The sequence below is a fragment of the Bacillus sp. SW14 genome (genome assembly GCF_047608225.1).
GTDB lineage: Bacteria > Bacillota > Bacilli > Bacillales > Bacillaceae > Bacillus > Bacillus subtilis_G.
This window is the reverse complement of record NZ_JBLKRW010000001.1, coordinates 4192501-4247910: the sequence shown is the minus strand read 5'-3', so window position 1 is coordinate 4247910 and position 55410 is coordinate 4192501. Positions and strand designations below refer to the sequence as shown.

Annotated in this window: 72 protein-coding genes, 1 rRNA gene and 2 other annotated features (2 of these 75 cut by a window edge); of the genes, 71 read left to right on the top strand and 2 right to left on the bottom strand. The window is 42.8% G+C overall.

Annotated features, from left to right (window positions below; translation table 11 throughout):
* From radA to salA, 69 genes are all read left to right on the top strand, one after another.
* Positions 1-626 carry the 3' end of a DNA repair protein RadA gene (gene radA / locus ACMX2I_RS21540; RefSeq protein ID WP_289346290.1) on the top strand. 751 nt of this gene lie to the left of the window's left edge, so the window shows 626 of its 1377 coding nt (coding positions 752-1377); its start codon lies beyond the left edge, outside the window; the stop codon is at positions 624-626.
* A gap of 3 nt (positions 627-629) precedes the next feature.
* Positions 630-1712, top strand: a complete 1083-nt coding sequence (gene disA / locus ACMX2I_RS21535; protein ID WP_087991674.1) for a DNA integrity scanning diadenylate cyclase DisA — start codon at positions 630-632, stop codon at positions 1710-1712.
* A gap of 116 nt (positions 1713-1828) precedes the next feature.
* On the top strand, positions 1829-2929 hold the full coding sequence (locus tag ACMX2I_RS21530) for a PIN/TRAM domain-containing protein (protein WP_087991675.1): 1101 nt from the start codon (positions 1829-1831) through the stop codon (positions 2927-2929).
* Between the two features lie 14 nt (positions 2930-2943).
* Positions 2944-3642 carry a 2-C-methyl-D-erythritol 4-phosphate cytidylyltransferase gene (gene ispD / locus ACMX2I_RS21525; protein WP_414958271.1) on the top strand — a complete coding sequence of 233 codons (699 nt, stop codon included), beginning with the start codon at positions 2944-2946 and terminating at the stop codon, positions 3640-3642.
* Positions 3635-4111: a 2-C-methyl-D-erythritol 2,4-cyclodiphosphate synthase gene (ispF, locus tag ACMX2I_RS21520; RefSeq protein WP_075747661.1), complete on the top strand. Its 477-nt coding sequence runs from the start codon at positions 3635-3637 to the stop codon at positions 4109-4111. The genes ispD and ispF overlap by 8 nt, the downstream gene beginning before the upstream one ends.
* A gap of 90 nt (positions 4112-4201) precedes the next feature.
* Positions 4202-5656 carry a glutamate--tRNA ligase gene (gene gltX / locus ACMX2I_RS21515; protein ID WP_414958270.1) on the top strand — a complete coding sequence of 485 codons (1455 nt, stop codon included), beginning with the start codon at positions 4202-4204 and terminating at the stop codon, positions 5654-5656.
* Positions 5655-5885: a binding site (T-box leader), on the top strand. Its footprint overlaps the gene before it by 2 nt.
* Before the next feature lie 70 nt (positions 5886-5955).
* The gene (cysE, locus tag ACMX2I_RS21510; RefSeq protein WP_087991715.1) at positions 5956-6609 is read left to right on the top strand and encodes a serine O-acetyltransferase; all 654 of its coding nucleotides are present in this window, start codon (positions 5956-5958) and stop codon (positions 6607-6609) included.
* Positions 6606-8006, top strand: a complete 1401-nt coding sequence (cysS, locus tag ACMX2I_RS21505) for a cysteine--tRNA ligase (protein WP_087991679.1) — start codon at positions 6606-6608, stop codon at positions 8004-8006. Before cysE ends, cysS begins: the two co-directional genes overlap by 4 nt.
* A 3-nt stretch (positions 8007-8009) precedes the next feature.
* Positions 8010-8441 (top strand): mini-ribonuclease 3, encoded by a 432-nt coding sequence (locus ACMX2I_RS21500; RefSeq protein ID WP_087991680.1) that lies wholly within the window; start codon positions 8010-8012, stop codon positions 8439-8441.
* Positions 8425-9174: a 23S rRNA (guanosine(2251)-2'-O)-methyltransferase RlmB gene (rlmB, locus tag ACMX2I_RS21495; protein ID WP_064814479.1), complete on the top strand. Its 750-nt coding sequence runs from the start codon at positions 8425-8427 to the stop codon at positions 9172-9174. The genes ACMX2I_RS21500 and rlmB overlap by 17 nt, the downstream gene beginning before the upstream one ends.
* Before the next feature lie 6 nt (positions 9175-9180).
* Entirely contained in the window at positions 9181-9693 is a 513-nt protein-coding gene (gene rae1, locus ACMX2I_RS21490) for a ribosome-dependent mRNA decay endonuclease Rae1/YacP (protein WP_003225756.1), read from the top strand.
* 62 nt (positions 9694-9755) lie between these two features.
* Positions 9756-10412, top strand: a complete 657-nt coding sequence (gene sigH, locus ACMX2I_RS21485; protein ID WP_087991681.1) for an RNA polymerase sporulation sigma factor SigH — start codon at positions 9756-9758, stop codon at positions 10410-10412.
* 92 nt (positions 10413-10504) lie between these two features.
* Positions 10505-10654 carry a 50S ribosomal protein L33 gene (gene rpmG / locus ACMX2I_RS21480; protein WP_003156421.1) on the top strand — a complete coding sequence of 50 codons (150 nt, stop codon included), beginning with the start codon at positions 10505-10507 and terminating at the stop codon, positions 10652-10654.
* 34 nt (positions 10655-10688) lie between these two features.
* Positions 10689-10868, top strand: coding sequence for a preprotein translocase subunit SecE (gene secE, locus ACMX2I_RS21475; RefSeq protein WP_010327716.1), 180 nt, complete (start codon positions 10689-10691; stop codon positions 10866-10868).
* Between the two features lie 177 nt (positions 10869-11045).
* Positions 11046-11579 (top strand): transcription termination/antitermination protein NusG, encoded by a 534-nt coding sequence (nusG, locus tag ACMX2I_RS21470; protein ID WP_010332761.1) that lies wholly within the window; start codon positions 11046-11048, stop codon positions 11577-11579.
* A 167-nt stretch (positions 11580-11746) separates the two neighbouring features.
* Positions 11747-12172 carry a 50S ribosomal protein L11 gene (gene rplK, locus ACMX2I_RS21465; RefSeq protein ID WP_003156430.1) on the top strand — a complete coding sequence of 142 codons (426 nt, stop codon included), beginning with the start codon at positions 11747-11749 and terminating at the stop codon, positions 12170-12172.
* A gap of 94 nt (positions 12173-12266) precedes the next feature.
* Positions 12267-12965 carry a 50S ribosomal protein L1 gene (gene rplA / locus ACMX2I_RS21460; protein WP_010327718.1) on the top strand — a complete coding sequence of 233 codons (699 nt, stop codon included), beginning with the start codon at positions 12267-12269 and terminating at the stop codon, positions 12963-12965.
* Between the two features lie 45 nt (positions 12966-13010).
* Positions 13011-13151, top strand: a sequence feature (ribosomal protein L10 leader region).
* Between the two features lie 65 nt (positions 13152-13216).
* Positions 13217-13717: a 50S ribosomal protein L10 gene (rplJ, locus tag ACMX2I_RS21455; RefSeq protein WP_087991682.1), complete on the top strand. Its 501-nt coding sequence runs from the start codon at positions 13217-13219 to the stop codon at positions 13715-13717.
* A gap of 45 nt (positions 13718-13762) precedes the next feature.
* Positions 13763-14134: a 50S ribosomal protein L7/L12 gene (gene rplL, locus ACMX2I_RS21450; protein WP_003156436.1), complete on the top strand. Its 372-nt coding sequence runs from the start codon at positions 13763-13765 to the stop codon at positions 14132-14134.
* 89 nt (positions 14135-14223) lie between these two features.
* A complete protein-coding gene (locus ACMX2I_RS21445) occupies positions 14224-14829 on the top strand; it encodes a class I SAM-dependent methyltransferase (protein ID WP_253268769.1) in 606 nt (201 codons plus the stop codon).
* 245 nt (positions 14830-15074) lie between these two features.
* Positions 15075-18656: a DNA-directed RNA polymerase subunit beta gene (gene rpoB, locus ACMX2I_RS21440; protein ID WP_087991684.1), complete on the top strand. Its 3582-nt coding sequence runs from the start codon at positions 15075-15077 to the stop codon at positions 18654-18656.
* 61 nt (positions 18657-18717) lie between these two features.
* On the top strand, positions 18718-22317 hold the full coding sequence (rpoC, locus tag ACMX2I_RS21435) for a DNA-directed RNA polymerase subunit beta' (RefSeq protein WP_087991685.1): 3600 nt from the start codon (positions 18718-18720) through the stop codon (positions 22315-22317).
* 178 nt (positions 22318-22495) lie between these two features.
* Entirely contained in the window at positions 22496-22744 is a 249-nt protein-coding gene (locus tag ACMX2I_RS21430; protein ID WP_414958269.1) for a 50S ribosomal protein L7ae-like protein, read from the top strand.
* Positions 22745-22859: 115 nt separating this feature from the next.
* Positions 22860-23276: a 30S ribosomal protein S12 gene (gene rpsL, locus ACMX2I_RS21425; protein WP_003156445.1), complete on the top strand. Its 417-nt coding sequence runs from the start codon at positions 22860-22862 to the stop codon at positions 23274-23276.
* A 41-nt stretch (positions 23277-23317) separates the two neighbouring features.
* Complete coding sequence (gene rpsG, locus ACMX2I_RS21420) at positions 23318-23788, top strand: 30S ribosomal protein S7 (RefSeq protein ID WP_003156447.1); 471 nt, start codon at positions 23318-23320, stop codon at positions 23786-23788.
* A 55-nt stretch (positions 23789-23843) separates the two neighbouring features.
* The gene (gene fusA / locus ACMX2I_RS21415) at positions 23844-25922 is read left to right on the top strand and encodes an elongation factor G (RefSeq protein ID WP_087991687.1); all 2079 of its coding nucleotides are present in this window, start codon (positions 23844-23846) and stop codon (positions 25920-25922) included.
* Positions 25923-26041: 119 nt separating this feature from the next.
* Positions 26042-27232 (top strand): elongation factor Tu, encoded by a 1191-nt coding sequence (gene tuf, locus ACMX2I_RS21410; protein WP_414958268.1) that lies wholly within the window; start codon positions 26042-26044, stop codon positions 27230-27232.
* A 99-nt stretch (positions 27233-27331) separates the two neighbouring features.
* Positions 27332-28288 carry an alpha/beta fold hydrolase gene (locus ACMX2I_RS21405; RefSeq protein ID WP_414958267.1) on the top strand — a complete coding sequence of 319 codons (957 nt, stop codon included), beginning with the start codon at positions 27332-27334 and terminating at the stop codon, positions 28286-28288.
* Between the two features lie 237 nt (positions 28289-28525).
* Positions 28526-28834 carry a 30S ribosomal protein S10 gene (rpsJ, locus tag ACMX2I_RS21400; RefSeq protein WP_003156464.1) on the top strand — a complete coding sequence of 103 codons (309 nt, stop codon included), beginning with the start codon at positions 28526-28528 and terminating at the stop codon, positions 28832-28834.
* Positions 28835-28873: 39 nt separating this feature from the next.
* Positions 28874-29503 carry a 50S ribosomal protein L3 gene (gene rplC, locus ACMX2I_RS21395; RefSeq protein WP_039076392.1) on the top strand — a complete coding sequence of 210 codons (630 nt, stop codon included), beginning with the start codon at positions 28874-28876 and terminating at the stop codon, positions 29501-29503.
* Between the two features lie 27 nt (positions 29504-29530).
* Positions 29531-30154 carry a 50S ribosomal protein L4 gene (rplD, locus tag ACMX2I_RS21390; protein WP_087991690.1) on the top strand — a complete coding sequence of 208 codons (624 nt, stop codon included), beginning with the start codon at positions 29531-29533 and terminating at the stop codon, positions 30152-30154.
* The gene (gene rplW, locus ACMX2I_RS21385; protein WP_087991691.1) at positions 30154-30441 is read left to right on the top strand and encodes a 50S ribosomal protein L23; all 288 of its coding nucleotides are present in this window, start codon (positions 30154-30156) and stop codon (positions 30439-30441) included. Before rplD ends, rplW begins: the two co-directional genes overlap by 1 nt.
* Before the next feature lie 31 nt (positions 30442-30472).
* A complete protein-coding gene (gene rplB, locus ACMX2I_RS21380) occupies positions 30473-31306 on the top strand; it encodes a 50S ribosomal protein L2 (RefSeq protein WP_024714051.1) in 834 nt (277 codons plus the stop codon).
* Positions 31307-31363: 57 nt separating this feature from the next.
* The gene (gene rpsS / locus ACMX2I_RS21375) at positions 31364-31642 is read left to right on the top strand and encodes a 30S ribosomal protein S19 (protein WP_039076395.1); all 279 of its coding nucleotides are present in this window, start codon (positions 31364-31366) and stop codon (positions 31640-31642) included.
* Positions 31643-31658: 16 nt separating this feature from the next.
* A complete protein-coding gene (gene rplV / locus ACMX2I_RS21370; RefSeq protein ID WP_014662532.1) occupies positions 31659-32000 on the top strand; it encodes a 50S ribosomal protein L22 in 342 nt (113 codons plus the stop codon).
* Positions 32001-32003: 3 nt separating this feature from the next.
* Entirely contained in the window at positions 32004-32660 is a 657-nt protein-coding gene (rpsC, locus tag ACMX2I_RS21365; RefSeq protein WP_003242001.1) for a 30S ribosomal protein S3, read from the top strand.
* 1 nt (position 32661) lies between these two features.
* Positions 32662-33096: a 50S ribosomal protein L16 gene (gene rplP, locus ACMX2I_RS21360; protein ID WP_003225801.1), complete on the top strand. Its 435-nt coding sequence runs from the start codon at positions 32662-32664 to the stop codon at positions 33094-33096.
* On the top strand, positions 33086-33286 hold the full coding sequence (rpmC, locus tag ACMX2I_RS21355; protein WP_003156482.1) for a 50S ribosomal protein L29: 201 nt from the start codon (positions 33086-33088) through the stop codon (positions 33284-33286). The genes rplP and rpmC overlap by 11 nt, the downstream gene beginning before the upstream one ends.
* Before the next feature lie 22 nt (positions 33287-33308).
* Positions 33309-33572, top strand: coding sequence for a 30S ribosomal protein S17 (rpsQ, locus tag ACMX2I_RS21350; RefSeq protein ID WP_003225804.1), 264 nt, complete (start codon positions 33309-33311; stop codon positions 33570-33572).
* A 40-nt stretch (positions 33573-33612) separates the two neighbouring features.
* Positions 33613-33981 carry a 50S ribosomal protein L14 gene (gene rplN, locus ACMX2I_RS21345; RefSeq protein WP_003156485.1) on the top strand — a complete coding sequence of 123 codons (369 nt, stop codon included), beginning with the start codon at positions 33613-33615 and terminating at the stop codon, positions 33979-33981.
* Between the two features lie 36 nt (positions 33982-34017).
* Entirely contained in the window at positions 34018-34329 is a 312-nt protein-coding gene (gene rplX, locus ACMX2I_RS21340) for a 50S ribosomal protein L24 (RefSeq protein WP_003156486.1), read from the top strand.
* Between the two features lie 26 nt (positions 34330-34355).
* Positions 34356-34895, top strand: coding sequence for a 50S ribosomal protein L5 (rplE, locus tag ACMX2I_RS21335; protein ID WP_202329117.1), 540 nt, complete (start codon positions 34356-34358; stop codon positions 34893-34895).
* 22 nt (positions 34896-34917) lie between these two features.
* Positions 34918-35103: a 30S ribosomal protein S14 gene (rpsN, locus tag ACMX2I_RS21330; RefSeq protein WP_003156488.1), complete on the top strand. Its 186-nt coding sequence runs from the start codon at positions 34918-34920 to the stop codon at positions 35101-35103.
* A gap of 31 nt (positions 35104-35134) precedes the next feature.
* Complete coding sequence (gene rpsH, locus ACMX2I_RS21325) at positions 35135-35533, top strand: 30S ribosomal protein S8 (protein WP_003241998.1); 399 nt, start codon at positions 35135-35137, stop codon at positions 35531-35533.
* A gap of 29 nt (positions 35534-35562) precedes the next feature.
* On the top strand, positions 35563-36102 hold the full coding sequence (gene rplF / locus ACMX2I_RS21320; RefSeq protein WP_087991692.1) for a 50S ribosomal protein L6: 540 nt from the start codon (positions 35563-35565) through the stop codon (positions 36100-36102).
* A 32-nt stretch (positions 36103-36134) separates the two neighbouring features.
* A complete protein-coding gene (gene rplR, locus ACMX2I_RS21315) occupies positions 36135-36497 on the top strand; it encodes a 50S ribosomal protein L18 (protein WP_087991693.1) in 363 nt (120 codons plus the stop codon).
* A gap of 24 nt (positions 36498-36521) precedes the next feature.
* Entirely contained in the window at positions 36522-37022 is a 501-nt protein-coding gene (gene rpsE / locus ACMX2I_RS21310) for a 30S ribosomal protein S5 (protein ID WP_003328273.1), read from the top strand.
* Between the two features lie 13 nt (positions 37023-37035).
* Positions 37036-37215 carry a 50S ribosomal protein L30 gene (gene rpmD / locus ACMX2I_RS21305; RefSeq protein ID WP_003156497.1) on the top strand — a complete coding sequence of 60 codons (180 nt, stop codon included), beginning with the start codon at positions 37036-37038 and terminating at the stop codon, positions 37213-37215.
* 30 nt (positions 37216-37245) lie between these two features.
* The gene (gene rplO, locus ACMX2I_RS21300) at positions 37246-37686 is read left to right on the top strand and encodes a 50S ribosomal protein L15 (RefSeq protein WP_087991694.1); all 441 of its coding nucleotides are present in this window, start codon (positions 37246-37248) and stop codon (positions 37684-37686) included.
* 1 nt (position 37687) lies between these two features.
* Positions 37688-38983, top strand: coding sequence for a preprotein translocase subunit SecY (secY, locus tag ACMX2I_RS21295; RefSeq protein WP_087991695.1), 1296 nt, complete (start codon positions 37688-37690; stop codon positions 38981-38983).
* A gap of 54 nt (positions 38984-39037) precedes the next feature.
* On the top strand, positions 39038-39691 hold the full coding sequence (locus ACMX2I_RS21290; RefSeq protein WP_087991696.1) for an adenylate kinase: 654 nt from the start codon (positions 39038-39040) through the stop codon (positions 39689-39691).
* On the top strand, positions 39688-40434 hold the full coding sequence (gene map / locus ACMX2I_RS21285) for a type I methionyl aminopeptidase (protein WP_087991697.1): 747 nt from the start codon (positions 39688-39690) through the stop codon (positions 40432-40434). Before ACMX2I_RS21290 ends, map begins: the two co-directional genes overlap by 4 nt.
* Before the next feature lie 3 nt (positions 40435-40437).
* Complete coding sequence (locus tag ACMX2I_RS21280; RefSeq protein WP_414958266.1) at positions 40438-40785, top strand: RNA-binding protein; 348 nt, start codon at positions 40438-40440, stop codon at positions 40783-40785.
* On the top strand, positions 40763-40981 hold the full coding sequence (infA, locus tag ACMX2I_RS21275; protein ID WP_003156508.1) for a translation initiation factor IF-1: 219 nt from the start codon (positions 40763-40765) through the stop codon (positions 40979-40981). The genes ACMX2I_RS21280 and infA overlap by 23 nt, the downstream gene beginning before the upstream one ends.
* A 33-nt stretch (positions 40982-41014) precedes the next feature.
* A complete protein-coding gene (rpmJ, locus tag ACMX2I_RS21270; protein WP_003156543.1) occupies positions 41015-41128 on the top strand; it encodes a 50S ribosomal protein L36 in 114 nt (37 codons plus the stop codon).
* A 22-nt stretch (positions 41129-41150) separates the two neighbouring features.
* Entirely contained in the window at positions 41151-41516 is a 366-nt protein-coding gene (gene rpsM, locus ACMX2I_RS21265; RefSeq protein ID WP_003156545.1) for a 30S ribosomal protein S13, read from the top strand.
* Between the two features lie 20 nt (positions 41517-41536).
* Complete coding sequence (gene rpsK / locus ACMX2I_RS21260) at positions 41537-41932, top strand: 30S ribosomal protein S11 (protein ID WP_010332782.1); 396 nt, start codon at positions 41537-41539, stop codon at positions 41930-41932.
* A gap of 176 nt (positions 41933-42108) precedes the next feature.
* Positions 42109-43053, top strand: coding sequence for a DNA-directed RNA polymerase subunit alpha (locus tag ACMX2I_RS21255; protein WP_087991698.1), 945 nt, complete (start codon positions 42109-42111; stop codon positions 43051-43053).
* Between the two features lie 76 nt (positions 43054-43129).
* Complete coding sequence (rplQ, locus tag ACMX2I_RS21250) at positions 43130-43492, top strand: 50S ribosomal protein L17 (protein WP_003225836.1); 363 nt, start codon at positions 43130-43132, stop codon at positions 43490-43492.
* 131 nt (positions 43493-43623) lie between these two features.
* A complete protein-coding gene (locus tag ACMX2I_RS21245) occupies positions 43624-44469 on the top strand; it encodes an energy-coupling factor ABC transporter ATP-binding protein (protein ID WP_414958265.1) in 846 nt (281 codons plus the stop codon).
* Positions 44445-45314 carry an energy-coupling factor ABC transporter ATP-binding protein gene (locus ACMX2I_RS21240; protein ID WP_414958264.1) on the top strand — a complete coding sequence of 290 codons (870 nt, stop codon included), beginning with the start codon at positions 44445-44447 and terminating at the stop codon, positions 45312-45314. Before ACMX2I_RS21245 ends, ACMX2I_RS21240 begins: the two co-directional genes overlap by 25 nt.
* On the top strand, positions 45311-46108 hold the full coding sequence (locus ACMX2I_RS21235; protein ID WP_414958263.1) for an energy-coupling factor transporter transmembrane component T family protein: 798 nt from the start codon (positions 45311-45313) through the stop codon (positions 46106-46108). Before ACMX2I_RS21240 ends, ACMX2I_RS21235 begins: the two co-directional genes overlap by 4 nt.
* Positions 46109-46118: 10 nt before the next feature.
* Positions 46119-46862 carry a tRNA pseudouridine(38-40) synthase TruA gene (gene truA, locus ACMX2I_RS21230; protein ID WP_333519453.1) on the top strand — a complete coding sequence of 248 codons (744 nt, stop codon included), beginning with the start codon at positions 46119-46121 and terminating at the stop codon, positions 46860-46862.
* A 161-nt stretch (positions 46863-47023) separates the two neighbouring features.
* Positions 47024-47461 (top strand): 50S ribosomal protein L13, encoded by a 438-nt coding sequence (gene rplM, locus ACMX2I_RS21225; protein WP_003225844.1) that lies wholly within the window; start codon positions 47024-47026, stop codon positions 47459-47461.
* Between the two features lie 20 nt (positions 47462-47481).
* A complete protein-coding gene (gene rpsI, locus ACMX2I_RS21220) occupies positions 47482-47874 on the top strand; it encodes a 30S ribosomal protein S9 (RefSeq protein ID WP_003225846.1) in 393 nt (130 codons plus the stop codon).
* A gap of 500 nt (positions 47875-48374) precedes the next feature.
* The gene (locus tag ACMX2I_RS21215) at positions 48375-49142 is read left to right on the top strand and encodes a class I SAM-dependent methyltransferase (protein WP_253268772.1); all 768 of its coding nucleotides are present in this window, start codon (positions 48375-48377) and stop codon (positions 49140-49142) included.
* 196 nt (positions 49143-49338) lie between these two features.
* The gene (locus ACMX2I_RS21210; RefSeq protein WP_087991710.1) at positions 49339-49782 is read left to right on the top strand and encodes a YbaK family protein; all 444 of its coding nucleotides are present in this window, start codon (positions 49339-49341) and stop codon (positions 49780-49782) included.
* A 60-nt stretch (positions 49783-49842) separates the two neighbouring features.
* Positions 49843-50556: an N-acetylmuramoyl-L-alanine amidase CwlD gene (gene cwlD / locus ACMX2I_RS21205; RefSeq protein WP_414958262.1), complete on the top strand. Its 714-nt coding sequence runs from the start codon at positions 49843-49845 to the stop codon at positions 50554-50556.
* Positions 50557-50651: 95 nt separating this feature from the next.
* Positions 50652-51710, top strand: coding sequence for an iron-sulfur carrier protein/transcriptional regulator SalA (salA, locus tag ACMX2I_RS21200; protein ID WP_414958261.1), 1059 nt, complete (start codon positions 50652-50654; stop codon positions 51708-51710).
* Positions 51711-51746: 36 nt separating this feature from the next.
* Here salA and gerD read toward each other — a convergent pair whose 3' ends face one another.
* Positions 51747-52304, bottom strand: coding sequence for a spore germination lipoprotein GerD (gene gerD, locus ACMX2I_RS21195; RefSeq protein ID WP_087991713.1), 558 nt, complete (start codon positions 52302-52304; stop codon positions 51747-51749).
* A gap of 109 nt (positions 52305-52413) precedes the next feature.
* Between gerD and kbaA the strand changes: the two genes are divergently transcribed.
* On the top strand, positions 52414-53010 hold the full coding sequence (gene kbaA, locus ACMX2I_RS21190; protein WP_253269137.1) for a KinB-signaling pathway activation protein: 597 nt from the start codon (positions 52414-52416) through the stop codon (positions 53008-53010).
* On the opposite strand, the gene pdaB is transcribed toward kbaA, so the two are convergent.
* The gene (pdaB, locus tag ACMX2I_RS21185) at positions 53011-53775 is read right to left on the bottom strand and encodes a polysaccharide deacetylase family sporulation protein PdaB (protein WP_414958260.1); all 765 of its coding nucleotides are present in this window, start codon (positions 53773-53775) and stop codon (positions 53011-53013) included.
* 416 nt (positions 53776-54191) lie between these two features.
* Here pdaB and ACMX2I_RS21180 point away from each other — a divergent pair.
* A 16S ribosomal RNA gene (locus ACMX2I_RS21180) occupies positions 54192-55410 on the top strand (it continues 331 nt past the right edge of the window).

Sequence of the window (55410 nt, the reverse complement as noted above, 5' to 3'; positions counted from 1 at the left end):
TGCGGGCTGTAAAAAACCGCTTTGGTTCTACAAACGAAATGGGTATTTTTGAAATGCGCGAAGAGGGGCTCACCGAGGTTTTGAATCCTTCAGAAATTTTCTTGGAAGAACGCTCAGCGGGATCTGCAGGCTCGAGTATAACTGCCTCTATGGAAGGAACAAGGCCGATTCTCGTTGAAATCCAGGCGCTCATCTCGCCGACAAGCTTTGGCAATCCGCGGCGTATGGCAACGGGAATAGACCATAACAGGGTTTCGCTGTTAATGGCCGTGTTAGAAAAAAGAGTTGGGCTGCTGCTGCAAAATCAGGATGCTTATTTGAAAGTGGCCGGCGGCGTAAAGCTTGATGAACCGGCAATTGACCTTGCCATTGCGATCAGTATCGCGTCAAGCTTTAGAGATACACCTCCAAATCCTGCCGATTGTTTTATGGGTGAAGTGGGATTAACCGGAGAAGTCCGGCGGGTTTCAAGAATTGAACAGCGTGTGAAGGAAGCTGCTAAGCTTGGTTTTAAACGCATGATCATCCCCGCGGCAAATCTGGATGGATGGACAAAACCAAAAGGGATTGAGGTTATCGGAGTAGCAAATGTTGCAGAGGCGCTTCGTACTTCATTAGGAGGATAATAGATGGAAAAAGAGAAAAAAGGGGCGAAACACGAGTTAGACCTGTCATCTATATTGCAGTTTGTTGCTCCGGGTACTCCGCTCAGAGCTGGAATCGAAAATGTACTGAGAGCAAATACAGGCGGTCTGATAGTTGTTGGATATAACGATAAAGTAAAAGAAGTTGTGGATGGCGGTTTCCACATTAACACTGCTTTTTCTCCGGCACACTTATATGAGCTTGCTAAAATGGATGGGGCGATTATTTTAAGTGATTCTGGTCAAAAGATCCTATACGCCAATACACAGCTGATGCCTGAAGCCACAATTTCTTCATCAGAAACAGGAATGCGGCACAGAACCGCCGAAAGAGTAGCTAAGCAAACTGGCTGTCTCGTGATCGCTATTTCTGAAAGAAGAAATGTCATAACGTTATATCAGGAAAACATGAAGTATACACTAAAAGACATAGGATTTATTTTAACCAAAGCGAACCAAGCCATTCAAACACTTGAAAAATATAAGACAATCCTCGACAAAACGATTAATGCACTGAATGCATTAGAGTTTGAGGAGCTTGTTACCTTCAGTGATGTCTTGTCCGTCATGCATCGTTATGAAATGGTGCTGCGAATCAAAAACGAAATCAACATGTATATCAAAGAGCTTGGAACAGAAGGCCATTTGATTAAACTGCAAGTCATTGAATTGATTACGGATATGGAAGAAGAGGCGGCTTTATTTATCAAGGATTATGTGAAAGAAAAAATTAAAGACCCGTTTGTTCTCTTGAAAGAGCTGCAGGATATGTCCAGCTATGATCTGCTGGATGATTCCATTGTTTATAAACTGCTCGGTTACCCGGCTTCTACAAATCTTGATGATTATGTACTGGCAAGAGGATACAGGCTGTTAAATAAGATCCCGCGTCTTCCTATGCCGATTGTGGAAAATGTTGTAGAAGCATTTGGAGTTCTCCCAAGGATTATTGAAGCGAGTGCAGAAGATTTAGATGAAGTAGAGGGAATCGGCGAAGTACGAGCCCAAAAGATTAAAAAAGGATTAAAACGGCTGCAAGAGAAGCATTATTTAGACAGACAGCTGTGATTTCGGTTAAAACCTTATGAAAACGGGTATATTAATGTTGGTTTTTGTTTATTCTGATATTCGTAGGATGCATAAAATCTTGTGAAAATAAAATGTTTAAAAAAGGAGGTGGGGGTATGTTAAAACGAATAGTTCAGGCGTTCTTCATTATTTTCGGCGGCGTTGTTGGTATATTTTTAATACCTGAATTGTTTGTACTGTTAAGTATACAGGACATACCTTTAATAACAAACGCATATACGTCTGCGGCAATAGGAGCAATTATCTTTTTTCTCATCAGTATATGGGGTACAGATTACGTTGTGAACTGGATGAAGTGGATAGAGGATTCATTGTTAAAAGCGCCGGTTCCAGATTTGTTGTTTGGAAGTCTTGGCTTGGTTTTTGGACTTATAATTGCTTATCTTATCGTAAATGTTATTCCTTTAGACAATATACCTTACCGCATATTCAGCACAATCATCCCTGTGTTTTTAGCTTTCTTCCTCGGTTATCTAGGCTTCCAGGTGGGCTTTAAGAAAAAGGATGAATTGATCAGCCTGTTTTCCATTTCCGCCAGAATGCAAAAGAAAAAAGGACCAGCCGATGAAGAACATGAGGTTGAGGACAAGAAGCTGAAAATTTTGGACACAAGTGTTATTATTGATGGGAGAATTGCAGATATTTGTCAGACTGGTTTTTTAGAAGGGATTATCGTGATTCCGCAGTTTGTCCTTGAGGAATTACAGCATATTGCTGACTCTTCAGATGTTCTAAAACGGAACAGAGGACGGCGCGGTCTTGATATCCTGAATCGCATTCAGAAAGAATTAGACATTGAAGTTGAAATTTATGAAGGCGACTTTGAAGATATTCAGGAGGTTGACAGCAAGCTCGTCAAACTCGCTAAGCTGACATCAGGGGTCGTCGTGACGAATGATTTTAATTTAAATAAAGTATGCGAGCTTCAGAAGGTAGCGGTATTAAACATTAATGACCTTGCCAATGCGGTCAAGCCTGTCGTGCTTCCTGGCGAGGAAATGAATGTTCAGGTCATTAAGGACGGGAAAGAGCATAATCAGGGAGTTGCTTACTTGGATGACGGTACGATGATTGTCGTTGAAGAAGGACGCAATTATATCGGAAAGCATATAGATGTACTCGTTACAAGTGTGCTGCAGACAGCAGCGGGACGAATGATTTTTGCTAAGCCTAAGCTGTTGGAGAAGGCGCTGTAAAGGGAGAAAAAACAATGAGTTATGATGTGGTGATTCTTGCAGCCGGACAGGGAAAACGGATGAAGGCAGGGAGAAATAAACTGTTCATTGAGCTGAAAGGAGACCCGGTGATCATACACACGTTAAAAGTGTTTGACAGCCACCGGCCGTGCGAAAAAATCATTTTGGTGATTAATGAGCGGGAGCGGGAGGACTTTCAGCAAATGCTGACCAATTATCGTTTTCAAACCGCTATTGAGCTTGTTGCAGGCGGAGATGAGCGTCAGCACAGTGTTTATAAGGGGCTGAAGGCCGTGAAACAAGAAAAGATAGTCCTTGTTCACGACGGCGCCCGGCCTTTTATAAAACATGAACAAATTGACGAATTGGTCGATGAAGCGGAACAAGCAGGAGCGGCCATCCTCGCTGTCCCGGTAAAAGATACGATTAAACGCGTTCAAGATTTACAAGTCAGTGAGACGATTGAACGTTCAAGCTTGTGGGCTGTCCAAACACCACAAGCTTTTCGTCTTTCTTTATTGATGAAGGCTCACGCTGAGGCAGAGCACAAGGGATTTTTAGGGACGGATGACGCCAGCCTCGTTGAAGAGATGGAAGGCGTTTCGGTCCGTGTTGTAGAAGGCAGGTATACAAATATTAAGTTGACGACGCCAGACGACTTGACGTCAGCTGAAGCGATCATGGACTCAGAAAGTGGGAATAAACATGTTTAGAATTGGACAAGGATTTGATGTGCATCAATTAGTGGAGGGCCGTCCTTTGATTATTGGCGGAATTGAGATCCCTTATGAAAAAGGGCTGCTCGGCCATTCTGATGCAGACGTATTGCTGCATACCGTCGCTGACGCCTGTCTGGGAGCTGTGGGAGAAGGTGACATCGGCAAGCATTTTCCTGATACTGATCCTGAATTCAAGGACGCAGATTCTTTCAAATTACTTCAGCATGTCTGGGGGATCGTGAAACAGAAGGGCTATGTTCTTGGAAACATTGACTGCACCATCATTGCACAGAAGCCGAAGATGCTGCCGTACATAGAAGATATGAGAAAAAGAATCGCCGAAGGGCTTGATGCAGACGTTTCTCAAGTGAATGTAAAAGCAACAACGACAGAAAAGCTTGGATTTACAGGCCGGGCGGAAGGAATAGCGGCTCAAGCGACAGTACTGATTCAAAAAGGCTAACTTGTTTTGATGCCGGGTCTATTTGGTGGTAGAATAGATTCATACATTTTAGCCTGAAGCCATACATGACATGAAAGGAAGTATTTGAAAATGGGAAACGAAATACGCGTCCGTTATGCACCGAGTCCAACCGGACATTTGCATATTGGAAATGCCAGAACGGCGCTTTTTAATTATTTATTTGCCCGCAACCAAGGCGGTAAGTTTATTATTCGTGTTGAGGACACTGATAAAAAGCGCAATATTGAGGGCGGAGAACAAAGCCAGCTGAATTATCTGAAATGGCTCGGTATTGACTGGGATGAGAGTGTCGATGTCGGCGGTGAATACGGTCCATATCGTCAGTCAGAGCGTAACGATATCTATAAAGTGTACTATGAAGAGCTGCTTGAAAAAGGGCTTGCTTATAAATGTTACTGTACGGAAGAAGAGCTTGAAAAAGAGCGTGAAGAACAGATTGCCCGCGGAGAAATGCCGCGCTATTCCGGAAAACACAGAAATCTGACTCAGGAAGAACAGGAGAAATTTATTGCTGAAGGCAGAAAGCCGAGTATTCGTTTCCGCGTGCCGGAAGGAAAAGTCATCGCCTTCAATGATATCGTAAAAGGCGAAATTACTTTCGAGTCAGATGGCATTGGCGACTTTGTTATTGTGAAAAAAGACGGAACGCCGACTTACAACTTCGCGGTAGCTATTGACGACTACTTAATGAAAATGACACATGTTCTGCGCGGGGAGGATCATATTTCTAACACACCGAAACAGATTATGATCTACCAAGCATTCGGATGGGATGTTCCTCAGTTCGGACACATGACGCTGATCGTCAATGAAAGCCGTAAAAAGCTCAGCAAACGCGATGAGTCCATTATTCAATTCATCGAGCAGTATAAAGAGCTTGGCTACTTGCCAGAAGCGTTGTTCAACTTTATCGGCCTGCTTGGCTGGTCACCGGTTGGAGAAGAAGAGCTATTCACAAGAGAACAGTTTATTGACATTTTTGATGTAAACCGTTTATCTAAATCACCAGCTTTGTTTGATATGCATAAGCTAAAATGGGTTAACAACCAATATGTGAAGAAGCTGGATCTTGATCAGGTTGTTGAACTGACTCTTCCGCATTTGCAAAAGGCCGGAAAAGTCGGTACTGAGCTTTCTGCTGAAGAACAAGAATGGGTTCGTAAACTGATTTCCCTTTACCATGAACAATTAAGCTACGGTGCGGAAATTGTTGAGCTGACTGATTTGTTCTTTACGGATAAGATCGAGTATAATCAAGAAGCAAAAGCTGTTCTGGAAGAGGAACAGGTTCCGGAAGTGCTCAGCACATTCGCTGCGAAGCTTGAAGAGCTTGAGGAGTTCACTCCGGATAACATCAAAGCATCGATCAAAGCAGTGCAGAAAGAAACTGGCCATAAAGGGAAAAAACTGTTTATGCCGATCCGTGTTGCTGTAACAGGTCTGACTCACGGTCCGGAACTGCCGCAATCAATTGAATTGATCGGTAAAGAGATTGCGATTCAGCGTTTAAAAACATCTAAATAGATGATTGTTGACAGGGAAGAGTATAAAGCTTTAGGCCATTACAGAAAGGATCTTCATTGGCTGAGAGAGATCCATGAGCCGGGTTTTAGAAGTGCGCCCTTAAGACCTTTGAAGAACATTTTTCGAAATCAGTATTCAAAGGCGGCCGCCGCCGTTACAGGCTGAAGTTGGGAGAGCAGAAGTCTGCTTTTCAAACAGAGTGGAACCGCGCGGTTGAAGCGTCTCTGTCATGTTTACATGCAGAGGCGCTTTTTTTATTGGGTAGAGGAAATCAGATAGAGAGAAATGGGGGGAAGCATGTGTTTTTTAGAATGCTCAAAGAAGACATTGATACAGTGTTCGATCAAGATCCAGCAGCAAGAAGCTATTTTGAAGTGATTTTAACTTATTCCGGTTTACATGCTATATGGGCGCATCGGATTGCACATGCTTTATATAAACGAAAATTTTATTTCCTTGCACGCCTTATATCTCAAGTAAGCCGATTTTTTACCGGGATAGAAATCCACCCCGGCGCTACAATCGGGAGAAGATTTTTCATAGACCATGGTATGGGGGTTGTCATTGGGGAGACATGTGAAATCGGCAATAACGTCACCGTTTTTCAGGGGGTTACCCTAGGGGGAACGGGGAAAGAAAAGGGAAAAAGGCACCCTACGATTAAAAATGACGCATTGATAGCCACAGGTGCTAAAGTGCTCGGTTCGATTACTGTCGGTGAAGGCTCAAAGATTGGTGCCGGTTCAGTAGTGTTGCACGATGTTCCTGATTTTTCAACAGTTGTCGGCATCCCTGGACGGGTCGTTGTACAAAATGGCAAGAAAGTAAGACGCGATTTAAACCATCAGGATTTGCCCGATCCGGTTGCTGATCGCTTTAAGTCTTTGGAACAGCAGATTTTAGAGCTGAAGGCAGAAATTGAAGACAGAAAAGAAAGGATCAATCAAAAATGACAATCACTCTTTATAATACATTGACTAGACAGAAGGAAACATTTGTTCCTCTTGAAGAGGGAAAAGTGAAAATGTATGTGTGCGGACCGACGGTTTACAATTACATTCACATCGGGAACGCGCGTCCCGCTATCGTTTATGATACGGTTCGAAATTATCTGGAGTATAAAGGCTATGATGTGCAGTATGTCTCTAACTTTACAGACGTAGACGATAAATTAATAAAAGCGGCAAATGAACTGGGTGAGGATGTGCCTGCCATTTCAGAGCGTTTTATTAAAGCATACTTTGAAGATGTAGGTGCGCTCGGCTGCCGAAAAGCCGACCTTCATCCGCGAGTGATGGAAAACATGGATGTGATTATCGAGTTCGTAGATCAGCTCGTGAAAAAGGGCTACGCTTATGAATCAGAAGGTGACGTTTATTTCAAAACAAGAGCATTTGAAGGGTACGGAAAGCTTTCTCAGCAATCAATTGATGAACTGAGATCAGGTGCACGCATCCGGGTCGGTGAGAAAAAAGAAGATGCTCTTGATTTCGCGCTGTGGAAAGCGGCGAAAGACGGAGAAATCTCTTGGGATAGCCCTTGGGGGAAAGGACGTCCGGGCTGGCATATTGAATGCTCAGCGATGGTGAAAAAGTATTTGGGTGACCAGATTGATATCCATGCGGGCGGACAGGATTTAACCTTCCCTCACCATGAAAATGAAATTGCGCAATCTGAGGCGCTGACAGGCAAAACGTTTGCGAAGTACTGGCTCCATAATGGCTATATCAATATTGATAATGAAAAAATGTCAAAATCACTGGGCAACTTTGTGCTTGTGCATGACATCATTAAACAGCATGATCCGCAGCTTTTAAGATTCTTTATGCTATCTGTTCATTATCGTCATCCCATTAACTATTCAGAAGAACTTTTGGAGAATACAAAAAGTGCGTTTAACCGTTTAAAAACAGCGTACAGCAACCTTCAGCACCGTCTGAACAGCAGTACGAATTTAACGGAAGATGACGATCAATGGCTGGAGAAAGTGGAAGAGCACCGCAAAGCATTCGAAGAAGCGATGGACGATGATTTTAATACGGCGAATGCCATTTCTGTCTTATTCGACTTAGCGAAGCATGCTAATTATTATCTTCAAAAAGATCATACGGCTGATCATGTGATTACGGCGTTTATTGAGATGTTTAACCGCATTGTTTCTGTCCTCGGTTTTTCATTGGGGGAGCAGGAACTGCTTGATCAAGAGATTGAAGACTTAATCGAAAAAAGAAATGAAGCGCGCCGGAATCGCGATTTTGCATTGTCAGATCAGATCCGCGACCAGCTGAAAAGCATGAATATCATTCTTGAAGATACGGCTCAAGGCACTCGCTGGAAACGGGGAGAATAACGGATGCTTGATTTTGAGACGATAAAAGATTCAAAGCAGCTTAACGGTCTTGCGCTTGCTTATATAGGTGATGCCATTTTTGAAGTGTATGTCAGGCATCACCTGCTTAAGCAGGGCTTTACCAAACCAAATGATCTTCATAAGAAATCAAGCCGGATTGTTTCGGCAAAGTCACAGGCTGAGATCCTATTCTTTCTGCAGGATCAATCATTTTTTACGGAAGAAGAGGAAGCGGTGCTGAAAAGAGGCAGAAATGCCAAGTCGGGAACGACACCTAAAAATACAGATGTTCAGACGTACCGCTACAGTACGGCATTTGAAGCGCTGCTTGGCTACCTTTTTCTAGAGAAAAAAGAGGATAGACTTAGTCAGCTCGTTGCCGAAGCTATACAATTCGGGACGTCAGGGAGGAAAACAAATGAGTCAGCAACATGATTACGTCATAGGAAAAAATGCAGTGATCGAAACGTTAAAATCAGATCGGAAGCTGTATAAGCTGTGGATGGCGGAAAACACCGTAAAGGGACAAGCACAGCAGGTGATTGAACTTGCGAAAAAGCAGGGAATCACGATTCAATATGTCCCGAGAAAAAAACTCGATCAAATGGTGACAGGGCAGCATCAAGGTGTAGTGGCACAGGTTGCCGCTTATGAATATGCGGAACTGGATGATTTATATAAAGCAGCCGAAGAAAGAAATGAACAGCCTTTCTTCCTTATTTTGGACGAACTTGAAGACCCTCATAATCTTGGTTCCATTATGAGAACAGCTGATGCGGTCGGCGCCCATGGCATCGTGATTCCAAAACGGAGAGCTGTCGGGCTGACAACAACAGTGGCAAAAGCATCAACAGGCGCGATCGAGCATATCCCTGTGGTAAAAGTCACCAATCTGGCACGAACGTTAGAAGAGATGAAAGAGCGGGGTATCTGGGTTGTCGGAACGGATGCGTCTGCGCGTGAGGATTACCGCAATATGGACGGCAATATGCCTTTGGCTTTAGTTATCGGAAGTGAAGGAAAAGGAATGGGCCGCCTCGTTAAAGAAAAGTGTGATTTTCTCATTAAACTCCCGATGGCCGGGAAGGTGACTTCACTGAATGCATCTGTAGCGGCTGGTCTTTTGATGTATGAAGTCTATCGGAAACGAAACCCTCTGGGAGAATAAAGACTCATGGATATCCTGTTAGTAGACGGATACAACATGATTGGAGCCTGGCCGCAGCTGAAGGATTTAAAAGCGAACAGTTTTGAAGAGGCGAGAGACGTACTGATTCAGAAAATGGCAGAATATCAATCGTATACAGGAAACAGGGTTATTGTTGTTTTTGACGCGCATCTCGTAAAAGGGCTTGAGAAAAAACAGACCAACCACAGAGTTGAAGTGATTTTTACAAAAGAAAATGAAACGGCTGATGAGCGGATAGAAAAGCTTGCTCAGGCGTTGAATAATATCGCGACTCAAATTCATGTCGCGACCTCTGATTATACTGAACAGTGGGCGATTTTCGGACAGGGGGCATTGCGGAAATCGGCCCGGGAGCTTTTGAGAGAGGTAGAAGCGATTGAAAGGCGAATAGAGAGACGGGTCAGAAAAATCACTTCCGAAAAGCCGGCGGGTAAAATTGCTTTATCGGAAGAGGTTTTGAAAACGTTTGAAAAGTGGAGGCGGGGGGACTTAGATTAAGTTGACGCTTTTTTGCCCAATACTGTATAATATTTCTATCTACGTGCGCCGGGGGGATCGGAGTGAATCTACAGAACAACAAGGGAAAATTCAACAAAGAACAGTTTTGTCAGTTGGAGGACGAGCAGGTCATTGAAAAGGTTCATGTTGGGGACAGTGATGCGCTAGATTACTTGATTACGAAGTACCGAAACTTTGTTCGGGCAAAAGCAAGATCCTATTTTTTAATAGGAGCGGACAGAGAGGATATTGTTCAGGAAGGTATGATAGGCCTTTATAAGTCTATTCGCGACTTCAAAGAGGACAAGCTTACCTCATTCAAAGCTTTCGCAGAATTATGTATTACCCGCCAAATTATTACCGCAATAAAGACAGCTACTCGCCAGAAACACATTCCTTTGAATTCCTACGTCTCATTAGATAAACCGATTTTTGATGAAGAATCAGACCGAACGCTGCTTGATGTCATTTCAGGAGCGAAAACCTTAAATCCTGAGGAAATGATCATCAACCAAGAAGAATTTGATGATATTGAAATGAAAATGGGAGAAATATTAAGTGATTTAGAGAGAAAAGTACTCGTCTTATATCTTGACGGGAGAAGTTACCAAGAGATTTCTGATGAACTGAACCGGCACGTGAAATCGATCGATAATGCCCTTCAGCGTGTGAAACGCAAGTTGGAGAAGTACTTGGAAATTCGCGAAATCAGTTTTTGATAGGGATTTAAGTAATATTGACAGTATTTTTCTGACTGTGATATGTTACTAAAGATAAGAACTAATGTCTATTTAGAAAAAGGTGTAATGACATGAGAAAAAAGATTACCTTGGCATGCAAGACTTGCGGAAACCGTAATTATACGACAATGAAGAGCTCTGCATCAGCGGCTGAGCGATTAGAAGTAAAGAAATACTGCAGTACTTGCAATTCACATACAGCTCATCTTGAAACAAAATAGTTTTTGCGCTTTTTAAATTGTGGAGGTCTTTTACATGCGTATTATGAGATTCTTTAAAGATGTTGGGAAAGAAATGAAAAAGGTAAGCTGGCCTAAAGGAAAAGAGTTAACGCGTTATACCATTACGGTGATTTCAACAGTTATCTTTTTTATTATCTTTTTTGCCCTCCTTGATACAGGAATTTCTCAATTAATTCGTTTAATAGTTGAATAATGATCAGCAATACGTGCTATAATAGATCATAATATCACTTGCCAAAACCCGTTCAGCGGGTTTTTTATTGTGGCTTAAAATGAAAGTTATCATAGGCTTGACGCCTATTTTTTGAGCGTTATGGTAATTCACTAAAACCAAATGCGGGGAGGGAAGGACTGGACAGTCCTGAAGAGAATGGAAAAGAATTGGTATGTTGTTCACACGTACTCTGGTTATGAGAATAAAGTAAAAGCCAACTTGGAAAAACGTGTTGAATCAATGGGGATGCAAGATAAAATTTTCCGTGTAGTCGTACCTGAAGAAGAAGAAACGGATATCAAAAACGGCAAGAAAAAAGTGGTGAAAAAGAAAGTATTCCCTGGTTATGTGCTTGTTGAAATTGTAATGACAGACGACTCTTGGTATGTTGTCCGCAACACGCCGGGCGTTACTGGTTTCGTAGGATCTGCCGGCTCTGGTTCAAAACCTACGGCGCTTCTTCCGGGCGAAGCAGAAACCATTCTGAAGAGAATGGGCATGGACGAACGCAAAACGGACATTGACTTTGAACTGAAAGAGACAGTGAAAGTAATAGACGGACCTTTTGCTAACTTTACTGGGTCAATTGAAGAGATTGATTATGATAAAAGCAAGGTCAAAGTTTTCGTTAATATGTTCGGCCGGGAAACGCCGGTTGAGCTGGAATTTACCCAAATCGATAAATTGTAATGTGAAAAAACTTGAAATTGCTATATATAAATGATAATATAGCAAAGGTACGTCTTGGACTTATCCAAGGCAACTAGCTTGATATTTCGTCATTCATATAAAGAATGAAACCTTGAGTGGGAGGGTTTACCCTATTACCACATCACGGACTTAAGGAGGTGTGTCTCGTGGCTAAAAAAGTAGTAAAAGTTGTAAAATTGCAAATTCCTGCTGGAAAAGCTAACCCAGCACCACCAGTTGGACCTGCACTTGGTCAAGCCGGTGTTAACATCATGGGTTTCTGTAAGGAGTTCAACGCTCGTACAGCTGACCAAGCTGGTTTAATTATTCCTGTTGAAATTTCGGTTTACGAAGACCGTTCATTTACATTTATTACAAAAACTCCACCTGCTGCTGTATTGCTTAAAAAAGCGGCTGGAATTGAGTCTGGTTCTGGTGAACCAAACCGTAATAAAGTGGCAACCGTTAAGCGCGATAAAGTACGCGAAATCGCTGAAACGAAAATGCCTGACTTAAACGCAGCAGACGTTGAAGCGGCAATGCGCATGGTTGAAGGTACTGCCCGTAGTATGGGTATTGTAATCGAGGATTAATTTGTTTCTTGTCGGGTTGCGAGTTTTAACAAGTTCGCAACCCTTATTCGTGGGAGGTTATTCCGCTATAACCACATAAGGAGGAAATTTTAAAATGGCTAAAAAAGGTAAAAAGTACGCTGAAGCTGCTAAGCTTGTAGATCGTTCAAAAGCTTACGACGTTTCTGAAGCAGTAGCTCTCGTTAAAAAAACAAACACAGCTAAATTCGACGCTACAGTTGAAGTGGCTTTCCGTCTAGGGGTTGACCCTCGTAAAAACGACCAGCAAATCCGTGGAGCAGTTGTGCTTCCAAACGGAACTGGTAAAACTCAGCGCGTTCTCGTTTTCGCAAAAGGCGAAAAAGCGAAAGAAGCTGAAGCTGCTGGTGCAGATTTCGTTGGCGATACTGACTACATCAACAAAATTCAACAAGGCTGGTTCGATTTCGATGTAATCGTAGCAACACCTGACATGATGGGTGAAGTTGGTAAAATCGGCCGTGTGCTTGGACCAAAAGGTTTAATGCCAAACCCTAAAACTGGTACAGTTACTTTCGAAGTTGAAAAAGCAATCGGCGAAATCAAAGCTGGTAAAGTTGAATACCGTGTTGATAAAGCTGGAAACATTCATGTTCCTATCGGTAAAGTTTCTTTCGAGGATGAAAAACTTGTTGAGAACTTCACAACAATGTACGATACAATCCTGAAAGCTAAACCTGCTGCAGCAAAAGGCGTTTACGTGAAAAACGTTGCGGTAACTTCTACTATGGGACCTGGTGTCAAAGTAGACTCTTCAACTTTCAACGTAAAATAATATTGACACGACATCAACATTCTGATATTATTCAAAATGTTGTAAAATAGAATATCATTTATACCGCAGACAGTAGGGGCCTAACCGCTTAATCTTCCTACCGAGGTGTATATTATCACAGCTATTACGTTACGTATGCTTGTATATACAGCCTCCATGTCTCATGGAGGCTTTTTATATGGAATCCGTCGTCTCGGTCGTGATCACCTAACGGTATAAGTGTTACACAAGAATCTACAGGAGGTGTAACCATGAGCAGCGCAATTGAAACAAAAAAAGTTGTTGTTGAAGAAATTGCTTCTAAACTGAAAGAAAGTAAATCAACGATCATCGTTGACTACCGCGGACTTACCGTTTCTGAAGTAACAGAACTTCGTAAACAGCTTCGCGAAGCTAACGTTGAGTTCAAAGTTTACAAAAATACGATGACTCGCCGTGCGGTTGAACAAGCTGAGCTTAATGGTTTGAATGATTTCTTAACTGGACCGAACGCGATCGCATTCAGTACTGAAGATGTTGTCGCTCCGGCTAAAGTTCTTAATGACTTCGCTAAAAATCACGAAGCTCTTGAAATTAAAGCTGGCGTTATCGAAGGCAAAGTTTCTAGTGTTGAAGAAGTGAAAGCTCTTGCTGAACTTCCATCACGCGACGGCTTGCTTTCTATGTTGCTTAGCGTACTTCAAGCTCCAGTTCGCAACTTTGCTCTTGCTGCAAAAGCTGTGGCAGAACAAAAAGAAGAACAAGGCGCTTAATCTAATTATCTTTTCATAAATTAAAACAAAATGGAGGAATTACAAATGGCTTTAAATATCGAAGAAATCATTGCTTCCGTTAAAGAAGCAACTGTACTTGAATTGAACGACCTAGTAAAAGCAATCGAAGAAGAGTTTGGCGTAACTGCTGCTGCTCCTGTAGCTGTAGCTGGTGGAGCTGCTGCAGGCGGAGCTGCTGAAGAGCAAAGCGAATTCGACCTTATCCTTGCTGGTGCAGGTTCTCAAAAAATCAAAGTTATCAAAGTTGTACGTGAAATCACTGGTCTTGGCTTGAAAGAAGCTAAAGAACTTGTTGACAACACTCCAAAACCACTTAAAGAAGGTATTGCTAAAGAAGAAGCTGAAGAGCTTAAAGCTAAACTTGAAGAAGTTGGCGCTTCTGTAGAAGTTAAGTAATCTTCACTTACCTGTAGGGGGAGCTCGCTTTTATGAGGCGGGCTTTTTCTTTGCCATTCTTTATGCCATTACAAAAGGAGGTTCTAATAATGAGTGAGCATTATTATTCAGATAAACCTTCAGTTAAAAGCAACAAGCAAACCTGGTCTTTTAGGCTTCGTAAAAAAGATTTCACGTTTACCAGCGACAGCGGGGTTTTTTCTAAAAAGGAAGTTGATTTCGGCTCCCGCCTGCTGATTGATTCTTTTGAAGAGCCTGAAGTTGAGGGCGGCATTCTGGATGTTGGCTGCGGGTACGGGCCGATTGGTTTATCGCTCGCCAGCGACTTTAAAGACCGGACCATCCACATGATTGACGTTAATGAGAGAGCCGTAGAGCTATCAAATGAAAATGCGGAACAAAATGGAATAACAAACGTTAAGATTTATCAGAGTGATTTGTTTTCGAACGTTGATTCTGCTCAAACATTTGCTTCTATTCTTACAAATCCCCCAATCCGAGCCGGAAAAAAAGTTGTCCATGCTATCTTTGAGAAAAGCGCTGAACACTTAAAAACTTCAGGTGAGTTGTGGATCGTCATACAGAAAAAACAAGGCGCGCCTTCTGCCATTGAAAAGCTCGAGGAATTGTTCGATGAAGTTTCTGTCGTTCAAAAAAAGAAAGGCTATTATATCATAAAAGCAAAAAAAGTTTGACTCGGTATTTTAGCTATGTTAATATTATAAAATGCCAATGTATATATTTTGCTTGATATGATGAATTGTCAATATCTATGTATAAATTATACAAGTATGGAAATGCTAATAAAATCGGTATTTGTTTTTGGATGTGGTTTTCTTAATTAGAAACCCTTTTTTCTTTTGTCTTGTAAAAGTATTTTCTTTCTTTGGAAGAAATGCTTATTACACATATAATACGCATGATTTGAGGGGTGAATCAGTTGACAGGTCAACTAGTTCAGTATGGACGACACCGCCAGCGCAGAAGCTATGCTCGCATTAGCGAAGTGTTAGAATTACCAAATCTCATTGAAATTCAAACCTCTTCTTATCAGTGGTTTCTTGATGAGGGTCTTAGAGAGATGTTTCAAGACATATCGCCAATTGAGGATTTCACTGGTAACCTCTCTCTTGAGTTCATTGATTATAGTTTAGGTGAGCCTAAATATCCTGTAGAGGAATCAAAAGAACGTGATGTGACTTACTCAGCTCCGCTAAGAGTGAAGGTTCGTTTAATTAACAAAGAAACTGGAGAGGTAAAAGACCAAGATGTCTTCATGGGGGATTTCCCGATTATGACAGATACAGGTACTTTTATCATTAACGGTGCGGAACGCGTAATCGTTTCCCAGCTTGTTCGGTCTCCAAGTGTATATTTCAGTGGTAAAGTAGACAAAAACGGTAAAAAAGGTTTTACCGCAACTGTCATTCCAAACCGTGGCGCATGGTTAGAATACGAAACTGATGCGAAAGATGTTGTTTATGTCCGCATTGATCGCACACGTAAGTTGCCGGTTACGGTTCTTTTGCGTGCTCTCGGCTTCGGTTCCGATCAAGAGATTCTTGATCTAGTAGGAGAAAATGAATACCTTCGAAATACGCTTGATAAAGATAACACAGAAAATAGCGACAAAGCGTTGCTTGAAATTTACGAACGTCTCCGTCCCGGAGAGCCGCCTACAGTAGAAAATGCGAAAAGCTTGCTTGATTCTCGTTTCTTTGATCCGAAACGTTACGATCTTGCCAATGTAGGACGCTATAAAATTAATAAAAAACTTCATATTAAGAATCGCCTCTTTAATCAGAGACTTGCTGAAACGCTTGTTGACCCTGAAACAGGAGAAATCCTTGCTGAAAAAGGTCAGATTCTTGATAGAAGAACACTTGATAAAGTACTGCCATACTTAGAAAGCGGAATCGGTTTCAGGAAGCTGTATCCAAATGGCGGTGTTGTTGAAGATGAAGTAACTCTTCAATCGATTAAAATCTATGCTCCGACTGACCAAGAAGGAGAACAGGTTATCAATGTAATCGGCAATGCTTACATTGAAGAAGAGATTAAAAACATTACGCCTGCTGATATTATTTCCTCTATCAGCTACTTCTTCAACCTGCTGCACGGAGTAGGCGATACAGATGATATCGATCATCTTGGAAACCGCCGTTTACGTTCTGTAGGTGAACTTCTCCAGAACCAATTCCGTATCGGGTTAAGCCGTATGGAGCGTGTGGTTCGTGAGAGAATGTCAATTCAAGATACGAATACAATTACGCCTCAGCAGTTGATCAATATTCGTCCTGTTATTGCGTCCATTAAAGAGTTCTTTGGAAGCTCTCAGCTTTCCCAGTTCATGGACCAGACGAACCCGCTTGCTGAATTAACGCATAAGCGTCGTCTGTCAGCATTAGGACCAGGCGGATTGACACGTGAACGTGCCGGAATGGAAGTGCGTGACGTTCACTACTCCCACTATGGCCGTATGTGTCCGATTGAAACACCTGAGGGTCCAAACATCGGTTTGATCAACTCGCTTTCATCTTATGCAAAAGTAAACCGTTTTGGTTTCATCGAAACGCCTTATCGCCGTGTTGACCCTGAAACAGGGAAGGTAACGGGCAGAATCGATTACTTAACTGCTGATGAAGAGGATAACTATGTTGTCGCTCAGGCGAACGCTCGTCTTGATGACGATGGCTCATTTATTGATGACAGCATCATCGCCCGTTTCCGCGGGGAGAACACCGTTGTTTCCAGAAACCGTGTGGATTACATGGATGTATCACCTAAGCAGGTTGTTTCTGCTGCGACAGCATGTATCCCGTTCCTGGAAAACGATGACTCCAACCGTGCCCTCATGGGAGCGAACATGCAACGTCAGGCTGTGCCTTTGATGCAGCCGGAAGCGCCGTTCGTTGGAACTGGTATGGAATATGTATCAGGTAAAGACTCTGGTGCCGCTGTTATTTGTAAACACCCTGGTATCGTTGAACGCGTAGAAGCGAAGAACGTTTGGGTTCGCCGTTATGAAGAAGTAGATGGTCAAAAAGTAAAAGGGAACCTGGATAAATACAGCATGCTGAAATTTGTCCGCTCCAACCAAGGTACTTGCTACAATCAACGTCCGATCGTAAGTGTCGGCGATGAAGTGGTCAAAGGAGAAATCCTTGCTGACGGTCCTTCTATGGAGCTTGGTGAACTTGCACTTGGCCGTAACGTAATGGTTGGCTTCATGACTTGGGATGGCTACAACTATGAGGATGCCATCATCATGAGTGAACGCCTTGTGAAGGATGATGTTTATACATCTATCCACATTGAAGAATATGAATCAGAAGCACGCGATACGAAACTTGGACCTGAAGAAATCACTCGCGATATTCCAAACGTCGGTGAAGATGCGCTTCGCAATCTTGATGACCGCGGAATCATCCGTATTGGGGCAGAAGTGAAAGACGGAGATCTTCTTGTTGGTAAAGTAACGCCTAAAGGTGTAACTGAACTGACTGCTGAAGAACGCCTGCTTCACGCCATCTTTGGTGAAAAGGCCCGCGAGGTTCGTGATACTTCTCTTCGTGTGCCTCACGGCGGCGGCGGAATTATCCACGACGTTAAAGTCTTCAATCGTGAAGACGGAGATGAACTTCCTCCAGGCGTTAACCAGTTGGTACGTGTGTATATCGTTCAGAAACGTAAGATTTCTGAAGGGGATAAAATGGCCGGTCGTCACGGTAACAAAGGTGTTATCTCTAAGATTCTTCCTGAAGAGGATATGCCTTACCTTCCTGACGGCACACCAATTGATATCATGCTTAACCCGCTGGGCGTACCATCACGTATGAACATCGGGCAGGTATTGGAGCTTCACATGGGTATGGCCGCTCGTTATCTCGGCATCCACATTGCGTCACCGGTATTTGACGGAGCGCGTGAAGAGGATGTTTGGGAAACACTTGAAGAAGCCGGAATGTCTCGTGACGCCAAAACGGTTCTTTACGACGGGCGTAGCGGAGAGCCGTTTGATAACCGTGTATCTGTCGGTATTATGTACATGATTAAACTGGCTCACATGGTTGACGATAAACTTCATGCGCGCTCTACAGGTCCTTACTCACTTGTTACGCAGCAGCCTCTTGGCGGTAAAGCGCAATTTGGCGGACAGCGTTTTGGTGAGATGGAGGTTTGGGCACTTGAAGCTTACGGTGCGGCTTACACTCTTCAAGAAATTCTGACTGTTAAATCTGATGACGTGGTTGGACGTGTGAAAACATACGAAGCCATCGTTAAAGGCGACAACGTTCCTGAACCAGGTGTTCCGGAATCATTTAAAGTATTAATCAAAGAACTTCAAAGCTTAGGTATGGATGTCAAAATCCTTTCTGGTGATGAAGAAGAAATAGAAATGAGAGATTTAGAAGACGAAGAAGATGCAAAACAAGCTGACGGCCTGGCGTTATCAGGTGATGAAGAGCCGGAGGAAACAGCATCTGCAGACGTTGAACGAGATGTAGTAACAAAAGAATAATCTCTAGTTATAAAGGCAAGTGACATCGGTTAATCCGAAGATAAAAAGGGAGGTAGGCCCCTTGCTAGATGTGAACAATTTTGAGTATATGAACATCGGTCTTGCTTCACCGGATAAAATCCGTTCATGGTCTTTTGGTGAAGTGAAAAAGCCTGAAACGATAAACTATCGTACGTTAAAACCTGAAAAGGACGGTCTATTCTGCGAACGCATTTTCGGACCGACTAAAGACTGGGAATGTCATTGCGGGAAGTACAAGCGAGTTCGTTATAAAGGCGTAGTTTGTGACCGCTGCGGAGTCGAAGTAACACGGGCTAAAGTCCGTCGTGAGAGAATGGGGCACATTGAACTGGCTGCCCCAGTTTCCCACATTTGGTATTTCAAAGGTATTCCAAGCCGTATGGGTCTTGTGCTGGATATGTCACCTCGTGCTTTAGAAGAAGTCATTTACTTTGCTTCTTACGTTGTAACTGATCCGGCAAACACACCGCTTGAAAAGAAACAGCTTCTGTCTGAGAAAGAATACCGTGCTTATCTCGATAAATACGGCAATAAATTCCAAGCATCTATGGGTGCAGAAGCGATTCATAAGCTTCTTCAAGATATTGATCTTGTAAAAGAAGTTGATATGTTAAAAGAAGAGCTGAAAACATCACAAGGGCAGCGCCGTACTCGTGCGATCAAACGCCTTGAAGTTTTAGAAGCCTTCCGTAACTCAGGAAACAAGCCTTCTTGGATGATCCTTGATGTGCTCCCTGTTATTCCTCCTGAGCTTAGACCGATGGTTCAGCTTGATGGCGGACGTTTTGCGACTTCTGATTTGAACGACCTTTATCGTCGTGTCATCAACCGTAATAATCGTTTGAAACGTCTTTTGGATCTTGGTGCACCTAGCATCATTGTTCAAAACGAAAAGCGTATGCTTCAAGAGGCTGTCGATGCCTTAATTGACAACGGACGCCGCGGACGCCCTGTAACAGGTCCTGGTAACAGACCGTTAAAATCTCTTTCTCACATGTTGAAAGGGAAGCAAGGCCGTTTCCGTCAAAACCTTCTTGGTAAACGTGTCGATTACTCCGGACGTTCTGTAATCGTTGTTGGTCCTCATTTGAAAATGTACCAATGCGGATTGCCGAAGGAAATGGCGCTTGAACTTTTCAAACCTTTCGTTATGAAAGAGCTTGTTGAAAAAGGTCTTGCTCACAACATTAAGAGTGCGAAACGTAAAATTGAGCGCGTACAGCCTGAGGTATGGGATGTACTAGAATCAGTTATCAAGGAGCACCCGGTACTTCTGAACCGTGCCCCTACACTTCACAGACTAGGTATCCAAGCGTTTGAACCAACGCTTGTTGAAGGACGCGCAATCCGCCTTCACCCGCTCGTATGTACAGCTTATAACGCTGACTTTGATGGTGACCAAATGGCGGTTCACGTACCATTATCTGCAGAAGCTCAAGCTGAAGCACGCATCTTGATGCTTGCCGCTCAGAACATCTTGAACCCTAAAGATGGTAAACCGGTTGTAACACCGTCTCAGGATATGGTACTGGGTAACTATTATCTGACACTTGAGCGTGCCGGTGCTGTCGGTGAAGGTATGGTTTTCAAGAATACAGACGAAGCGCTTCTTGCTTATCAAAACGGATATGTCCACCTTCATACGAGAGTAGCTGTTCCAGCTAGCTCCCTTAAGAATGTGACATTTACCGAAGAGCAGCGCTCAAAATTGTTAATTACAACTGTCGGTAAACTTGTCTTCAATGAAATTCTGCCGGAATCATTCCCTTACATGAATGAACCAACGAAGAGCAACATTGAAGAGAAAACACCTGACCGTTTCTTCTTAGAAAAAGGTGCCGATGTTAAAGCTGCCATTGCACAGCAGCCAATCAATGCACCGTTTAAAAAAGGCATTCTGGGTAAAATCATCGCGGAAATCTTTAAACGATTCCATATCACGGAAACGTCTAAAATGCTTGACCGCATGAAAAACCTAGGTTTCAGATACTCTACAAAAGCTGGTATTACAGTTGGTGTTTCTGATATCGTCGTTCTCGATGATAAGCAAGAAATTCTTGAAGAAGCACAAGGTAAAGTTGATAACGTCATGAAGCAATTCCGACGTGGTCTAATCACTGAAGAAGAACGCTATGAGAGAGTTATCTCTATCTGGAGTGCTGCGAAAGACGTTATCCAAGGCAAACTAATGCAATCACTTGATGAGCTCAACCCAATCTACATGATGAGTGACTCTGGTGCCCGTGGTAACGCGTCTAACTTTACACAGCTTGCCGGAATGCGCGGTCTGATGGCCAACCCGGCTGGACGTATCATTGAATTGCCGATCAAATCAAGTTTCCGTGAAGGTCTGACAGTATTGGAGTACTTTATCTCTACTCACGGTGCGCGTAAAGGTCTTGCCGATACCGCCCTTAAAACAGCTGACTCAGGATACCTTACACGTCGTCTCGTTGACGTTGCGCAGGATGTTATCATCCGTGAAACTGATTGCGGAACTGACCGAGGCATTCTTGCTAAGCCTCTTAAAGAAGGAACGGAAACCATTGAGCGCTTAGAAGAACGCTTAATTGGCCGGTTTGCACGAAAACAAGTGAAGCACCCTGAAACAGGTGAAGTGCTTGTCAATGAAAACGAACTGATCGATGAAGATAAAGCACTAGAGATTGTTGAAGCCGGCATTGAAGAAGTCTGGATTCGTTCTGCCTTCACATGTAATACGCCTCATGGTGTATGTAAACGATGCTATGGCCGAAATCTTGCAACTGGCTCCGATGTTGAAGTCGGTGAGGCTGTCGGTATCATCGCTGCCCAATCAATCGGTGAGCCTGGTACACAGTTAACAATGCGTACATTCCATACAGGCGGGGTTGCCGGAGACGATATCACACAGGGTCTTCCGCGTATCCAAGAGCTTTTCGAAGCGCGTAATCCGAAAGGTCAGGCAACAATTACAGAAATCGACGGTACAGTCGTTGAGATCAATGAAGTTCGTGATAAGCAACAGGAAATTGTGGTTCAAGGCGCAGTGGAAACACGTTCTTATACGGCACCTTATAACTCCCGTTTGAAAGTAGCGGAAGGAGATAAAATTACTCGAGGCCAAGTACTGACAGAAGGTTCAATCGATCCGAAAGAGCTTCTGAAAGTGACTGACATGACTGCTGTTCAAGAGTATCTTCTCCATGAGGTTCAAAAGGTTTATCGTATGCAGGGTGTTGAAATCGGTGATAAACACGTAGAAGTAATGGTTCGCCAGATGCTTCGCAAAGTCCGCGTGATTGATGCTGGTGACACTGATGTGCTTCCAGGTACATTGCTTGATATTCACCAATTTACTGAAGCGAACAAAAAGGTATTGCTTGAAGGTAATCGTCCTGCTACAGGCCGTCCTGTTTTACTCGGTATTACAAAAGCATCTCTTGAAACTGATTCATTCTTATCTGCTGCTTCCTTCCAGGAAACAACACGTGTCCTTACAGACGCAGCGATCAAAGGTAAGCGTGATGAGCTTCTCGGCTTGAAAGAGAATGTTATCATCGGTAAGCTTGTTCCGGCTGGTACAGGTATGATGAAATACCGAAAAGTAAAAACAGTTTCAAATGTTCAGCCGACTGATGACATGGTTCCGGTTGAATAATTGATTTAAATCCTGCTGAAAGACTGCAAAACAGTCTTTCAGCAGATATTTTTAATAAAGAATCACTCTATGAGATCAACGAAACTAAAAAATGTCATACTATGTTGACATACGTCTCCTAGAATGATAATATAACCAAGGTGCTCGAAATAAACCTGTTACTTTGGAGGATGTATTTATGTCTTATGATAAAGTATCACAGGCCAAATCAATTATTATTGGTACGAAGCAAACAGTGAAAGCTCTAAAACGAGATTCGGTAAAGGAAGTAGTCGTTGCAGAAGACGCAGATCCTATCCTTACGAAAAGTGTTATTACACTTGCGAAAGATCAGGGGATCGCAGTCTCAATGGTCGAATCCATGAAAAAGCTCGGCAAAGCCTGCGGAATTGAAGTAGGAGCAGCAGCTGTTGCCATTATGTTATAACGTACTTTTTTGTTTTTGCGTGAGATTTTTTCTTGTGTGAAGACATTGTTTTTTGCCTTTTGATGAACCACCTGGGTATGTGGGTTATAAAACGTAATGAAGGGAGGAAAAAATAATGCCTACAATCAATCAGCTAATTCGTAAAGGACGCGTGAGTAAAGTAGAAAACTCAAAGTCTCCTGCACTTAACAAAGGATACAACAGCTTTAAAAAAGAGCACACTAATGTATCTTCTCCACAAAAACGCGGGGTATGTACTCGTGTTGGTACAATGACACCGAAAAAACCGAACTCAGCACTTCGTAAATATGCTCGTGTTCGTTTGACTAACGGAATCGAGGTTACGGCTTACATTCCTGGTATCGGTCACAACCTGCAAGAGCACAGCGTTGTACTAATCCGCGGCGGACGTGTAAAAGACTTACCAGGGGTACGTTACCACATCGTTCGTGGTGCGCTTGACACTGCTGGAGTAGAAAACCGTGCGCAAGGCCGTTCTAAATACGGAACTAAACGTCCTAAAGCAAAATAATAAACACAAAAACGTAAAAATAATGAAGGGAGGATATTCAGATGCCACGTAAAGGTCCTGTAGCAAAAAGAGATGTTTTACCTGATCCGCTTTATAATTCTAAGCTTGTATCTCGTCTAATCAACAAAATGATGATCGATGGTAAAAAAGGTAAGTCTCAAACAATCCTATACAAGTCATTCGATATCATTAAAGAACGTACTGGCAATGATGCAATGGAGGTTTTCGAACAAGCATTGAAAAACATCATGCCTGTACTTGAAGTTAAAGCACGCCGTGTAGGTGGTGCGAACTACCAAGTTCCTGTAGAAGTTCGTCCTGAACGTCGTACTACTCTCGGACTTCGCTGGTTAGTAAACTATGCTCGTCTTCGCGGAGAAAAAACGATGGAAGAGCGTTTAGCTAATGAAATCCTTGACGCAGCTAACAATACTGGTGCTGCTGTTAAGAAACGTGAAGATACTCATAAGATGGCTGAAGCAAACAAAGCATTTGCTCACTATCGCTGGTAGGTTTCACATATATTTAAAAAACACAATTTCCTAATAAGGAAGGAGAAATTACCCAATGGCAAGAGAGTTCTCCTTAGATAAAACTCGTAATATCGGGATCATGGCTCACATTGATGCTGGTAAAACGACTACTACAGAACGTATCTTGTTCTACACAGGCCGTATCCACAAAATTGGTGAAACTCATGAAGGAGCTTCACAAATGGACTGGATGGAGCAGGAACAAGAACGTGGTATCACAATCACATCCGCTGCGACAACTGCGCAGTGGAAAGGTTACCGCGTAAACATCATCGATACTCCAGGACACGTAGACTTCACAGTTGAAGTTGAACGTTCTCTTCGTGTACTTGATGGTGCGGTTGCCGTACTTGATGCACAATCAGGCGTTGAGCCTCAAACAGAAACAGTATGGCGCCAAGCAACAACTTACGGAGTTCCGCGTGTCGTATTTGTCAACAAAATGGACAAAATCGGCGCAGACTTCCTTTACTCTGTAGGTACTTTAAGAGACCGTCTTCAAGCTAACGCCCATGCAATCCAATTGCCAATCGGTGCTGAAGACAACTTCGAAGGTATCATCGACCTTGTAGAAAACGTTGCGTATTTCTACGAAGATGATCTTGGAACTCGTTCTGATGCGAAAGAAATCCCTGAAGAGTACAAAGAACAAGCTGAAGAGCTTCGTAACAGCTTAATTGAAGCTGTCGCAGAGCTTGATGAAGAGCTTATGGAAAAGTACCTCGAAGGTGAAGAAATCACAATCGACGAGTTGAAAGCTGCAATCCGTAAAGGTACTTTGAATGTTGAATTCTATCCAGTACTTGTCGGTTCTGCTTTCAAAAACAAAGGTGTTCAGCTTGTACTTGATGCAGTTCTTGACTACCTTCCTGCACCAACTGATGTTGCTGCAATTAAAGGTGTACGCCCGGATACTGATGAAGAGATTGTTCGTCATTCTTCTGATGAAGAGCCATTCTCTGCACTTGCATTTAAAGTAATGACTGACCCTTATGTTGGTAAGCTGACGTTCTTCCGTGTGTACTCTGGAACTCTTGATTCCGGTTCATACGTGAAAAACTCAACAAAAGGCAAACGTGAGCGTGTCGGACGTATCCTGCAAATGCATGCCAACAGCCGTGAAGAGATCGCTACTGTTTATGCAGGAGACATCGCAGCTGCTGTAGGTCTAAAAGATACATCTACTGGAGATACTCTATGTGACGAAAAGGATCTTGTAATCCTTGAATCAATGGAATTCCCAGAGCCGGTTATCGATGTAGCGATTGAGCCTAAATCAAAAGCTGACCAAGATAAAATGGGTATCGCTTTAGCGAAACTTGCTGAAGAAGATCCTACATTCCGTACTCAAACAAATCCGGAAACTGGTCAGACGATCATCTCTGGTATGGGTGAACTTCACCTCGATATCATTGTTGACCGTATGAAGCGTGAATTCAAAGTAGAAGCTAACGTAGGTGCTCCTCAAGTTGCGTACCGTGAAACATTCCGTTCAGGTGCAAAAGTTGAAGGTAAATTCGTACGTCAATCTGGTGGACGCGGTCAGTTCGGACACGTTTGGATTGAATTCGAACCTAATGAAGAAGGCGCTGGATTTGAATTCGAAAACGCAATCGTCGGTGGTGTTGTTCCTCGTGAATACATCCCAGCCGTACAAGCAGGTCTTGAAGACTCTCTTGAAAATGGTGTCTTAGCAGGATTCCCGCTAATTGACATCAAGGCAAAACTTTTTGATGGATCTTACCATGATGTTGACTCAAATGAAATGGCGTTTAAAGTCGCTGCTTCAATGGCATTGAAAAATGCAGTCAGCAAATGTAACCCTGTTCTTCTTGAACCAATTATGAAAGTTGAAGTTGTTATTCCTGAAGAATACATGGGAGACATCATGGGTGATGTTACTTCTCGTCGCGGACGCGTAGAAGGTATGGAAGCTCGCGGTAACGCACAAGTTGTTCGCGCGATGGTTCCTCTTGCTGAAATGTTCGGTTACGCTACTGCACTTCGTTCTAATACGCAAGGTCGCGGTACGTTCACTATGTTCATGGATCACTACGAAGAAGTACCGAAGAGCATTTCTGAAGAAATTATCAAAAAAAATAAAGGCGAATAATTGATTTTGCCTCTTAACTCAAGTATAACTACTATTGTAAGATGAGGAAGTGAAAGCTTTCTTTCACTTCCTATCACACTATACATTACTAATTAAAAGCTCTTAAGGAGGATTTTAGAATGGCTAAAGAAAAATTCGACCGTTCCAAATCACATGCCAATATTGGTACAATTGGACACGTTGACCATGGTAAAACAACATTAACTGCTGCTATCACAACAGTACTTCATAAGAAATCTGGTAAAGGTACAGCTATGGCGTACGATCAAATTGATGGTGCACCAGAAGAGCGCGAGCGCGGAATCACAATCTCTACTGCACACGTTGAGTATGAAACTGAAACTCGTCACTATGCACACGTTGACTGCCCAGGACACGCTGACTATGTTAAAAACATGATCACTGGTGCTGCGCAAATGGACGGAGCTATCCTTGTAGTATCTGCTGCTGATGGCCCAATGCCACAAACTCGTGAGCACATCCTTCTTTCTAAAAACGTTGGTGTACCATACATCGTTGTATTCTTAAACAAATGCGACATGGTAGACGACGAAGAGCTTCTTGAACTAGTTGAAATGGAAGTTCGCGATCTTCTTAGCGAATATGACTTCCCTGGTGATGATGTACCAGTAATCAAAGGTTCTGCTCTTAAAGCACTTGAAGGTGACGCTGATTACGAAGCAAAAATCTTCGAACTTATGGATGCGGTTGATGAGTACATCCCAACTCCAGAGCGTGACACTGAAAAACCATTCATGATGCCAGTTGAGGACGTATTCTCAATCACTGGTCGTGGTACAGTTGCTACTGGACGTGTTGAACGCGGACAAGTTAAAGTCGGTGACGAAGTAGAAATCATCGGTCTTCAAGAAGAAAACAAGAAAACAACTGTTACAGGTGTTGAAATGTTCCGTAAGCTTCTTGATTACGCTGAAGCTGGAGACAACATTGGAGCCCTTCTTCGCGGTGTAGCTCGTGAAGATATCCAACGTGGTCAAGTACTTGCTAAACCAGGTACAATCACTCCGCACAGCAAATTCAAAGCTGAAGTTTACGTTCTTTCTAAAGATGAGGGTGGACGTCATACTCCATTCTTCTCTAACTACCGTCCTCAGTTCTACTTCCGTACAACTGACGTAACTGGTATCATCCAACTTCCAGAAGGCGTAGAAATGGTTATGCCTGGAGACAACACTGAAATGATCGTTGAACTTATCTCTACAATCGCTATCGAAGAAGGAACTCGTTTCTCTATTCGTGAAGGCGGACGTACTGTTGGTTCAGGCGTTGTTTCTACAATCACTGAGTAATAGTATGATCATAAACGAGACCCCCTGCGGGTCTCGTTTTTTATTTTATAATCTATTTCTTGTATAATAGGATCTATCATATTCTAGGGGCTAATTTTTATGATTCCTGAAAAGAGATCAATCGCTATCATGAAACAACTGACCATTGACAAAACGAAGCAAATGCTGATGATTAATGGGGCTGATGTGAAAAATCCTTTGCTGCTTTTTTTACATGGCGGGCCGGGGACGCCCCAAATCGGGTATGTTAGGCATTATCAAAAAGAGCTGGAACAGCATTTTACAGTAGTACATTGGGATCAAAGAGGATCAGGGCTTTCTTATTCAACACGAATTCCTCATCACTCCATGACAATCAGTCATTTCATTAGTGATGCAATTCAAGTCACTCAATGGATCCTAGACCATTTTTCAAAAACAAAACTATATCTTGCCGGCCATTCATGGGGCTCGGTGCTAGCACTTCATGTACTGCAGCAACGTCCGGAGTTGTATTACGCGTATTATGGAATCAGCCAGGTTGTTAACCCTCACTATGAAGAATCAGCTGCTTATCACTATATTCGTGAAATGTGTGATACAAAGCGAGCCAGTATAGTCTCCAAGGCCATACGTTTTATTGGGGCTCCGCCTTGGGAGAAGGACATCTATCATCATATCTATCGGTTTTGTGTCGAGTTGAGTAGGGGAGGATTCACTCACCATCATCGTCAAGCTCTATCTATTTTTTTTCAAATGCTTACCGGTAATGAGTATGGAATAAAAAACATGCACAAATTTCTGAATGGACATCGATTCAGCAAAAAACATTTAACTGATGAGTTGTACCTGTTTAATGGATTTAAATCAATTCCTTCTATTAGAGTGCCGTGCTTTTTCATTTCGGGGAGACATGATCTAATTGTTCCTGCTGAAATATCAAAACAGTTTTATCAAGAGCTTGAGGCGCCTGAAAAGCACTGGCTTCAATTTGAGAATTCCGCTCACACCCCGCATATCGAGGAGCCATCATTATTCGCAAGTACATTGAGTCGCCACGCACTGCACCACTTATGATAGGTCCTTGATAAATAAGAAAAACACCTGTATAATAAAAAAAGTGTGCAAATCATGCATATCTTAAATAAGTCTTGCAACATACGTCTATTTTCTGTATAATGGTGTATGTTGGTCTTTTGACTGCGATGAAGCGAGAGGTTGCTGACACACCCGGCCGCTTTGCCATGGCAAGGTGTTCAGGTTTTTCTCGCGGAGAACTGTCTAACGTGATGTAGGCGAAAAGGAGGGAAAATAATGGCAAAACAAAAAATTCGTATTCGTTTGAAAGCATATGATCATAGAATCCTTGATCAATCTGCTGAGAAGATTGTTGAAACGGCAAAACGTTCTGGTGCCAGCGTATCTGGTCCGATCCCGTTGCCAACTGAAAAATCAGTTTACACAATCCTTCGTGCGGTGCACAAATACAAAGATTCTCGTGAGCAATTTGAAATGCGTACACATAAACGTTTAATCGACATTGTGAACCCAACACCACAAACTGTTGATGCTCTCATGCGATTAGATTTACCATCTGGTGTCGATATCGAAATTAAACTTTAATTCTAAAATATAGAATGATCTTAATAGGAGGTGTGACGAATGACCAAAGGAATCTTAGGAAGAAAAATTGGTATGACGCAAGTATTCGCAGAAAACGGTGATCTTATTCCGGTAACTGTTATTGAAGCTGCTCCAAACGTTGTTCTTCAAAAGAAATCAGCTGAAAACGATGGCTACGAGGCTATCCAGCTTGGTTTTGACGACAAGCGAGAAAAGCTTTCTAACAAACCTGAAAAAGGACACGTTGCAAAAGCGGAAACTGCTCCTAAGCGCTTCGTTAAAGAATTACGCGGAGTGGAAATGGATGCGTATGAAGTTGGTCAGGAAGTCAAGGTTGAAATTTTCTCTGCTGGAGAAATCGTAGATGTAACAGGAGTATCTAAAGGTAAAGGTTTCCAAGGTGCGATCAAGCGCCACGGACAATCTCGCGGACCTATGTCTCACGGTTCACGCTACCACCGTCGTCCTGGTTCAATGGGACCTGTAGATCCTAACCGTGTATTCAAAGGCAAACTATTACCTGGACGTATGGGCGGAGATCAAATCACTGTTCAAAACCTTGAAATCGTTAAAGTTGATGCGGAACGCAATCTTCTTTTGATCAAAGGTAACGTACCTGGTCCGAAGAAAACTTTAATCACTGTTAAAAGTGCTGTTAAATCTAAATAACTCTCTTAGGAAAGGAGGAAATTGATCATGCCAAAAGTAGCATTATACAACCAAAACGGTTCTACTGCTGGTGACATCGAATTAAACACTTCTGTATTTGGTATCGAGCCAAATGAGAGTGTTGTATTCGACGCTATTCTTATGCAAAGAGCTTCCTTACGTCAAGGATCTCACAAAGTAAAAAATCGTTCTGAAGTACGCGGCGGAGGTCGTAAACCATGGCGTCAAAAAGGTACTGGACGTGCCCGTCAAGGTTCTATCCGTTCACCGCAATGGCGCGGAGGTGGTGTCGTATTCGGCCCAACACCACGCAGCTATTCTTATAAATTACCTAAAAAAGTTCGCCGCTTGGCAATCAAATCAGTATTGTCTTCTAAAGTGATCGACAACAACATCATCGTACTTGAAGATCTTACTCTTGATACAGCTAAAACAAAAGAAATGGCAGCTATCCTTAAAGGATTATCTGTTGAGAAAAAAGCTTTAATTGTAACTGCGGATGCTAACGAAGCAGTCGCTTTATCTGCTCGCAACATTCCTGGAGTTACTGTAGTTGAAGCTAACGGAATCAACGTTTTAGACGTTGTCAACCACGAGAAGCTTCTGATTACAAAAGCAGCGGTTGAAAAAGTAGAGGAGGTGCTTGCATAATGAAAGATCCTCGTGATGTTCTTAAGCGCCCCGTCATTACTGAACGTTCTGCTGATTTAATGGCTGAAAAGAAATACACTTTTGAAGTTGATGTAAGAGCTAATAAAACAGAAGTGAAAGACGCGATTGAAAGCATCTTTGGAGTGAAAGTTGACAAAGTCAACATCATGAACTACAAAGGTAAATCAAAACGTGTCGGACGCTACACTGGTATGACTAGCCGTCGCAGAAAAGCGATCGTAAAACTTACTGCAGACAGCAAAGAAATCGAAATTTTTGAAGCTTAATTATCTGTAAAAAGAAGGAGGGAAATTCAAAATGGCGATTAAAAAGTATAAACCGACCTCTAATGGACGTCGTGGCATGACAACTTCAGACTTTGCTGAAATCACGACTGACAAGCCGGAAAAATCCTTGCTTGCTCCCCTTCACAAAAAAGGCGGACGTAACAACCAAGGTAAATTGACTGTACGTCACCAAGGTGGCGGACATAAACGCCAATACCGTGTTATCGACTTCAAACGCGATAAAGATGGTATACCTGGACGCGTTGCTACAGTTGAATACGATCCAAACCGTTCAGCTAACATCGCTCTAATCAACTATGCAGACGGAGAAAAACGTTACATTCTTGCTCCTAAAGGAATTCAAGTGGGTACTGAAATCATGTCAGGTCCTGAAGCTGACATTAAAGTAGGTAATGCACTTCCACTTATCAACATCCCTGTTGGTACAGTTGTGCATAACATTGAATTAAAACCTGGCAAAGGCGGACAGCTTGTACGTTCAGCTGGTACATCTGCTCAGGTTCTTGGTAAAGAAGGTAAATACGTTCTTGTGCGTCTTAACTCTGGAGAAGTTCGCATGATTCTTTCTGCTTGCCGTGCTTCTATCGGTCAAGTGGGTAATGAACAGCATGAACTTATCAACATTGGTAAAGCTGGACGTTCTCGCTGGAAAGGCATCCGTCCTACAGTTCGTGGTTCTGTAATGAACCCTAACGATCACCCACACGGTGGTGGTGAAGGACGTGCGCCAATCGGACGTAAATCACCTATGTCTCCATGGGGTAAACCAACTCTTGGATTCAAGACACGTAAGAAAAAGAGCAAATCTGATAAATTTATCGTACGTCGTCGTAAAAATAAATAACGGGGTTGTCTACGGTTCATTTCGGACCGTAGTGCAATCACGAAGGGAGGTTCCAAAATGGCTCGCAGCTTGAAAAAAGGACCATTTGTCGATGGACACTTGATGACAAAAATCGAGAAATTAAACGAATCAGACAAGAAACAAGTGGTAAAAACTTGGTCTCGTCGTTCCACTATTTTCCCACAGTTTATTGGTCACACAATCGCTGTCTATGACGGACGTAAACACGTGCCTGTATTCATCTCTGAAGATATGGTAGGGCACAAGTTGGGTGAATTCGCTCCAACTCGTACGTACAAAGGTCATGCTAGTGATGACAAAAAAACAAGACGCTAAGAGAGGAGGCTTTTAAATGCAAGCTAAAGCTGTTGCAAGAACAGTCCGTATTGCTCCTCGTAAAGCACGTCTAGTAATGGACCTGATTCGAGGCAAGCAAGTAGGTGAGGCAGTATCAATCTTGAACCTTACACCAAGAGCTGCTTCTCCAATTATCGAGAAAGTATTAAAATCCGCTATTGCAAATGCTGAGCATAACTATGAAATGGACGTTAACAACCTGGTTATTTCTCAAGCATTCGTTGACGAAGGCCCTACGTTAAAAAGATTCCGCCCACGTGCTATGGGACGTGCGAGCCAAATCAACAAACGTACGAGCCACATTACAATCGTTGTATCAGAAAAGAAGGAGGGATAAGTAGTGGGTCAAAAGGTAAATCCAGTCGGTCTTCGTATCGGAGTCATTCGTGATTGGGAATCTAAGTGGTACGCTGGTAAAGATTACGCTGACTTCCTGCACGAAGATTTAAAAATTCGTGAATACATTAGCAAACGCCTTTCTGACGCTTCTGTTTCTAAAGTAGAAATCGAGCGTGCAGCAAACCGCGTTAACATTACGATCCACACAGCTAAGCCTGGTATGGTTATCGGTAAAGGCGGTTCTGAAGTTGAAGCACTTCGCAAAGCCCTTAACAGCCTTACTGGCAAGCGTGTACACATTAACATTCTTGAAATCAAAAGAGCAGATCTTGATGCACAGCTAGTTGCTGACAACATCGCTCGTCAATTAGAAAACCGTGTTTCTTTCCGCCGTGCGCAGAAACAACAAATCCAACGCACAATGCGCGCTGGAGCACAAGGTGTGAAAACAATGGTTTCTGGTCGTCTTGGCGGTGCAGATATCGCTCGTTCTGAATACTACAGTGAAGGAACTGTTCCATTGCACACATTACGTGCGGACATTGACTATGCAACATCTGAAGCTGACACTACTTACGGTAAGCTTGGTGTAAAAGTCTGGATCTATCGTGGAGAGGTTCTTCCTACTAAGAAGAAAACTGAGGAAGGAGGAAAATAATATGTTATTACCAAAACGCGTTAAATATCGCAGAGAGCATCGCGGAAAAATGCGTGGCCGTGCGAAAGGCGGTACTGAAGTACATTTTGGTGAGTTCGGTATCCAAGCTCTTGAAGCTTCATGGATTACTAACCGTCAAATCGAAGCTGCACGTATTGCGATGACTCGTTACATGAAACGTGGCGGTAAAGTTTGGATCAAAATTTTCCCTTCTAAACCTTACACTGCTAAACCACTTGAGGTACGTATGGGATCCGGTAAAGGGGCTCCAGAAGGCTGGGTAGCTGTTGTAAAACCGGGCAAAGTTTTATTTGAGATTTCTGGTGTGTCTGAAGAGGTTGCCCGTGAAGCGCTTCGTCTTGCATCTCACAAATTGCCAATTAAAACGAAGTTCGTAAAACGTGAAGAAATTGGTGGTGAATCAAATGAAAGCTAATGAAATTCGTGACCTTACCACTGCTGAAATTGAACAAAAAGTAAAGTCTCTTAAAGAAGAACTTTTCAATCTTCGCTTTCAATTAGCGACAGGACAACTTGAAAATACTGCTCGCATTCGTGAAGTGCGCAAAGCTATCGCGCGCATGAAAACTGTGATTCGTGAAAGAGAAATTGCTGCAAATAAATAATCACTGAGGGGAGGTCGTGAGCATGAGCGAACGTAACCAGCGCAAAGTTTACCAAGGCCGTGTAGTTTCTGACAAAATGGATAAAACCATTACTGTTGTTGTTGAAACATACAAAAAACATACACTTTACGGTAAACGCGTAAAATACTCAAAAAAATTCAAAGCACATGATGAAAATAATCAAGCTAAAATCGGTGACATCGTAAAGATCATGGAAACTCGTCCATTGTCTGCAACTAAGCGTTTCCGTCTAGTTGAAGTTGTCGAAGAAGCTGTTATTATCTAATAAAGTTCGGAATTCTTTTTCCGAAGGGAGGTAACAAATAATGATTCAACAAGAGACTCGTTTAAAAGTAGCTGATAACTCTGGCGCTCGTGAAGTGCTTACTATTAAAGTTCTTGGCGGTTCTGGACGCAAAACAGCTAACATTGGTGATGTCATTGTTTGCACGGTTAAACAAGCAACACCAGGAGGCGTTGTCAAAAAAGGTGAAGTCGTAAGAGCTGTTATCGTTCGCACGAAAAGCGGAGCACGCAGAAGCGACGGTTCATACATCAGCTTCGATGAGAATGCATGTGTTATCATCCGTGACGACAAGAGCCCGCGTGGAACTCGTATCTTCGGACCAGTTGCTCGTGAGTTGCGTGAAAACAACTTTATGAAAATTGTTTCTCTAGCTCCAGAAGTTATCTAATGAAATAAATGCCTTAGTCAAGGAGGTGCGATCAGGATGCATGTTAAAAAAGGCGATAAAGTAATGGTTATCTCTGGTAAAGATAAAGGCAAACAAGGAACAATCCTTGCTGCTTTCCCTAAAAAGGACCGCGTTTTAGTTGAAGGTGTGAACATGGTGAAGAAACACTCTAAACCAACTCAAGCTAACCCTCAAGGCGGTATTTCTAATCAAGAGGCGCCAATTCATGTATCAAACGTTATGCCGCTCGATCCTAAAACAGGTGAAGTGACTCGCGTAGGATACAAAGTGGAAGATGGCAAAAAAGTTCGTGTAGCAAAAAAATCTGGGCAAGTTCTAGATAAATAGTATTAAAAGGAAGGGAGGTCTATCTCATGAACCGCCTTAAAGAAAAGTACAATAAAGAAATTGCACCTGCTTTAATGACAAAGTTCAACTATGATTCTGTCATGCAAGTGCCTAAAATCGAAAAAATCGTAATCAACATGGGTGTTGGTGACGCTGTTCAAAACGCGAAAGCAATCGACAGTGCTGTTGAAGAATTAACGTTTATCGCAGGTCAAAAACCTGTCGTTACTCGTGCGAAGAAATCAATTGCTGGATTCCGTCTTCGTGAAGGAATGCCTATCGGTGCGAAAGTAACTCTTCGCGGAGAGCGCATGTATGATTTCCTTGATAAACTTATTTCTGTATCTTTACCGCGTGTACGTGACTTCCGCGGGATTTCTAAAAAATCTTTCGACGGTCGCGGTAACTACACACTTGGTATCAAAGAACAGTTAATCTTCCCTGAAATTGACTACGATAAAGTAACAAAGGTTCGCGGAATGGACATCGTTATCGTAACAACTGCTAATACTGACGAAGAAGCTCGTGAGCTATTAACTCAAGTAGGTATGCCGTTCCAGAAATAATCAATGAAAGGGAGGCGAAATCGTGGCTAAAAAGTCTATGATTGCGAAACAACAACGTACACCAAAGTTTAAAGTACAAGAGTACACACGCTGTGAACGCTGCGGACGTCCGCATTCAGTCATTCGTAAATTTAAACTTTGCCGTATTTGTTTCCGTGAGCTTGCATATAAAGGACAAATTCCTGGCGTGAAAAAAGCCAGCTGGTAATCCCCAAGAAAGGGAAGGAGGTAATTATATAATGGTTATGACAGATCCAATTGCAGATATGCTAACTCGTATTCGCAATGCAAACATGGTACGTCATGAGAAGCTTGAAATTCCTGCTTCTAAATTGAAAAGAGAAATTGCTGAAATTTTAAAGCGTGAAGGTTTCATTCGTGACGTTGAGTTCGTAGAAGACAGCAAACAAGGTATCATCCGCGTTTTCTTGAAATACGGACAAAACAACGAGCGCGTTATCACTGGTCTTAAAAGAATCAGCAAGCCTGGTTTGCGTGTATATGCTAAATCTAATGAAGTACCTCGCGTACTTAACGGTCTTGGAATTGCGATTATTTCTACATCACAAGGTGTTTTAACGGACAAAGAAGCCCGTGCAAAACAAGCTGGTGGAGAAGTTCTAGCATACGTTTGGTAAGAAGTTTAACATGAATGGAGGTGTTTGGTATGTCTCGTGTAGGTAAGAAGTTACTTGAGATTCCTTCTGATGTTACAGTTACGTTAAACGATAACAATACTGTAGCTGTGAAAGGACCAAAAGGAGAATTAACTCGTACGTTTCACCCTGATATGGAGATTAAAGTAGAGGACAATGTGCTTACAGTCGCTCGTCCTTCTGATCATAAAGAGCACCGTGCGCTGCATGGTACTACTCGCAGTCTGCTTGGCAACATGGTTGAAGGTGTATCTAAAGGATTTGAAAGAGGTTTGGAATTAGTCGGTGTCGGTTACCGTGCGTCTAAATCCGGAAATAAACTTGTTTTAAACGTTGGATACTCTCACCCTGTTGAGATCGTTCCTGAGGAAGGCATCGAAATTGAAGTTCCTTCTCAAACTAAAGTAGTTGTAAAAGGAACAGACAAAGAACGTGTAGGAGCTATTGCTGCTAACATTCGCGCTGTCCGTTCTCCAGAGCCTTACAAAGGTAAAGGTATCCGCTACGAAGGTGAAGTTGTTCGCCGCAAAGAAGGTAAATCTGCTAAGTAAGATCGCTTAAAGTGAAGAAAGGAGTGACCTAGATGATTACGAAAACTAGCAAAAATGCTGCTCGTCTTAAAAGACACGCTCGTGTTCGCGCTAAACTTTCCGGTACTGCTGAAAGACCGCGTCTGAACGTTTTCCGTTCTAACAAGCACATTTACGCTCAAATCATCGATGATGTAAATGGTGTAACACTTGCTAGTGCATCTACTCTCGATAAAGACTTGAACGTTGAAAGCACAGGAGATGCTTCTGCTGCTACTAAAGTTGGAGAATTAGTTGCAAAACGCGCTGCTGAAAAAGGCATTTCTGACGTAGTATTTGACCGTGGCGGATACTTATACCATGGACGTGTAAAAGCTTTAGCTGATGCTGCTCGTGAAGCTGGACTTAAATTTTAATAAAAGAAGGAGGGACACATGATTATGCGTCGTATTGACCCAAGCAAATTAGAGTTAGAAGAACGCTTAGTTACGGTTAACCGCGTAGCGAAAGTTGTTAAAGGTGGTCGTCGTTTCCGCTTCGCAGCTCTAGTCGTTGTCGGTGACAAAAACGGACACGTAGGATTCGGTACTGGTAAAGCACAAGAAGTACCAGAAGCGATCCGCAAAGCTGTTGAAGATGCGAAAAAGAATTTAATTGAAGTACCAATGGTTGGAACTACAATTCCACACGAAATCATCGGACGTTTCGGTGCAGGTAACATCTTGTTAAAACCTGCTTCTGAAGGTACTGGAGTTATCGCTGGAGGCCCTGTACGTGCGGTACTTGAGCTTGCAGGTGTAGCTGATATCCTTTCTAAGTCTTTAGGTTCTAACACACCGATCAACATGATTCGTGCAACTCTTCAAGGTTTAAGTGAACTTAAACGTGCTGAAGACGTTGCGAAGCTTCGTGGAAAATCTGTAGAAGAACTGTTAGGATAAGGAGGGAACATTAATGGCTAAATTAGAAATTACCCTCAAACGAAGTGTAATCGGTCGTCCGGAAGATCAACGCGTTACTGTGAGAACACTTGGTTTAAAGAAAACAAACCAAACTGTTGTTCATGAAGACAACGCTGCGATTCGCGGTATGATTAATAAAGTATCTCATTTAGTTTCTGTTAAAGAACAATAAAAATATTTGATCGGATAAGGAGGTGTCCTAATGAAACTTCATGAATTAAAACCTTCAGAAGGTTCACGCAAAACGCGTAATCGCGTAGGTCGTGGTATTGGTTCTGGTAACGGTAAAACAGCTGGTAAAGGTCACAAAGGTCAAAACGCTCGTTCTGGCGGCGGTGTGCGTCCAGGATTCGAGGGGGGACAAATGCCTTTATTCCAACGTCTTCCTAAACGCGGTTTCACTAACATCAACCGCAAGGATTACACTGTAGTCAACCTAGACAAATTGAACGGTTTTGCAGAAGGAACGGAAGTCACTCCTGAACTTCTTCTTGAGACTGGTGTTATTAGCAAACTTAATGCAGGAGTAAAGATTCTTGGCAACGGTAAATTAGAGAAAAAATTAACTGTAAAAGCCAATAAATTCTCTGCTTCTGCGAAAGAAGCTGTTGAAGCTGCTGGCGGTACAGCTGAGGTGATCTAACTTGTTTAAAACAATCTCCAACTTTATGCGTGTGAGTGATATCAGGAATAAAATCATATTCACTTTACTCATGCTTATCGTCTTTCGCATAGGTGCGTTTATTCCTGTGCCTTATGTTAACGCTGAAGCGTTACAGGCACAATCTCAAATGGGTGTTTTTGATCTCCTTAATACATTTGGCGGCGGTGCGCTTTACCAATTCTCCATTTTTGCAATGGGAATTACTCCTTATATCACGGCTTCGATCATCATTCAGCTGCTTCAGATGGATGTTGTGCCGAAGTTTACCGAGTGGTCTAAGCAAGGTGAAGTTGGCCGCCGTAAATTAGCTCAGTTCACAAGGTACTTTACGATTGTGCTTGGGTTCATCCAAGCGTTAGGTATGTCATACGGATTCAACAATCTGGCAAACGGTATGCTGATCGAAAATTCGGGTGTTTCGACATATCTCATCATTGCTTTAGTGCTCACTGGCGGAACTGCCTTTTTAATGTGGCTCGGAGAACAAATTACGTCTCATGGGGTAGGCAACGGAATATCGATCATTATCTTCGCGGGGATTGTGGCTAGTATTCCTAAAACGGTTGGACAAATATATGAGACTCAATTTGTCGGCAGCGACGATCAGTTGTTTATTCATATTGTAAAAATCGCACTTCTTGTGATTGCGATTTTAGCAGTTATTGTTGGAGTTATTTTCATTCAGCAAGCCGTACGGAAAATTGCGATTCAATATGCTAAAGGCACAGGTCGTTCACCTGCAGGCGGAGGACAGTCTACTCACCTACCATTGAAAGTAAACCCTGCGGGGGTTATTCCGGTCATCTTTGCGGTTGCGTTTCTGATAACGCCGCGGACGATCGCGTCATTCTTTGGAACAAACGATGTGACAAAGTGGATTCAAAACTACTTTGATAATACGCATCCGGTGGGTATGGCGATATATGTTGCGTTGATTATTGCCTTTACGTACTTTTATGCTTTTGTACAGGTCAATCCTGAACAAATGGCTGATAACCTTAAAAAACAGGGTGGCTATATCCCGGGGGTTCGTCCAGGGAAAATGACTCAAGATAGAATTACGAGCATTTTGTATCGACTTACGTTTGTGGGTTCTATATTCTTAGCCGTGATTTCCATTCTTCCTATCTTTTTCATTCAATTCGCTGGATTGCCTCAAAGTGCACAAATTGGCGGAACATCTTTGTTAATTGTTGTCGGGGTAGCCTTAGAGACAATGAAGCAACTAGAAAGCCAGTTGGTGAAACGAAACTACCGTGGATTTATGAAAAACTAGAGGAAATGGATTTATCCATTCCCTCTTAATAAAGAGAGGACGGGGGAAATCCGAATGAACTTAGTCTTAATGGGGCTTCCTGGTGCCGGTAAAGGTACACAGGGCGAACGAATTGTTGAGGATTATGGGATTCCTCATATCTCAACAGGAGATATGTTCCGTGCTGCTATGAAAGAAGAAACACCACTCGGACTCGAAGCAAAATCTTATATTGATAAGGGAGAGCTCGTACCTGACGAAGTCACAATCGGAATTGTAAAAGAAAGGCTTGGCAAAGACGATTGTGAAAGAGGTTTTCTTCTGGACGGATTTCCGCGAACAGTCGCTCAAGCCGAGGCTCTTGAAGGAATTCTTGAGGAGTACGGCAAGCCGATTGATTATGTCATTAACATTGAAGTCGACAAGGATGTTCTGATGGAACGTCTGACTGGACGCAGAATTTGCAGTGTTTGCGGCACAACCTATCATTTAGTCTTTAATCCGCCGAAAACGCCGGGTGTTTGTGATAAAGACGGAGGCGAACTCTATCAACGGGCAGATGATAATGAGGAAACAGTCTCTAAACGGCTTGAGGTAAACATGAAGCAAACTCAGCCTTTACTCGATTTTTATTCTGAGAAAGGTTATCTTGCAAACGTGAATGGCCAACAGGACATTCAAGATGTATATGCAGATGTGAAGGATCTTCTTGGAGGATTAAAAAAATGATTATCTGTAAAACCCCACGTGAACTTGGTATCATGCGGGAAGCAGGGCGAATCGTGGCTTTAACTCATGAAGAGTTAAAAAAGCATATTAAACCAGGAATCTCGACAAAAGAATTGGATCAAATTGCCGAACGTTTTATTAATAAGCAGGGTGCAATCCCATCTTTTAAGGGGTATAATGGGTTTCGCGGGAGCATTTGCGTATCAGTTAATGAAGAACTCGTTCACGGTATTCCTGGCAGCAGGGTGCTGAAGGACGGAGACATCATCAGTATTGATATCGGTGCTAAATTAAATGGTTATCATGGTGACTCTGCATGGACATATCCGGTAGGAAACATCAGCAATGATGACAAAAAACTTCTGGAAGTGACAGAGGAGTCTTTATATAAAGGCTTGCAGGAAGCAAAACCAGGTGAACGTTTGTCGAATATTTCCCACGCAATACAAACGTATGTCGAAAATGAGCAGTTTTCAGTTGTTAGGGAGTATGTCGGACATGGTGTTGGTCAAGACTTGCATGAGGACCCGCAAATTCCTCATTATGGTCCGCCCAACAAAGGACCACGGCTCAAACCTGGCATGGTTCTCGCTATTGAACCTATGGTGAACGCTGGCAGCCGCTACGTGAAAACATTGGCTGATAACTGGACGGTTGTAACGGTAGATGGGAAAAAGTGTGCTCATTTTGAACATACAATTGCGATTACGGAAACGGGTTTTGATATACTGACGAGAGTCTAGGTGATGAAAATAATTCCGAAGACAGGTGTTTTTTCCGGCTTGATAGGGCAAAAAGTTTGGATGAACATTGGCAGGACTGAATTCATCTTGCTGTTGTCATTGGAATTGTTAACGATCATCATTGTACTAACAGCAGACGGAGAAAAGCGTACATTTCATTCTCCTAAGAAAAAGAATATCAATCATTTAACCCTTTATGATTGCGTATCTCCGGAAGTTCAGAACAGTATAAACGAAACAGGGCGTGTGACAAACGGAAAACTGAGATTTTCTCTTTTGAAATTTGTCAGAAAGCAAGTTACTGATTTGAAGAAGGGAGAACACTTGAATGGCGAAAGACGATGTAATTGAAGTGGAAGGTACTATAGTCGAAACATTGCCAAACGCGATGTTCAAAGTTGAACTCGAAAACGGCCATACTGTTTTGGCTCATGTATCTGGTAAAATCCGCATGCACTTCATTCGCATTTTACCTGGAGACAAAGTTACGGTAGAATTATCTCCATATGACTTAACTCGTGGCAGGATTACGTACCGTTACAAATAAAGCACTCCGGAAACTGAAGGAGGTTGGAAACACATGAAAGTGAGACCATCAGTTAAACCAATCTGCGAAAAATGTAAAGTTATTCGCAGAAAAGGAAAAGTAATGGTGATCTGTGAAAATCCAAAGCATAAACAAAAACAAGGATAATTTATAAGGAGGTGCCCAGAGAATGGCTCGTATTGCTGGTGTAGATATCCCACGTGACAAACGTGTTGTTATTTCTTTAACGTATGTCTTCGGAATTGGCCGCACAACGGCTCAACAAGTCTTGAAAGAGGCTGGTGTTTCAGAAGATACTCGTGTGCGTGATCTTACTGAAGAAGAACTTGGTAAAATCCGTGATGTTATTGATAAACTGAAAGTAGAAGGTGACCTTCGCCGTGAAGTTTCTCTTAACATTAAGCGTCTGATCGAAATCGGAAGCTACCGCGGAATCCGCCATCGCAGAGGTTTGCCTGTTCGCGGACAAAACTCTAAAAACAATGCGCGTACTCGTAAAGGTCCGCGTCGTACTGTAGCTAACAAGAAAAAATAAGTAAGGGAGGTACCTAAACAATGGCTGCTGCTCGTAAATCTAACACGCGTAAACGTCGCGTGAAAAAGAATATTGAGTCTGGAATTGCTCATATTCGCTCAACTTTCAATAACACGATCGTTACGATCACTGACACTCATGGTAATGCACTTTCTTGGTCTAGTGCCGGAGCTCTAGGATTCAGAGGTTCTCGTAAATCTACTCCTTTTGCTGCGCAAATGGCTGCAGAAACAGCTGCTAAAGGTTCAATCGAACATGGTCTTAAAACTCTTGAGGTTACTGTTAAAGGCCCTGGTTCAGGCCGTGAAGCTGCAATTCGTGCACTTCAAGCTGCTGGACTAGAAGTCACTGCTATCAGAGACGTAACTCCTGTTCCTCATAACGGATGCCGTCCACCAAAACGTCGCCGCGTGTAATTTGTTTGTATAGATTTTGTGTCCCTGTCAATAATGGGTTATGATACAGTTATTTATGAAACGAATGCACCGACTCGTTGCCTGAGCACATACGGGACTAAACAATGGGGAATTTCGGATGGAATCTCATATGATTCTATTCGAGGTTTCGACGTTTTGAAGGAGGGTTTTAAGTAATGATCGAGATTGAAAAACCAAAAATCGAAACGGTTGAAATCAGCGACGATGCCAAATTTGGTAAGTTTGTCGTAGAGCCACTTGAGCGTGGATATGGTACAACTCTGGGTAACTCCTTACGTCGTATCCTCTTATCCTCACTCCCTGGTGCCGCTGTAACATCAATCCAGATAGATGGTGTACTGCACGAATTCTCGACAATTGAAGGCGTTGTGGAAGATGTTACAACGATTATCTTACACATTAAAAAGCTTGCATTGAAAATCTACTCTGATGAAGAGAAGACGTTAGAAATTGATGTACAGGGTGAAGGAACTGTAACGGCAGCAGATATTACACACGATAGTGATGTAGAGATTTTAAATCCAGATCTTCATATCGCGACTCTTGGTGAGAATGCGAGTTTCCGAGTTCGCCTTACTGCTCAAAGAGGACGTGGGTATACGCCTGCTGACGCAAACAAGAGAGACGATCAGCCAATCGGCGTGATTCCGATCGATTCTATCTTTACACCAGTTTCTCGTGTATCTTATCAGGTAGAGAACACTCGTGTAGGCCAAGTTGCAAACTATGATAAACTTACACTTGATGTTTGGACTGATGGAAGCACTGGACCGAAAGAAGCCATTGCGCTTGGTTCAAAGATTTTAACTGAACACCTTAATATATTCGTTGGTTTAACTGACGAAGCTCAACATGCTGAAATCATGGTTGAAAAAGAAGAAGATCAAAAAGAGAAAGTTCTTGAAATGACAATTGAAGAATTAGATCTTTCTGTTCGTTCTTACAACTGCTTAAAGCGTGCGGGTATTAACACGGTTCAAGAGCTTGCGAACAAGACGGAAGAAGATATGATGAAAGTTCGTAATTTAGGACGCAAATCACTTGAAGAAGTGAAAGCGAAACTAGAAGAACTTGGACTCGGACTTCGCAAAGACGATTGACTAGTTTCCTATGCGAACTAGGATTTTCGTGTGTTTATTATCAGAAACAGCATTCCAATAAAGGAGGGGACATCACATGTCATACAGAAAACTAGGACGTACGAGTGCACAGCGTAAAGCTATGCTTCGTGATCTTACAACTGATTTGATCATCAACGAAAGAATCGAAACAACTGAAACACGTGCGAAAGAACTTCGCTCTGTAGTTGAAAAAATGATCACGCTTGGCAAACGCGGTGATCTTCACGCTCGCCGTCAAGCTGCTGCATACATCCGCAACGAGGTTGCTAACGAAGAAAATAACCAAGATGCACTTCAAAAATTATTCTCTGACATTGCAACTCGTTACGAGGAGCGCCAAGGCGGATACACACGTATTATGAAGCTTGGTCCTCGCCGTGGTGACGGAGCACCAATGGCAATTATCGAATTGGTTTAATATCACATATTTTTGTGTATCTAAAGAAGGGCGGGACAGTTTCTAACTGGATCTATGCCCTTTTTTTAGATACTGCAACTTTTTATATAGAGAGAATAGCAGAGCGTTAGCTGAGAGGAGGCCGGTTTTCCATGAATCAAAATCAGTTGATATCGGTAGAGGATATCGTATTTCGATATCGGAAAGACGCAGAAAGGCGGGCACTAGACGGCGTCTCCCTGCAGGTGTATGAGGGTGAATGGCTTGCTATTGTAGGTCATAACGGTTCAGGAAAATCAACACTGGCCCGGACTTTGAATGGTTTAATCCTTCCTGAATCAGGTGATATCAAGGTTGCCGGGATTCAATTGACAGAGGAATCGGTTTGGGAAGTGCGTAAGAAGATTGGTATGGTCTTTCAAAATCCGGATAACCAATTTGTCGGAACGACGGTTCGCGATGATGTGGCTTTTGGTTTAGAAAACAATGGTGTACCGCGGGAAGAAATGATTGAGAGAGTAGACTGGGCAGTAAAACAGGTGAATATGCAAGATTTTCTCGATCAAGAGCCGCACCATCTCTCCGGAGGCCAAAAGCAGAGAGTTGCGATTGCGGGAGTTATTGCCGCACGTCCTGATATTATTATCTTAGATGAAGCAACATCTATGCTTGACCCGATTGGGCGAGAAGAAGTGCTTGAAACGGTAAGACACTTAAAGGAAAAGGGCATGGCAACTGTCATTTCCATCACACATGATTTGAATGAGGCGGCAAAAGCAGATCGAATCATTGTCATGAATGGCGGTAAGAAACATGCCGAAGGGACGCCTGAAGAGATTTTTAAATTGAATAAGGAACTTGTTCGAATCGGGCTTGATTTACCCTTCTCATTCCAGCTTAGCCAGCTATTACGTGAAAATGGACTGGCACTGGAAGAAAATCATTTGACTCAGGAAGGGCTGGTGAAAGAGCTATGGACATTACAATCAAAGATGTAGAGCATCGCTATCAGATGAAGACGCCGTTTGAGCGCCTTGCACTGTATGACATCAATGCATCGATTAACGAAGGAAGCTACGTAGCCGTTATCGGGCATACAGGCTCTGGCAAGTCCACTCTTCTTCAGCACCTGAATGGTCTTCTGAAGCCGACGAAGGGACAGATATCACTAGACAGCACTGTCATTCAGGCAGGGAAAAAGAATAAAGAGCTGAAAGCCCTTCGCAAAAAAGTCGGAATCGTTTTCCAATTTCCTGAACATCAATTATTCGAAGAAACAGTTCTCAAAGATATTTCGTTCGGACCAATGAATTTTGGTGTGAAAAAAGAGGCTGCTGAACAAAGAGCGAGAGAGATGCTGAAGCTTGTAGGTTTATCAGAAGAGCTTCTGGACAGATCGCCTTTTGAATTAAGCGGGGGACAAATGCGCAGAGTTGCAATTGCCGGCGTACTTGCAATGGATCCTGAAGTGCTTGTTTTGGATGAACCGACTGCTGGATTGGATCCAAGAGGTCGAAAAGAGATAATGGACATGTTTTATGAGCTTCATCAACGGGGAAACCTGACGACGATCCTTGTGACTCACAGCATGGAGGATGCAGCTGCATACGCTGATGAAATGATTGTCATGCATAAAGGAACGATACAAGCTTCAGGCAGTCCGCGTGATCTGTTTTTAAAAGGTGAAGAGATGGCTGGCTGGGGGCTGGATCTTCCGGAAACGATCAAATTCCAAAGACAGCTGGAAGCTGCACTTGGCGTCAAATTTAAAGAGCCTATGCTCACGATTGAAGATGCCGCTGCTGAAATCCGTACTCTCTTTCATGGGGAGAAAACCTTATGATAGACAGCATGATTATCGGCAAGTATGTACCGGGCTCTTCACTTGTGCACCGGCTTGACCCCAGAACAAAACTCATTACGATCTTTTTATTTGTTTGTATCGTATTCTTAGCCAATAATGTACAGACATATGCACTGCTTGGATTATTTACAGTGGGCGTCGTTTCTTTAACAAGAGTTCCTTTCTCTTTTTTACTGAAAGGGTTAAAGCCTATTATCTGGATTGTCCTTTTCACGTTCCTTCTTCACATTTTAATGACACACGAAGGACCGGTTATCTTTCAATTAGGTGTTTTCAAAGTCTATGAGGGCGGTTTGGTTCAAGGGATATTCATTTCTCTAAGATTCGTCTATCTGATTTTAATCACAACCTTATTAACACTAACGACTACTCCGATTGAGATTACCGATGGAATGGAACAGCTGCTGAATCCATTAAAAAAAGTAAAGCTTCCTGTGCACGAGCTGGCTCTTATGATGTCAATTTCTTTGCGGTTTATCCCGACCTTGATGGAGGAGACAGATAAGATCCTGAAGGCTCAGATGGCGCGGGGCGTTGATTTTACAAGCGGCCCTGTCAAAGACAGAGTAAAGGCTATTGTCCCGCTTCTTGTCCCTCTCTTCGTCAGTGCATTCAAACGTGCCGAGGAGCTTGCGGTGGCAATGGAAGCAAGAGGCTATCAAAGCGGAGAGGGACGTACGAAATATAGAAAGCTTGTATGGACAGGAAAAGATACTTCTGTCATTGTCAGCTTGATGGTATTGGCTGCTTTGTTATTTTTCTTAAGAGCTTAGAGGTGCGGGTATGAGACTGAAATGCACGATTTCTTATGACGGACATTTGTTTAACGGTTATCAGGTTCAGCCGGGCAAACGAACGGTTCAGAGTGAACTGGAGAAGGCTTTAGCTGTCCTGCATAAGTCGAAAGAAAGAATTCCGGTCGTATCGTCAGGAAGAACAGACAGCGGGGTTCACGCAGCCGGACAGGTGATTCATTTTGATACACCGCTGTCTATCCCGGCAGAGAGGTGGCCGTATGCCTTAAATGCACTGCTTCCGGACGATATCGCAGTCAAACAGGCAGAAATTGCGGATGATGGGTTCCATGCACGATTTAGCGCAGTGAAAAAAGAATATCGCTACTTTGTATACACGGATAAACACCCGGACGTATTTAAACGGCATTACGCTTACCATTTTTCATATCACCTTAATGTGCAGAACATGAGAGAAGCGGCAAAGCATCTTTTAGGGACGCATGATTTTACGAGCTTTTGCGCGGTTAAAACAGAAGTGCAGGACAAGGTAAGAACGATTTACGAACTTGATTGGACTGAGACAGATGACGGCCTGCAAATGCGGATCACAGGCAGCGGTTTCTTATATAATATGGTCAGAATTATTGCGGGTACTTTGCTTGATGCAGGTATTGGCAAAATTTCTCCCAATGATGTGAAATCCATGCTGGAAGCGAAGGATCGCGAAGCGGCAGGGCGCACAGCGCCGGGGCACGGGCTATATTTATGGAACGTTTTCTATGACAACTAAACCAGGTGTGTAATATTTTCTTGACAGAGTCTGCATAAAGTTATAAGATATCATATGGTATGTATTTCAACCCCACGATAAGCCCCGGAACTTATTGTGTTGTGAAATAGAACGTAATCGAAGTTTATTGAAAATGACAGATCATTTAGGAGGGAAATTCAATGCGTACAACACCTATGGCTAACGCAAGTACTATTGAACGCAAGTGGTTAGTTGTTGATGCTGCTGGCAAGACTCTAGGACGTCTTTCTACAGAAGTTGCATCTATCCTTCGCGGAAAACACAAACCGACTTACACACCGCACGTTGATACTGGAGATCATGTGATCATCATCAACGCGGAAAAAATCGAGTTAACTGGTAAAAAGTTAACGGACAAAATCTACTACCGTCACACTCAACATCCAGGCGGATTAAAATCAAGAACTGCTCTTGAAATGCGTACAAACTACCCTGAGAAAATGCTTGAGCTTGCTATCAAAGGCATGCTTCCAAAAGGTTCTCTAGGTCGTCAAATGTTCAAAAAATTGAACGTATACCGTGGTTCTGAGCATCCACATGAAGCACAAAAACCTGAAGTTTACGAACTTCGCGGTTAATTAAAAAGGAGGTTACCAATTTGGCACAGGTTCAATATTACGGTACTGGCCGTCGTAAAAGCTCTGTAGCGCGTGTGCGCTTAGTTCCAGGAGAAGGTCGTATCGTCGTTAATAATCGTGAAATCAGCGAGCACATCCCATCTCCAGCTCTAATCGAAGATATCAAACAACCATTAACTTTGACTGAAACAGCTGGTACTTATGATGTTTTAGTAAACGTACATGGAGGCGGCTTATCTGGTCAAGCTGGAGCAATCCGTCATGGTATCGCTCGTGCTTTGCTTGAAGCAGATCCAGAATACCGTGCAACACTTAAACGCGCTGGTCTTCTGACTCGTGACGCTCGTATGAAAGAACGTAAAAAATACGGTCTTAAAGGCGCTCGTCGTGCACCTCAGTTCTCAAAACGTTAATTTTACGTTTTCAAAGCTCTCGACCCTGTGTTGGGAGCTTTTTTATTTTCATAAAATGCCCATATGCAATTCTTGGCACACCCCCGCATTCAGTAAAAATAAATAAATGAACGCTTAATGAAGTCTAAGCAAATTGCTTGCTTATAAACAGCCCTGTTGTAATAATCATGGTATCTTTCCTTACCAGCTAATTTACTTGAATGATGATTGGAAAGGTGGTCAAAGTTTTTAATGGTCATGTCGCCAATCCAGTTCATGTTAACAACCGGTTTCCACCTGTTCAATCTCACAGCTGATTCTTCATCTGTCCGGATGAATATTAGTTCTTCACTAATGACATCATTTGATGAGATAAGTGTAAATCTTTTGACGTAAATCACATATCTCCTTTGTGGTTTTTTTGCGTTTCTATGAACTTTTTTCTAAATATGCAAAGGGAAAGCGATAACAATCTAGAAATATTTGTTATACTCTATACATTAAAGTAAGGAGAACGATTCATGAATGCGTTAGTAGATCATAATAGCAAAGCTTGGGATCAAAAAGTAGAAACAGGTAATGAATGGACTGTTGCTGTCGAGCAGCATGTCATCGAACAAGCGAAAAAAGGAAATTGGGATATAAGGGTGACACCAATGAAAGATGTACCGAGAGATTGGTTTCCCCCTGTCAACGGGCTGAAAGTTCTCTGTTTAGCATCAGGTGGCGGCCAGCAGGGTCCGATTTTGGCAGCCGCAGGAGCGGATGTCACTGTATTAGATAACTCGGAAAAGCAGCTGGATCAGGATAGAATGGTTGCTGAGCGCGATCGTCTCGCGATACATCCTGTCAAAGGAAGCATGGACGATCTCAGTCAATTTCAGGATGAATCATTTGATATTATTGTACATCCTGTTGCTAATGTTTTTGTTGAGAATGTCCTCCCAGTCTGGAAGGAAGCCCACCGTGTGCTGAAAAAAAACGGCGCTCTAATCTCGGGTTTTGTCAATCCTGTCGTATTTCTGTTTGATGTAGAATTAGAACAGCAAGGTATTTTAAAAGTAAAACACTCTATTCCATATGCCGACCCAGAAGATCTTCCAAAACATAAAGTGAAAAAACTGATTGAAAATAAAGAAGCTCTGGAATTCGGCCATTCCTTAGAAGACCAAATCAAGGGCCAAATTGATGCCGGTTTTATCGTCACTGGCTTTTATGAAGATAAAGGCGGTTTTGTATTGGACCAATATATTCATACATATTCTGCAACAAGAAGTGTGAAAGTATGAAAAGCAGCAACCTATTAGAGGGGCTGCTTTTATAACGCTATAGAAAGAACATTTGTTCTATCCTCTGTAGAAAGCTTCTAAATCCCCTTCTTTTTACCGGTCTCTGCACCTTCATTTGGGCGAATTTCCAACCGAATTCGGGCATGGTTTCACCATCCAAACCTCAAAATAACCGGTAAAAGGAGAGTGAATTTGTATGGCAGAGGTACTGTCTTTTATGGATGTGAAACGCCAAAAGGATTATGAATTAGAAAAAAACTTGCTCAAAGAACTCTCTCTGAGGCAAATTATTCTGTCTGTTAAGGACTGTTTGGAACCATTATTCCCGTTTTTAGATGATGAAAGAGATATTATCAGCGAAGGCTGTATTGATTTTGCGATAGAAGCTTATTTGTTAGGCGGGCGTTTTGGGATATTCGGCTATTACGGAGAATCCATGCAGAGCATCAGTGCCCGCTCAGCAAGCGAAGAAGAAGAGCTGCGTATGGAGTTTTTTGATTATCTCTATAATTGGATACACGAGCAATACGCAACATTTGATAAAAATACGGTTTATGAAGCAGCACGAAAGTTCATTAAAGACTGGTGGACAGAGGGGTTTGTCCAAAGAGAAAAACAGTGTAAGCTTCGCATGCGATAATCATATTTCCCGGCCCTGTCCCATAGTTATAGTAGTAACGGACAAGCGGGAGGGGAAGGGATGAGGAGAAAGCTTAAATGGCTCGGTTTTTTGCTAGGCTTCATCGTATTACTATTTCTATTTAAGTATCAGTTCAGCAATAACGATTCATGGGAGCCGTGGAGTCTGCCCTTGAGCGGGAAAATTATTTATCTGGACCCAGGTCATGGCGGCCCTGACGGCGGAGCAGTCGGCGGAAAGCTGTTAGAGAAGGATATAACCCTGGAAGTGGCCTTTAGAGTCAGGGACTACCTTCAGGAACAAGGGGCGCTTGTCATTATGACCAGAGAAAGTGATACCGATCTCGCTCCAGAAGGAACGAAGGGCTATAGCAGACGAAAAGCGGAAGATTTGAGACAGCGGGTCAAATTAATAAACCATTCAGAGGCTGAACTCTATATCAGTATCCATCTCAATGCGATTCCTTCGCAAAAGTGGAGTGGAGCCCAAAGCTTTTATTTCGGAAAATACGCAGAAAATGAGAAGGTCGCGAAATACATTCAGGATGAATTGAGAAGCAACCTGGAAAACACAACCCGGAAAGCAAAGCGGATTCATGGTGTCTACTTAATGCAAAACGTCACCAAACCGGGAGCGCTTATAGAAGTCGGGTTTTTATCCAATCCAAGTGAAGCAAAGCTGCTCGGGAATTCGAAATATCAGGACAAGGTGGCATCTTCCATATATAAAGGCATTATGCGATATTACACAGAAAAAGGAGACCCTCCAGAGTGAAGGAGGGTTTTCTTATGGTTCTAAGCATAGGACACCTGCCAATTATGTATGATATAATATTGCTTGAAAACGAATACACAAAAGGGTGAGGTTCGATGATAAGAGAAGATGAAGTAAGAAAACTAGTCGGTGAAATGCGCGAACCTTTTCTTCAAAGACCTCTGGGAGAATTGGATGCCGTTAAAGAAATTAAAATAAAGCCTGAAAAACGGCATGTCAGTGTAAAAGTCGCTCTTGCAAAAACCGGAACCGCAGAACAAATGCAGATTCAGCAAGAGATCGTAAACGTCTTAAAAGGGGCAGGCGCAGAGACAGTCGGCCTTCGATTTGAAGAGCTGCCTGAGGAAACGGTTGCTAAGTTCCGGGCGCCGTCAGCTGAGAAAAAAACATTATTAAATATGGATAATCCGCCAGTCTTTCTTGCTGTAGCAAGCGGAAAAGGCGGCGTAGGCAAGTCGACTGTGTCAGTAAATCTTGCTATTGCTCTGGCTCGTCTAGGGAAAAAGGTCGGTTTAATTGATGCGGATATTTATGGCTTCAGTGTGCCGGATATGATGGGCATCACTGTGCGTCCGACTATTGAAGGAGAGAAACTTCTTCCTGTTGAACGCTTTGGGGTAAAGGTGATGTCAATGGGCTTCTTCGTAGAAGAAAATGCGCCGGTCGTATGGAGAGGGCCAATGCTAGGCAAAATGCTGAACAACTTTTTCCATGAAGTAGAGTGGGGAGAAGTAGACTATATTGTTCTTGATCTTCCGCCTGGAACAGGGGACGTTGCTCTCGATGTACATACAATGCTTCCGAGCTGCAAAGAAATCATCGTATCAACGCCGCATCCTACAGCTGCTTTTGTAGCGGCTAGAGCAGGCTCTATGGCAATTAAAACTGATCATGAAGTTGTTGGTGTTATAGAGAACATGGCTTATTATGAAAGCGCAAAGACAGGGGAAAGAGAATACGTCTTTGGAAAAGGCGGCGGAGATAAACTAGCCGAGGAATTGAATGTGCCTTTGCTTGGCAGAATCCCGTTGAAACAACCCGATTGGGATAAGGATCAATTTGCTCCGTCTGTATATGACAAAAGCCATCCTATAGGAGAAATATATCAGGACATCGCAAAAAAAATAGTTGACAAAATGTCAGTGCAAGTATAAAAAGGCGAACCGGGATTCTATATCCCGGCTCTCCTTTTATTCACTTTCTTTGGCGGTTTCTTTTGCTGCTTTTTTCAGTTCATCTTCGAACTGTTTTTTGTAAAGCGGACTAGAAAGTGTTTCATTAATAACCTCTTCTAAGTAACTGCGGAATTCTTGGCTTTTTGCCAGTTGGCTGTACTTTTTATTCATGCCTGGATCTTGCATAACGTCCATCAGCATCTTCTGATAATCCGGGTCCTTCATCAGTTTTTTTATCACTTTTTCATGCTCTTTTTGAAGAGTTTTCGCAAAACCTTCGGCAAAATCAGTGTCTTCAAAGATGTTTTTCCAAAATTCTTCTCCTTTTTTAGAGGTGAGTGTTTTTTCTATCGTTCCTTTAATCGCATCTTGGTCAATCACCAACGCTTCATTCATCGCATCATCGTTTAATAATTCCTTAATGGCTTTCTTTCCATCATCAGTTTTTAATATATCAACAACCATTTTTTTAGTCTGATCATAGTCCATATCCGCTGCTTGGTCTTTTGGAGCACAAGCTGTTACAGATAATAACAAAAAACAGCTTATCAATAGCGTTTTGGCTTTTGACATGGTTAAGCTCCTTTCACATACTTGTCTTACTTTTAATATGATTCATCTGTTTAGAATTATACATAACAAAATATCGCGGTTTGCGATTCTTGAGGGGTGGATGAAAGAAATGAAAAGCCGTGGTTTGGTTCGTTTTTTCTTTTCTAATTTAGCTGTCGGAGCGGTTATCACAGGTATTGTGGGTTTTGCTTTAAAATGGGGAGGATATAAGGGGCTGTTTCTTGCCTTCGAAGCGGGGCAGATTTTCTCTGTGTTATTTTGGTTTGTTGGAGTAGGCATGATTTTTAGTGTAATCAGCCAAATGGGGTTTTTCGTTTTTTTAACCGTTCACCGGTTTGCACTTGAGATATTAAGATCCTCATCTTTATGGAATTTGCTTCAGTTGTTTTTCATCTTGTTTGTTGCTTTTGATTTAATGTACGTGCGGTTTTTATTTTTTGGAGAGAGCGGAGAATCGCTGACTGGCTATGCGTGGTTACCGGTATTTTTACTGATCTTTGGGGTGGTAACAGCATATATAAAGCAAAAGCAGTCCCCTAAAAAAACGTTTGTGTCATCATTGTTTTTAATGGTTGTGATTACTGCATTAGAATGGTTCCCTGCGTTAAGAGTAAATGATGAGGACTGGCTTTATTTAATGCTTTTTCCGTTAATGGCGTGTAATGCTTTCCAATTGCTGATGCTGCCAAAGTTTGCAGCGAAGTAATTACTTTATCTCTGAGGATTTGGCATCAGAATTTGCAATGAGATCACCTACGGTTACATTTTTTAATCCTTTTTCTCTCAGCTGATGGATGATATCGGGCAGCGCTTCTTCTGTTTGTTTTGCCGAATCGGAGGCGTGTAAAAGAACAATGTCTCCTCCGGAAACTTGCTGGGTCACATTATCGATGATTTTTTCAACTCCGGGATTCGTCCAATCCTGAGAGTTTATGCTGTAATGAACGACCGTATAGTTGTATTGCTTTGCGACCGTTAGAACATTCTTGTTGAATTGTCCGGTAGGGGGTCTTAATAGCTGTATGTCTTTGATCCCTAACTTTTCAAAGGCAGTTTGCGCACGGTTAATGTCCTTTTTTATTTCGATGCTCTCTAAATTGGCATAGTTTTTATAGGCGTAGCCCATGCTCCCTATTTGATGGCCGTCCTTCACGATACGCGCCACTGTGTCGGGGTGGCGTTCAGCCCAAGAAGCGGAAAGAAAAAACGTCGCATTTTTAATCCCGTTCGCCTTCAGAGTATTGAGTATAGGTTCTGCTTTTTCATCACCCCAGCTGATATCAAAAGTAAGGGCAACTTCTTTCGCATCTGTTTCTCCTTTATAAATGGCTTTAGGTCCGGTGTCAGTTGAAAACACGGGAAGCGGGACAGCTCTTTGGATATAAAAAAAGCTAGCTGCTGCAAATGCGGCGATAAGTATAATGATAAATTGTTTCACTCGTTTAATGTGCCACACATAGAAGTGATTCACGGATGAAGCCTCCTTATCTTGTCCATTGTTCTTGTATTACATCTTATGAGCATGGCCGATTGAATATAACCCATAAAATGTATCTTTGTTTACAGCTTAAATTAGGTGTTGACCTTTTGATAATATCCGTGATATATTATTATTCGTCGCTGATAAACAGCTGACAACAATTAAAAGCTTCATTAAATGCTTTGAAAAAAGTTATTGACTTAAAAGAAGCTGAATGTTATAGTAATAAAGCTGCTTCGTTAAGCGGCAGTAATGATCTTTGAAAACTAAACAAGACAAAACGTACCTGTTAATTCATTTTTTTATAAATCGCACAGCGATGTGCGTAGTCAGTCAAACTAGGCCTGCACGACGCAGGTCACGCAGGTGTCACCGCAGGATGCGGTGAACTTAACCTGTGATCCATTTTATCGGAGAGTTTGATCCTGGCTCAGGACGAACGCTGGCGGCGTGCCTAATACATGCAAGTCGAGCGGACAGATGGGAGCTTGCTCCCTGATGTTAGCGGCGGACGGGTGAGTAACACGTGGGTAACCTGCCTGTAAGACTGGGATAACTCCGGGAAACCGGGGCTAATACCGGATGCTTGTTTGAACCGCATGGTTCAAACATAAAAGGTGGCTTCGGCTACCACTTACAGATGGACCCGCGGCGCATTAGCTAGTTGGTGAGGTAACGGCTCACCAAGGCAACGATGCGTAGCCGACCTGAGAGGGTGATCGGCCACACTGGGACTGAGACACGGCCCAGACTCCTACGGGAGGCAGCAGTAGGGAATCTTCCGCAATGGACGAAAGTCTGACGGAGCAACGCCGCGTGAGTGATGAAGGTTTTCGGATCGTAAAGCTCTGTTGTTAGGGAAGAACAAGTACCGTTCGAATAGGGCGGTACCTTGACGGTACCTAACCAGAAAGCCACGGCTAACTACGTGCCAGCAGCCGCGGTAATACGTAGGTGGCAAGCGTTGTCCGGAATTATTGGGCGTAAAGGGCTCGCAGGCGGTTTCTTAAGTCTGATGTGAAAGCCCCCGGCTCAACCGGGGAGGGTCATTGGAAACTGGGGAACTTGAGTGCAGAAGAGGAGAGTGGAATTCCACGTGTAGCGGTGAAATGCGTAGAGATGTGGAGGAACACCAGTGGCGAAGGCGACTCTCTGGTCTGTAACTGACGCTGAGGAGCGAAAGCGTGGGGAGCGAACAGGATTAGATACCCTGGTAGTCCACGCCGTAAACGATGAGTGCTAAGTGTTAGGGGGTTTCCGCCCCTTAGTGCTGCAGCTAACGCATTAAGCACTCCGCCTGGGGAGTACGGTCGCAAGACTGAAACTCAAAGGAATTGACGGGGGCCCGCACAAGCGGTGGAGCATGTGGTTTAATTCGAAGCAACGCGAAGAACCTTACCAGGTCTTGACATCCTCTGACAATCCTAGAGATAGGACGTCCCCTTCGGGGGCAGAGTGACAGGTGGTGCATGGTTGTCGTCAGCTCGTGTCGTGAGATGTTGGGTTAAGTCCCGCAACGAGCGCAACCCTTGATCTTAGTTGCCAGCATTCAGTTGGGCACTCTAAGGTGACTGCCGGTGACAAACCGGAGGAAGGTGGGGATGACGTCAAATCATCATGCCCCTT

What these genes read in the sequence shown, in the direction of transcription:
- disA (WP_087991674.1), top strand. Translation starts at nt 630, where the DNA reads ATGGAAAAAGAGAAAAAAGGGGCGAAACACGAGTTAGACCTGTCATCT.
- ACMX2I_RS21530 (WP_087991675.1), top strand. Translation starts at nt 1,829, where the DNA reads ATGTTAAAACGAATAGTTCAGGCGTTCTTCATTATTTTCGGCGGCGTT.
- ispD (WP_414958271.1), top strand. Translation starts at nt 2,944, where the DNA reads ATGAGTTATGATGTGGTGATTCTTGCAGCCGGACAGGGAAAACGGATG.
- ispF (WP_075747661.1), top strand. Translation starts at nt 3,635, where the DNA reads ATGTTTAGAATTGGACAAGGATTTGATGTGCATCAATTAGTGGAGGGC.
- gltX (WP_414958270.1), top strand. Translation starts at nt 4,202, where the DNA reads ATGGGAAACGAAATACGCGTCCGTTATGCACCGAGTCCAACCGGACAT.
- cysS (WP_087991679.1), top strand. Translation starts at nt 6,606, where the DNA reads ATGACAATCACTCTTTATAATACATTGACTAGACAGAAGGAAACATTT.
- ACMX2I_RS21500 (WP_087991680.1), top strand. Translation starts at nt 8,010, where the DNA reads ATGCTTGATTTTGAGACGATAAAAGATTCAAAGCAGCTTAACGGTCTT.
- rlmB (WP_064814479.1), top strand. Translation starts at nt 8,425, where the DNA reads ATGAGTCAGCAACATGATTACGTCATAGGAAAAAATGCAGTGATCGAA.
- rae1 (WP_003225756.1), top strand. Translation starts at nt 9,181, where the DNA reads ATGGATATCCTGTTAGTAGACGGATACAACATGATTGGAGCCTGGCCG.
- rpmG (WP_003156421.1), top strand. Translation starts at nt 10,505, where the DNA reads ATGAGAAAAAAGATTACCTTGGCATGCAAGACTTGCGGAAACCGTAAT.
- secE (WP_010327716.1), top strand. Translation starts at nt 10,689, where the DNA reads ATGCGTATTATGAGATTCTTTAAAGATGTTGGGAAAGAAATGAAAAAG.
- nusG (WP_010332761.1), top strand. Translation starts at nt 11,046, where the DNA reads ATGGAAAAGAATTGGTATGTTGTTCACACGTACTCTGGTTATGAGAAT.
- rplA (WP_010327718.1), top strand. Translation starts at nt 12,267, where the DNA reads ATGGCTAAAAAAGGTAAAAAGTACGCTGAAGCTGCTAAGCTTGTAGAT.
- rplJ (WP_087991682.1), top strand. Translation starts at nt 13,217, where the DNA reads ATGAGCAGCGCAATTGAAACAAAAAAAGTTGTTGTTGAAGAAATTGCT.
- rplL (WP_003156436.1), top strand. Translation starts at nt 13,763, where the DNA reads ATGGCTTTAAATATCGAAGAAATCATTGCTTCCGTTAAAGAAGCAACT.
- ACMX2I_RS21445 (WP_253268769.1), top strand. Translation starts at nt 14,224, where the DNA reads ATGAGTGAGCATTATTATTCAGATAAACCTTCAGTTAAAAGCAACAAG.
- ACMX2I_RS21430 (WP_414958269.1), top strand. Translation starts at nt 22,496, where the DNA reads ATGTCTTATGATAAAGTATCACAGGCCAAATCAATTATTATTGGTACG.
- rpsL (WP_003156445.1), top strand. Translation starts at nt 22,860, where the DNA reads ATGCCTACAATCAATCAGCTAATTCGTAAAGGACGCGTGAGTAAAGTA.
- rpsG (WP_003156447.1), top strand. Translation starts at nt 23,318, where the DNA reads ATGCCACGTAAAGGTCCTGTAGCAAAAAGAGATGTTTTACCTGATCCG.
- fusA (WP_087991687.1), top strand. Translation starts at nt 23,844, where the DNA reads ATGGCAAGAGAGTTCTCCTTAGATAAAACTCGTAATATCGGGATCATG.
- tuf (WP_414958268.1), top strand. Translation starts at nt 26,042, where the DNA reads ATGGCTAAAGAAAAATTCGACCGTTCCAAATCACATGCCAATATTGGT.
- ACMX2I_RS21405 (WP_414958267.1), top strand. Translation starts at nt 27,332, where the DNA reads ATGATTCCTGAAAAGAGATCAATCGCTATCATGAAACAACTGACCATT.
- rpsJ (WP_003156464.1), top strand. Translation starts at nt 28,526, where the DNA reads ATGGCAAAACAAAAAATTCGTATTCGTTTGAAAGCATATGATCATAGA.
- rplC (WP_039076392.1), top strand. Translation starts at nt 28,874, where the DNA reads ATGACCAAAGGAATCTTAGGAAGAAAAATTGGTATGACGCAAGTATTC.
- rplD (WP_087991690.1), top strand. Translation starts at nt 29,531, where the DNA reads ATGCCAAAAGTAGCATTATACAACCAAAACGGTTCTACTGCTGGTGAC.
- rplW (WP_087991691.1), top strand. Translation starts at nt 30,154, where the DNA reads ATGAAAGATCCTCGTGATGTTCTTAAGCGCCCCGTCATTACTGAACGT.
- rplB (WP_024714051.1), top strand. Translation starts at nt 30,473, where the DNA reads ATGGCGATTAAAAAGTATAAACCGACCTCTAATGGACGTCGTGGCATG.
- rpsS (WP_039076395.1), top strand. Translation starts at nt 31,364, where the DNA reads ATGGCTCGCAGCTTGAAAAAAGGACCATTTGTCGATGGACACTTGATG.
- rplV (WP_014662532.1), top strand. Translation starts at nt 31,659, where the DNA reads ATGCAAGCTAAAGCTGTTGCAAGAACAGTCCGTATTGCTCCTCGTAAA.
- rplP (WP_003225801.1), top strand. Translation starts at nt 32,662, where the DNA reads ATGTTATTACCAAAACGCGTTAAATATCGCAGAGAGCATCGCGGAAAA.
- rpmC (WP_003156482.1), top strand. Translation starts at nt 33,086, where the DNA reads ATGAAAGCTAATGAAATTCGTGACCTTACCACTGCTGAAATTGAACAA.
- rpsQ (WP_003225804.1), top strand. Translation starts at nt 33,309, where the DNA reads ATGAGCGAACGTAACCAGCGCAAAGTTTACCAAGGCCGTGTAGTTTCT.
- rplN (WP_003156485.1), top strand. Translation starts at nt 33,613, where the DNA reads ATGATTCAACAAGAGACTCGTTTAAAAGTAGCTGATAACTCTGGCGCT.
- rplX (WP_003156486.1), top strand. Translation starts at nt 34,018, where the DNA reads ATGCATGTTAAAAAAGGCGATAAAGTAATGGTTATCTCTGGTAAAGAT.
- rplE (WP_202329117.1), top strand. Translation starts at nt 34,356, where the DNA reads ATGAACCGCCTTAAAGAAAAGTACAATAAAGAAATTGCACCTGCTTTA.
- rpsH (WP_003241998.1), top strand. Translation starts at nt 35,135, where the DNA reads ATGGTTATGACAGATCCAATTGCAGATATGCTAACTCGTATTCGCAAT.
- rplF (WP_087991692.1), top strand. Translation starts at nt 35,563, where the DNA reads ATGTCTCGTGTAGGTAAGAAGTTACTTGAGATTCCTTCTGATGTTACA.
- rplR (WP_087991693.1), top strand. Translation starts at nt 36,135, where the DNA reads ATGATTACGAAAACTAGCAAAAATGCTGCTCGTCTTAAAAGACACGCT.
- rpsE (WP_003328273.1), top strand. Translation starts at nt 36,522, where the DNA reads ATGCGTCGTATTGACCCAAGCAAATTAGAGTTAGAAGAACGCTTAGTT.
- rpmD (WP_003156497.1), top strand. Translation starts at nt 37,036, where the DNA reads ATGGCTAAATTAGAAATTACCCTCAAACGAAGTGTAATCGGTCGTCCG.
- rplO (WP_087991694.1), top strand. Translation starts at nt 37,246, where the DNA reads ATGAAACTTCATGAATTAAAACCTTCAGAAGGTTCACGCAAAACGCGT.
- ACMX2I_RS21290 (WP_087991696.1), top strand. Translation starts at nt 39,038, where the DNA reads ATGAACTTAGTCTTAATGGGGCTTCCTGGTGCCGGTAAAGGTACACAG.
- map (WP_087991697.1), top strand. Translation starts at nt 39,688, where the DNA reads ATGATTATCTGTAAAACCCCACGTGAACTTGGTATCATGCGGGAAGCA.
- ACMX2I_RS21280 (WP_414958266.1), top strand. Translation starts at nt 40,438, where the DNA reads ATGAAAATAATTCCGAAGACAGGTGTTTTTTCCGGCTTGATAGGGCAA.
- infA (WP_003156508.1), top strand. Translation starts at nt 40,763, where the DNA reads ATGGCGAAAGACGATGTAATTGAAGTGGAAGGTACTATAGTCGAAACA.
- rpmJ (WP_003156543.1), top strand. Translation starts at nt 41,015, where the DNA reads ATGAAAGTGAGACCATCAGTTAAACCAATCTGCGAAAAATGTAAAGTT.
- rpsM (WP_003156545.1), top strand. Translation starts at nt 41,151, where the DNA reads ATGGCTCGTATTGCTGGTGTAGATATCCCACGTGACAAACGTGTTGTT.
- rpsK (WP_010332782.1), top strand. Translation starts at nt 41,537, where the DNA reads ATGGCTGCTGCTCGTAAATCTAACACGCGTAAACGTCGCGTGAAAAAG.
- ACMX2I_RS21255 (WP_087991698.1), top strand. Translation starts at nt 42,109, where the DNA reads ATGATCGAGATTGAAAAACCAAAAATCGAAACGGTTGAAATCAGCGAC.
- rplQ (WP_003225836.1), top strand. Translation starts at nt 43,130, where the DNA reads ATGTCATACAGAAAACTAGGACGTACGAGTGCACAGCGTAAAGCTATG.
- ACMX2I_RS21245 (WP_414958265.1), top strand. Translation starts at nt 43,624, where the DNA reads ATGAATCAAAATCAGTTGATATCGGTAGAGGATATCGTATTTCGATAT.
- ACMX2I_RS21240 (WP_414958264.1), top strand. Translation starts at nt 44,445, where the DNA reads ATGGACATTACAATCAAAGATGTAGAGCATCGCTATCAGATGAAGACG.
- ACMX2I_RS21235 (WP_414958263.1), top strand. Translation starts at nt 45,311, where the DNA reads ATGATAGACAGCATGATTATCGGCAAGTATGTACCGGGCTCTTCACTT.
- truA (WP_333519453.1), top strand. Translation starts at nt 46,119, where the DNA reads ATGAGACTGAAATGCACGATTTCTTATGACGGACATTTGTTTAACGGT.
- rplM (WP_003225844.1), top strand. Translation starts at nt 47,024, where the DNA reads ATGCGTACAACACCTATGGCTAACGCAAGTACTATTGAACGCAAGTGG.
- ACMX2I_RS21215 (WP_253268772.1), top strand. Translation starts at nt 48,375, where the DNA reads ATGAATGCGTTAGTAGATCATAATAGCAAAGCTTGGGATCAAAAAGTA.
- ACMX2I_RS21210 (WP_087991710.1), top strand. Translation starts at nt 49,339, where the DNA reads ATGGCAGAGGTACTGTCTTTTATGGATGTGAAACGCCAAAAGGATTAT.
- cwlD (WP_414958262.1), top strand. Translation starts at nt 49,843, where the DNA reads ATGAGGAGAAAGCTTAAATGGCTCGGTTTTTTGCTAGGCTTCATCGTA.
- salA (WP_414958261.1), top strand. Translation starts at nt 50,652, where the DNA reads ATGATAAGAGAAGATGAAGTAAGAAAACTAGTCGGTGAAATGCGCGAA.
- gerD (WP_087991713.1), bottom strand. Translation starts at nt 52,304, where the DNA reads ATGTCAAAAGCCAAAACGCTATTGATAAGCTGTTTTTTGTTATTATCT.
- kbaA (WP_253269137.1), top strand. Translation starts at nt 52,414, where the DNA reads ATGAAAAGCCGTGGTTTGGTTCGTTTTTTCTTTTCTAATTTAGCTGTC.